This window comes from Micromonospora tulbaghiae, from assembly GCF_900091605.1.
Classification (GTDB): domain Bacteria; phylum Actinomycetota; class Actinomycetes; order Mycobacteriales; family Micromonosporaceae; genus Micromonospora; species Micromonospora tulbaghiae.
The window spans coordinates 573,870-630,696 of record NZ_FMCQ01000003.1; the positions used below are offsets into that span (position 1 = coordinate 573,870).

A 56,827-nucleotide genomic window follows, 5' to 3' on the forward strand; every position below is an offset into this window, starting at 1 on the left:
CCGGGTGAACTCCTGGAGCGCGCGCATGGTGGCGGTGCGTTGGGTCTGCACCACCGACCGCACGTCGACGCCGGGGGTGGTCAGCGCCAGCGCCAGTTTGATGGACAGCTCGTCGCGAGGGCGGTCGGCGCGGCTGATCGGCGTGGCGAACCACAGCGCCAGGTCCGCCCGTCCGGCGTCGGTGATCTCGTACGGCCGCTGCCCGCTCTCGTTCTCCGGCAGCGGACGGACCAGGCCGTCACGTTCCAGCCGGGCCAGCGTGGTGTAGACCTGTCCGATGTTCAGCGGCCAGGTCGACCCGGTGGACTCCTCGAACGCGGCACGGAGCTGGTAGCCGTACATCTGGCCGCGTTCGAGCAGGGCGAGCAGGCCGTGACGGATGGACATGACCGCGAGTATGCATACCTGGTATGCGCTACGCAACCGGAGGGCTCCACCGGGTGACCGGCGTCGCGCTCAGGCCGGGCGGCCCGGAAACGGAACGGTGACCGGCGTCACGCCAGCGGTGCGCCGCCAGCGGGTGGCGCGCAACGCGCAGTCGGTGAGCGCGGCGAGCGCGGTGTTCCGGTCCGCGCCGGTGGTGTGCGGCAGCGCGGCCCGCCAGTGCCCGGCCGTCCGCTCCTCGATCTCCACCGCCAGGCGCAGCGCGCTCGCCCGGTCCGTCACCGGGTAGGGCAGCGCGTACCCGGCGCGGTCGGCGGGCACCTGCCCGGAGCCCTCGGCGAGTTGCAGCAGCAGCGCGTCGCGGCGGGACCGGTGGGCCGCCTCGGCGGCGCGGGCCGCCGTGCGCGCGGCCTCGGTCAGGTGCACGCCGATCACCCCGTACGCCCAGATCGCCGCGTACTCGGCGGCGAGCGCGTCGGCGAGCGCGTTGGCCGGGCCGCTTGTCGGGTTCACGCTGTGCCGCCCGGGCATGGCCTCACGGCCCTCGCTCCGCTCGGTGCGTTCGCTCATGCCGTGCCGGTCGGGCATGGCCTCACGGCCCTCGCTCCGCTCGGTGCGTTCGCTCACTTCAGGGCCTCCACGTGGGTCGCCCGCGCGGCGGCGATCGAGCCGAGCAGCGCGGCCCGCTCGGCCGGGGCCTCGGCGCACGCCTTGGCCGCGTTCGTCCGGCCCTCCTGCTCGGCCCGGCGCAACTCGGTGAGCACGGCGTCGGGCGCGGGCGCGCTCGCCGAGCCGGCGGCCGCCGGTGTGCCGGAGGGTGCCGGCCGGCCGATCACGCGGCGTAGCTCCTCGGCGTGCGCCCGGTGCGCGTCGGCGATCGGGGTGAGCCGCTCGGCCAGCGCCGGCGCGGCGGTGGCGGCGGCCCGGTAGCGGGCCTCCAGCGCGAGCGCCTCGGCGGCCAGCGGCTCCAGCGCGTCCGGTGCCGGTGGCTCCTTGTCACGGTCGAAAAGATCACAACCGGTCAGCGGCGCTGCCGCGCCGCCGAGCGCCACGAGCCCGCCGGCGCGCAGCAGCCAGCGCCGGGAATGCCCCGCTCTGACCTGGTCGGATGGTGTTCTGCCGATCCCCACCTGACAGAGTCAACACCATCCGCGCCGCCTCGTGGGGCAGGGTCTCGGTGCGCCGCCGGGTCCGTCGACGGCCACAAGCGTTACGCTCTGCGCAACCACCGGGCGCGGACGCCCCGGTGGCGCGCCGGTATGGCGGGCCGATCGCCCGCACCGGCCGAGGACAACACGGCCCGCGGGTCGTGGCAACAGCAGGAGAGGTGCGCGCAATGACGCAGCGTGGCCGTGCCACCCGGTCGACGGGGCCCGCCGGGCGGCCCCGCCGGTCCGACGGGCCCCGCGGCACGGACCGGAGCGGCGCACCCCGCGGCGACCTCGCCGCCCGCCGCAACCGGCTGCGCGAGGTGATCGAACCGGTCGTCACGGCGGCCGGTTACGACCTGGAGGATCTCTCCGTCTCCCGCGCCGGCCGGCGGCACGTGGTGCGGGTGATCGTGGACGCCGACGGCGGGATCAACCTGGACGCCGTGGCGGACGTCTCCCGCGCGGTCTCGGCGGCGCTGGACGCGGCCGAGGAGGCCGGCGGCGACATCGTGGCCGGCGAGTACCAGCTGGAGGTCAGCTCACCCGGCGTGGACCGCCCGCTCACCCTGCCCCGGCACTGGCGGCGCAACGCCGGGCGGCTGGTCAAGGTCACCGTCCGCGGCGACGCGGGGGACCGCCAGCTCACCGGCCGGATCACGGCCGCCGACGACGAACGCGTGGTGCTGGAGACCGATGCCGGCCCCGCCGAACACCCGTACGCCGAACTCGGGCCCGGCCGGGTCCAGGTGGAGTTCAACCGCCTGGACGACCTGGCCGACGAGGACTTCGGTGACGACACCGACGACGACGAAGATCTGGAGGACGAGGAGAGGTGAACATCGACCTCGCGGCGCTGCGCGCCCTGGAGCGCGAGCGGGAGATCCCGTTCGACACGATCCTCGCGGCGATCGAGACCGCGCTGCTGACCGCCTACCGGCACACCGACGGCGCCGAGCCGCACGCCCGGGTGGAGATCGACCGCAAGAGCGGGGCCGCCTCGGTCTACGCGCAGGAGCTGGACGCCGACGGCACGGTGACCCGGGAGTGGGACGACACTCCGCACGACTTCGGGCGGATCGCCGCCATGACCGCCAAGCAGGTGATCCTCCAGCGGCTGCGGGAGGCCACCGACGAGGTGCACTTCGGCGAGTACGTGGGCCGCGACGGCGACCTGGTCACCGGCGTGGTGCAGGCGCACGAGACCCGCCGGGAGAAGGGCATCGTCAGCGTCGACCTGGGCAAGCTGGAGGGTGTCCTGCCCCAGTCCGAGCAGGTCCCCGGCGAGCGGTACGAGCACGGCGAGCGGATCCGGTGCGTGGTGGTGCATGTCGCCAAGGGCATGCGCGGCCCGCAGATCACGCTGTCCCGCTCGCATCCCGGGCTGGTGAAGAAGCTGTTCGCGCTGGAGGTGCCGGAGATCGCCGACGGCACCGTGGAGATCGGCGCGATCGCACGTGAGGCAGGTCACCGTACGAAGATCGCCGTGCGCTCGACCACGTCGGGCGTCAACGCCAAGGGCGCCTGCATCGGTCCGATGGGCCAGCGGGTCCGCGCCGTGATGAGCGAACTGCACGGCGAGAAGATCGACATCATTGACTGGTCGGACGACCCGGCGACGTTCGTCGGCAACGCGTTGTCGCCGGCCAAGGCGCTGCGGGTCGAGGTGGTCGACCTGGCCACCCGTGCCGCACGGGTGACCGTCCCGGACTTCCAGCTCTCGCTCGCGATCGGCCGGGAAGGGCAGAACGCCCGCCTCGCGGCACGCCTGACCGGTTGGCGCATCGACATCCGGTCCGACGCGGAGACCGCGGCACCGCAGAGCCGGGGCGGAGCTGATCACGTACCGGAGCCGGGCGGCGCGATCTCCGGCGGCTAGGGGTAGACTTACTCAGTGGCACGACGCGCGATGCCGGAGCGCACCTGTGTGGGCTGCCGGAAACGAGCGCCGGCCAGCGAGTTGTTGCGGGTCGTCGCGATCGGTGACGAGGCTGGTCACACCAGCCTCCGGCCCGATCCGGCCCGCAGACTGCCGGGTCGGGGAGCGAATATGCACCCTGATCCGGCCTGCTTCGCGCAGGCGGTGCGGCGTCGCGCCTTCGGGCGGGCACTGCGCCTCACCGGGGTTCCCGACCACGGTGCGCTTGCGGAGCACGTCGACGCGCAACCCCCGACGACCGGTCAAGCCCGACCGGTCGAGGGTCGCTAGCAAGGTAGGACGACCGACATGAGCACACGATGAAGTCCCTGAAATGACCAGGCTTCAAGTGCAGGAGTGAGGTCGCTGCGGGTGCTGCCCGCACGACCTCGGAGTGAGGAGTGCAGTGGCAGGAAAGGCCCGCGTACACGAGCTTGCCAAGGAGCTCGGGGTCGAAAGTAAGACCGTTCTCGCCAAGCTCAAGGAAATGGGCGAGTTCGTGAAGTCCGCGTCCAGCACCGTCGAGGCGCCCGTCGCCCGGCGGCTGCGTAGCGCGTTCGTAGCCGGTTCGTCGGCGCCAGCCGGCCCGCCGGCTGCCGCGCCCAGTGGCCCGGCACCGACCCCGACGTCCACCCCGACCCCGGGTGCCCCCCGGGTCTCGGCCAGGCCGATGCCGCCCCGGCGGCCGACTGCGCCGACCCCTGGACCGAAGCCCAAGGGCCCGGTCCCCGGCCCGCCGCAGCCGGCGACCCCGGTCGCCAAGCCGGCGAGCGCGCACGACATCGAAGTGGCGGCCGCCGAAGCGCGTGCCGCCGCGCTCAAGGCTGAGCAGGAGGCCGCGGTCAAGGCCGCCCAGGCCGCCCGCCAGCAGCAGCGCGAGACCGTACGCCGGGAGCCTCCGGCCGAGGGCGGTCCCCGCCCCGGTCCGCGGCCCGGCCCGAACGCCATGCCGCCGCGTCCGGGTTCCCCGGCCGCCGGTCGTCCCGGCGGTCCGGGTCAGGGTCAGGGCCCCGGTGGCCGTCCCGGCGGTCGTCCGCCGGCGCGCGGCGCCGGTAACAACCCGTTCGGTATCCAGGGCGGCCAGCAGCAGCGGCCCCCGGCCGCCGGTGCGGGCGGTCCCCGTCCCAGCCCGGCCGGCATGCCGCCGCGGCCCAGCCCGGCGTCGATGCCGCCGCGGCCGAGCCCGGCCTCGATGCCGAGCCAGCGCCCGACCACCGGCCGCCCCGGCGGCCCCGGTGGCGGTCGTGGCGGACCCGGTGGAGGCGCCGGTCGTCCCGGCGGTCCCGGCGGCGGTGGCGGTGGCTACCGCGGCGGACCCGGTGGTGGTGGCGGCGGTGGCGGTGGCTACCGCGGCGGACCCGGTGGTGGCGGTGGCGGTGGCGGTGGCTACCGCGGCGGTCCCGGCGGCGGTGGCGGTGCTCCCGGCGGTGGTTTCCGTCCGGGTGGTCCGGTCGGCGGCGGTGGCCGTCCCGGCGGCGGCGGCCGTGGCCGTGGCGGTGGCGCGGCGGGTGCCTTCGGGCGTCCGGGCGGCCGGCCGACCCGCGGTCGCAAGTCCAAGAAGCAGCGCAGACAGGAGTTCGACAACCTGTCGGCCCCGACCATGTCCTCGGGCGCGCCCCGCGGTCAGGGTCAGGTCGTCCGGTTGTCCCGTGGCGCCTCGCTGTCGGACTTCGCCGACAAGATCAACGCCAACCCGGGTTCGCTGGTCCAGGAGATGTTCAACCTGGGCGAGATGGTGACGGCGACCCAGTCGTGCTCCGACGAGACCCTGCAGCTGCTGGGTGAGCACCTCGGCTTCGACGTGCAGATCGTCAGCCCGGAGGACGAGGACCGCGAGCTGCTCGCGCAGTTCAACATCGACCTCGACGCCGAGGTCGCGGCGGACCGCCTGGTCAGCCGTGCGCCGGTGGTGACCGTCATGGGTCACGTCGACCACGGTAAGACCAAGCTGCTCGACGCGATCCGCAAGGCGAACGTGGTGGCCGGCGAGGCGGGTGGCATCACCCAGCACATCGGCGCCTACCAGGTCCACGTCCCGCACGAGGGCGAGGACCGCGCGGTGACGTTCATCGACACCCCGGGTCACGAGGCGTTCACCGCCATGCGTGCCCGTGGTGCCCAGGTCACGGACATCGTGATCCTGGTGGTCGCGGCCGACGACGGCGTCATGCCGCAGACCATCGAGGCGCTCAACCACGCCAAGGCGGCGGACGTGCCGATCGTGGTCGCGGTCAACAAGGTCGACAAGCCCGAGGCGAACCCGGACAAGGTCCGCCAGCAGCTGACCGAGTACGGCCTGGTCGCCGAGGAGTACGGCGGCGACACCATGTTCGTCAACGTGGCGGCCAAGCCCGGCATCGGCATCGAGGAACTGCTCGAGGCCGTGCTGCTGACCGCCGACGCGTCGCTGGAGCTGACCGCTCCGATCGACGGGCCGGCGCAGGGTGTCGCGATCGAGGCGCACCTGGACAAGGGCCGTGGCGCGGTGGCGACCGTGCTGGTGCAGAAGGGCACCCTGCGTGCCGGTGACTCGATCGTCGCCGGTGGGGCGCACGGCCGCGTGCGGGCCATGCTGGACGAGAACGGCAAGCCGGTCGATTCGGCCGGTCCGGCGCGTCCGGTCATGGTGCTGGGTCTGACCACGGTGCCGGGTGCGGGTGACACCTTCCTGGCCGCCGAGGACGACCGCACCGTGCGGCAGATCGCCGAGCAGCGTCAGGCGCGGAGGCGGGCGGCGTCGTTCGCCAACTCCCGTGGCCGGGCCACTCTCGAGACGCTCATGGAGCAGCTCAAGGAGGGCGAGAAGACCTCGCTCAACCTGGTGCTCAAGGGCGACGTCTCCGGTTCCGTGGAGGCGCTCGAGGACGCGCTGTTCAACCTCGACATCCCGGAGGAGGTCCAGCTTCGGATCATCCACCGGGGCGTGGGCGCGATCACCGAGAGCGACGTCATGCTCGCGAGCGCCTCGTCCGAGGCGGTCACGATCATCGGCTTCAACGTGCGGGCCTCGAACAAGGTCCGCGAGATGGCCGACCGCGAGGGCGTGGAGATCCGGTACTACACCGTCATCTACCAGGCCATCGAGGAGATCGACGCCGCGCTCAAGGGCCTGCTCAAGCCGGAGTACGAGGAGGTCGAGCTGGGCACCGCGGAGATCCGCGACGTCTTCCGCTCGTCCAAGATCGGCAACATCTCCGGCTGTATCGTCCGGTCCGGCCTCATCCGCCGCAACGCCAAGGCGCGGCTGCTGCGGGACGGGGCGGTCGTGGCGGACAACCTCACGATCAGCTCCTTGAAGCGGTTCAAGGACGACGCGACCGAGGTCCGCGAGGGCTTCGAGTGTGGTCTGACGCTGGGCGGCTACAACAACGTCCAGGTCGGCGACGTCATCGAGACGTTCGAGATGCGCGAGAAGCCGCGCGCCTGAGAACCACGCGTACGACCGGCCGGCGGCCGGGGCCTTCGGGCCCCGGCCGTCGCCGTTTCCGCAGGCTGCGACAATCTCCGGCGTGATCCGGTATGCGCTGCTCCTCGCCCCCTCCGCCAACCGCGTCTACGCCGACGCGGCGGCCCGGCTTGCGCGTGCCGAACTGGCCGTGTTCGCCGGGTCCGGCGTACTCGACGTCGTACCGGCCGACGCGGAGGTGACCCGGATCGGCGGGGTGGAGTACCTGACGTTCACCACCGACGGACCCGGGCTGGGCGGGCGGGACCTGGCTCACCTGGCGAACCTGTCGGCGGCGTACGCGCTGTTCGAGCGGGTGGGCGAGGACCTGCTCCGGCCGGTGCCGCTGTGTCCGCTGGCCCGGTACGACTCCGACCTGATCACCATTCCCAAGTACGCCGGCAAGACCAACGAGCAGTTCACCCGGCTGCTGCTCAACGTCACTGTGCTCGCCTCCGCCGCCGCGCCGCGGATGCTGGACGGGCCGGTGGTGGTGCTGGACCCGCTCTGCGGCCGGGGCACCACGCTCAACCAGGCGCTGATGTACGGCTACGACGGCATCGGCATCGAGCGTGACAGTCAGGACGTGGAGGCGTACGCGGCGTTCCTGCGTACCTGGCTGCGCCGCAAGCGGCTCAAGCACACCGCCGAGTCGACGTCGGTGCGCCGGGACCGCAAGCTGGTCGCCCGCCGGTTCGAGGCCGTCGTCGCACCGTCGCGGGACGAGCACCGGGCCGGCGCCACGCAGCGGATCACAGTGCTGAACACCGACACCACCCGGGCCCGCGAGGCGTTGCGCGCCCGCTGCGCCGACGTGATCGTCACCGACGCGCCGTACGGGGTGGCGCACGGCAGCCGTACCGGTCAGGGGTTGTCCCGCAGCCCGCTGGAGCTGCTCACCGCCGCCGTGCCGGTGTGGCGGGAGCTGCTGCGCCCGGGTGGCGCGCTCGGGCTGTCCTGGAACACGCACGTGGCGCCGCGGGCGCAGGCGGAGGCGGTGCTGGCCGACGCCGGGCTGCGGGTGCTCGACGGCCCCGGCTTCGGTGACTTCGCACACCGGGTCGACCAGGCGATCGAGCGGGACGTGCTGGTGGCGGTCGCGCCTTAATCGCGTGCCGGGGTGCGCCGCCCGGCGTACCGTTGCTCGCCGTGTATACCGGAACCGCGCTGTTCGACCTGTTGCTCCCGGGTGACTCCCGGTCCCTGAAGGCCAAGCGGTCCTACGTCCGGCCGATCGTCGCCGCGCTGCGCAAGTTCGAGGTCTCCGCCGCCGAGGTGGGGGCGCTGGACCTGCACGGCCGGGCGGAGATCGGGGTGGCCGTGGTGGCCGCCGAGCCGGCTCACGTCCGCGAGGTGCTCGACTCCTGCGAGCGGCTGATCGCCGCCCGCCCGGAGACCGAGCTGCTGTCGGTGCGCCGCCGCCTGCACGGCGCGGACGACTGACGGCGCGGCACTCCGGCCGTGCCGCGCGGGCGCCGGCCGGGCGCGGGTAGTGTTCTTCAGCGTTGGGCGGTCGGACCCGGCGGCGCCCACGCGCCCGCCGTCTCCGGCCGACGACGCCGGATCGCACGGGGATCCGGCGTCGTCGTGGGTAAAGGTGATCCCGGAGGTGGGGGACATGACGGATCAGGCAAAGGTTCGCCGGCACGCGGAGCGCATCCGGGAACTCGTCGCGTCGTTGGTGCGCAGCCAGATCAAGGACCCCCGGCTCGGCATGATCACGATCACCGACGCCCGGATCACCGCCGACCTGCGCGACGCCACCGTCTTCTACACGGTGCTCGGCGACGCGGCGGCCCAGGCGAGCACCGCCGCCGCGCTGGAGAGCGCCAAGGGGATGCTGCGCAGCACCGTCGGCAAGGCGCTCGGGCTGCGGCACTCACCGACGCTCACCTTCGTCCTGGACGACGTGCAGGACCAGGTCAAGCACATCGACGACCTGCTCGCCGCCGCGCGTACCGCCGACGCAGAGGTGCAGCGGCTGGCCGCCCAGGCCTCGTACGCGGGCGAGGCCCAGCCGTACCGGGTCGAGGAGGACGACGAGGACGCCGACGACGCCTCGGCCGAGGACGAGGGCGACGACGAGGGCGACGACGAGCCGCGCGCCGGCGACCGCCGGTGACCGAGGCCGCCGCGGGTGGCGCGCCGGCCGGGCCCACCGAGACCGAATGGGCGGCCGCCGTCGCGGCGGTACGCGATCTCCCCGCCGACGCGCGGGTGCTGCTGATCTGCCACGTGAACCCGGACGGGGACGCGCTGGGCAGCATGCTCGGCTTCGGGCTGGGCCTGCGCCGGCTCGGCGTACGCGATCTCCAGGCCACCTTCCCCGGCCCGCCGGAGGTGCCCGAGCCGTTCCGGTGGATGCCCGGGGTGGACCTGCTGGTGCCGCAGGACGACGCGTATCGGGCTCCGGACCTGGTGATCTGCTTCGACGCGGCGAGCGAGTCCCGGCTGGGTGACCTGGTCGACCGGCTGGACACGGCCGGCATGTCGCTCGTGCTCGATCACCACGCCTCGAACAGCGGGTTCGGCCGGATCAGCCTGGTCGCCCCGCATGCCGCCGCCACCTCCGTGGTCGCGCTGGAGCTGCTGGACCGGCTCGGCGTGACGCTGGACGCGGAGATGGCGACCGGGCTGTACGTCGCACTCACCACCGACACCGGCTCGTTCCGTTTCGAGGCGACCACCCCGGCCGTGCACGAGATGGCCGCGCGCCTGGTCGCCACCGGCATCCGGCCCGGGGACATCTCCCGGCGGATCTTCGACACCCGCCCGTTCGGCGCGGTCCGTCTCTTCGGGGAGGTGCTCGGCCGGGCCACGCTGGAACCGGCGGCCGCCGCCGGGCACGGCCTCGTCTGGACGTACGCGACCCGCGACGACCTGGTCCGCCACGACCAGCCGGCGTACGTGCTGGAGGCGCTGATCGACTCGGTCCGGTGCACCGAGGAGGCGGACGTGAGCTGCGTGGTCAAGCAGGCCGGTGAGGCCGAGTGGGCGGTGTCGCTGCGCAGCAAGGGCGCGGTGGACGTGAGCGCGGTGGCGGTGGCGCTGGGCGGTGGCGGGCACCGGTTCGCGGCCGGATTCACCGGGCGGGGCGCGCTCGACGAGCTGGTCGGACGGATCCGCGCCGAACTCGCCACCGCGACGCTGGTAGCCCCTTAGAAGCGGAATTGCGCCGAAATTTCCGCCGCGCCGAGGTGCGGCGACGATCGATGCTGTGACCTGATCGGCGGCTTTTCCAGCGATTACGAGGCGTGCCAGCCTTTCCGCCGTACGTGACGCTGGGGACAATCGGGTGATGGATCATCCCCGTGAGCTCACCGTCGAGGCGCCCCGGGCCTGGGACCGGCCGGTCGTCTCCGTGCCGGTGCTGATCTGCCTCTCTCTGGTCGGCGGTCAACTTCCGTCCTTCTCGACCGCGGCCAACCTCTACATCCTCACCACCGGCGGGGGGTTGATCTGGGTCGGCCTGAGCAACCGGGTGCCCCGGCGTCCGGCGCCGCGCCGGCTGCCGTCGGTCGCGCTCTGGTGGCTGGTCCCGGTGACAGTCTTCGGGGTCTTCGAGGGGGCGACCTTCGTGATGGCGGCGGGGGACGACTTCCCCACCTTCTCCCGGCTGGCCGATCCGCTGCTGGAGGACAACCTGGCCCGCTCGGCGGCCTGGTTCGCGTGGCTGTCCACGTTCTGGGGACTGGTGCGCCGATGATGCGGGCACTGGCGATCGGCGGGTTCGGAGTCTCGATCGTGCTGTTCGCCGTCGTCGAGTGGGCGGCGCGCCGGGAGGGGTCGCGGATCCCGTCGCTGGCCGATGTCTGCGCCTTCGTGATGCGGTACGAGGTGGGCCCGGTGCCGGTCGGGCGGATCGGTCTGTTCGGTTTCTGGTGGTGGCTGGGCTGGCACTTCCTGGCCCGCTGACCGCCTCGCCGGGCCGGGACGACGACGTTGATCTTTCCGCATTTCGGGAACAGTGGGCAGCATCTGGAAAGTGAACGTTAATTTGGGTGCGGGACCGGCGCTTCGCGGCGCTGGTCACGGGCGGTGGTGCCGCACCCGGCCTCGCCTCCCTCCAGGGTCAGACCGACCCGGGCTCCCGCTGCCAGGCGAGCCGCTCCGGTGATCCCGGACCGCTGCCGGGCGCTCAGCCGCCGACGACTTCCGGTCGCGGCGCGATTCGCTGTCGCGCCGATCCGGAGCGCCGGGCGCCCGTAGGACCGCCACGTCCCGGTGGTCCGTACCCTGGAAGGACCTCACATGCCCAGCAAGCGCAAGCCGCAGACCGAGACCACCACCGACGAGGCGCGCGAGCAGATGCGCCGCGCGCTGCAGACCTCGATGGACACCCGTCAGTGACGTACGCCGTCCGGCGGTGACGCCGGCCGGGCCCGAGGACCACACCCCGGCCCGACGCCGACGTCACCGCCGCCCGGGGCGCATCGCCGCCCCGCACGCCGCTACCGTCGTCCGGTGCGACGCATCCTCGTGGTCGGCAGCTCAGGCGCCGGCAAGAGCATGCTCGCCGGTGAACTGGCCCGGCGACTCGACCTTCCCCTGATCCACCTCGACCGGCACTACTGGCGCCCCGGCTGGACCGCCTCCGCCCCGGCTGACTTCCGCGCCGAGGTGGCAGCGCTCGCCGCCCGCCCGGCCTGGGTGATGGACGGCAACTACGCGAGCACGCTCGACCTGCGGCTGCCCCGCGCCGACCTGCTGGTGCTCTGCGACACCTCCCGGCCGCGCTGCCTGGTCCGGATCGTCCGCCGCCGGTGGGCACATCGTGCCGCGACCCGCCCCGACCGGCCCGAGGGCTGCCCGGAGCGGCTCGATCTCGACTTCCTGCCCTACGTCTGGCGTTACCCCCGCGACTCCCGGCCCCGGGTGCTGGCCGCGCTGTCCGAGCACGCCCCCGGGCTGCCGGTGCGCCGTCTGCGCGGGCACCGTGACACGGCCCGGTTCCTGGCCGACGTAAGTAAGTAGCCCACTGCCTTGCGGGCCTTACCGAGGGCGTGCCAGGATCGGCGGCGATGAGCACCACTGCCGCCCCCGCCGTCACCGCCTCGCCGCGGCGGATCGCCACGCTCGCGCTGCCCGCCCTCGTGGTGCTGGCCGCCGAGCCGCTCTACGTCCTGGTCGACACCGCGGTGGTCGGTCATCTCGGCCGGGTGCCGCTGGCCACGCTGGCCGTCGGCGGCACGGTCATGACGCTCACCGCCTGGGTCGGCACCGTCGTCGCGTACGGCACCACGGGCCGCTCGGCCCGCCGGTTCGGGGCGGGGGACCGGGCCGCCGCGGTGGCCGAGGGCGTCCAGGCGTCCTGGCTCGCGCTCGCCACCGGAGTGCTGGTGGCGGTCGCCATCGGCATCGGCGGCGGCGCGCTGGCGCGTACCCTCGTCGGCGGCCCCGGCGAGGTGGCCGACGCCGCCGCCGGATGGCTGCGGATCGCGGCGCTCGGCGCGCCCGGCCTGCTGCTCGCCGCCGCCGGCAACGGCTGGCTACGCGGCATCCAGGACACCCGCCGCCCACTGCTGTTCGTGCTCGGCCCGAACCTGCTCTCCGCGCTGCTCTGCCCGCTGCTGGTCTATCCGGCCGGGCTCGGCCTGGTCGGCTCGGCGGTGGCGAACGCGATCGCGCAGACGCTTTCCGGGGTGCTGTTCGCGGCGGCGCTCGTGCGTGAGCGGGTCTCGCTGCGGCCCCGGCCCCGGGTGATCGGGCAGCAGCTCGTGCTCAGCCGGGACCTGCTCGTGCGGGGCGTCGCGTTCCAGGCCAGCTTCCTGTCCGCGACGGCCGTCGCGGCCCGCTTCGGCGCCGCCGCGGTCGGCGCGCACCAGATCGCCGTACAGCTGTGGTTCTTCACGGCGCTGGTGCTCGACGCGCTGGCCATCGCCGCGCAGTCGCTGGTCGGCGCCGCGCTCGGCGCCGGCGACGCGGCCGGCGCGCGGTTCCTGGCCCGCCGCGTCGCGCTGCTCGGCGGCCTGTGCGGCGTGGCCTTCGCGGTGCTGATCGCCGCCGGCGCCGGCGTGGTGCCGTCGTGGTTCAGCTCCGATCCGCAGGTACGCGAGCAGGCCATGACGGCCTGGCCCTGGTTCGTCGCGCTCCAGCCGATCGGCGGCGTGGTGTTCGCGCTCGACGGGGTGCTGATCGGCGCGGGCGACGTGCGCTACCTGCGCAACCTCACCATCGTGTGCGCGTTCGGCGGGTTCCTGCCGGCGATCTGGCTGGCCTACGGGCTCGACCTCGGGCTGGGCGGGATCTGGGCCGGGCTGATGCTGTTCGTGGTGCTGCGGCTGGTCGGCCTGCTGCTGCGGATGCGCTCGGGCGCGTGGGCGGTGGTCGGCGCGGTCCGCTGACGCCGGTCAGCAGGGCTTGAACGAACCGGGACCGCCCATCCACGGCTCGACCGTGAAGAAGCCCTCCTCCAGCCGGGAACAGTTGACGTTGTTCGTGCTCGACTTCGCGGAGATCAGCCAGAGGCCGCGTTGCGTCGCCGGCAGATCCTCGGGCTGGAAGATCTCCCAGACCACCTGGTCGCGGATGCTGGCGATCCCCGCCGGGCCCGGCGTCGTCCGCGGGATGTCGAACGCGTACATCCAGACGTACTTGGTGGTGATCCGCAGGCTGGGTTCGCCGTCCTCGGCGGTGAACACCTCGTAGCTCATCTCGCCCCGGACCCGGATCTCGTCCACGTCGGCCTGGGAGTCGATCCGGGTGGCGTAGTGCACGAACGACTGGTCGTCGAAGTGCCGGCGCAACTGGGTGCGGGAGTCCGGCGCCAGCAGCGCCAGGAACGGCTCCGCGTCACCCACGCGCATGGGAAGGCCGAGCCGGGCCTGGACCAGCGCGGCCCGGACCTGGGTCAGCGCCGCGGCCACCTCGCGGGCGGTGAACGGCGGCTGCGCCTTGGTCGGCGGCAGGACGATCCCGCCCTCACCCACCGCGAAGTCCGCACCGGCGGTGCCCACGAACAGGTCGCGCGGCTCGCCCACCTGGCTGAGCGGAGCCGGAGACGGGCTGGCCTCGGCCGAGGCCGCGGCGGCGGTGCCGGACCGTACGCGGTCGACGGTGACCCGGCCGAGCACGGCCGTGCCGCCGATCAGCACCAGGGCGAGCACCACCACGAAGGCGACGTGGCGCTTGCCGCGCTGCCGGGACCAGACCATGCGGAAGCGCTCGGCGCGGGTCAGCGGGACGTCCGCGTCCGCGCCGGTCATCCAGCCCGGCAGCCGGATCTCCTCGCCCCGGGCGGCGACGGCGTAGGGATCCGGCTCGGGTGGGGCGGTCCCGGGTTCGGTGCTCATGCGGCGTTCCAGAGGGGGTGCAGGGCAGGGGGCGCATGATCATTGCACCCGGCCGCCGATCCCGCTGTCCCGTTCCGTGCCGGTCAGATCCGCCCCTGCCGGATCGCCCACGCGAGGTAGAACATGCCGACGACCAGCAGCGTCGCGGTCACCAGGACGAACACGAAGGACCCGATCGCGGCGAGGGCCGGGTGCCGCTCCCCGAACCGGGTCCGTCCCTGCCAGGTCCACATCCGGCGGCGGGCCGCCGCCAGCGCCGGTATCCCGTCGACCAGGCCGGACAGGCGGCGGCCCAGGGTGCGGCGGGGCGGTTCCGGATTGCGCATCCAGTCCGGCAGGTCGACCCGGGCGCGGTGGGGCGGCGGTCCGGGCGGGACGTCGCTCATCGGCGGCTCCGGTCGTGAGGCGGGGTGGCGTGGCGGGCCGGTCAGCAGGTGTCCGGCAGGTCGACGGTCTTGTCCGGGTCGAAGACCGCGTCCGGGTCCGGGTCGGCCGGCCCGCCGAACGAGGGCTTGCCGAGCGCGAGCAGGCCCTTGTCCAGCGCGGCGCAGTCGATGTTGGAGGTGTACGAGTCGGCACGCTCTATCCACAGCCCGGCGGAGGCGGTGGTCACGTCGGCCGGGTGCGGGGTGCTCCACTTCACCGTGTCGTGGACCACCAGGACGCCGTCGCCCGGGGTGGGGCTGGTGGTGGGGAACGCGTACGCCCAGACGAAGTTCGTGGTCACCTCCAGGATGCGGATGCCGTCCCGGTCTTTCGTCGCCCGGTAGCTGATTCGGCCCTTGACCCGGGGCTGGTCGTCGGTGAGCCGGGCCCCGGGAGCGAGCCGGGTCGCGTAGGTGCCCGCCTCGCCGGTGGGGAAGTCGTCGCGCACGCCGGCCCGCGCGTCCGGGGCGAACTGGCGGACCAGCCGCTCCGGGTCCTTCGCGGTGAAGAACGTGCGGTCCAGCCGGGCGGTGATCAGCGCCTTGCGTACCTTGGCCAGCGTGTCGGCCACCTGCTTCTCGGTGAACGGGCCGGTCCGCTTGGCCCGGGGCAGCGCGATCCCCGCCGCACCCTCCGGGAACCCGGCCGCCGGGGTGCCGTCGAACGGACCGGCGGCCGGTGGCGGCGAGGCCGACGAGGACGCCTGCTCACCGATCGGCAGACCGACCGTCGGGTGCTCGGCAGCCGGCTCGCGCCAGCGCTGGAAGCCCTGGTAGCCGAGGCCCCCGACGAGCCCGAAGAACGCGAGCAGCGCCAGCACGACCACGCCGCCGAGCAGCTTGCCGGAGTGCCCGCCGAGCGCGATCCGCAGGCGGTCGCCGCGGCCCGGCTCGACCTCTGGCGCGGGCCGGCGCAGCCACTCGGGCACCCGTCCCAGCGTGTCCTCCGACGGGCGGTCGGTGGAGTGGGGATCGGGCGCGGAACGGTGATCGGTCATCGGACTTCCCGGGCAGACGGGTCGGGGGCGCACGATCTTGACACCCCGCCGAAGCTGGGCGGTATCCCCCGCAGGGCCGATCAGCGCCGTCTGGCAGGCTTGGCGGTCGTGAGCACAGACGGTCTGATCGTGGTCGACAAGCCCGGCGGCATGACGTCGCACGACGTCGTGGCCCGCATCCGGCGGCTGGCGCGTACCCGCCGCGTGGGCCACGGCGGCACGCTCGACCCGATGGCCACCGGCGTCCTGGTGATCGGGGTGGGCCGGGCGACGCGGCTGCTCACGTACGTGATCGGCGCCGGCAAGAGCTACGCCGCGACGATCCGGCTGGGGCAGACCACCGTCACCGACGACGCCGAGGGCGAGGTGGTCGCGACCACCCCGGCCGGCGCGGTCACCGACGACGGGGTACGCGCCGCGCTGGCCGCCCTGACCGGCGAGATCGACCAGGTGCCGAGCGCGGTCAGCGCCATCAAGATCAACGGCCAGCGGGCGTACAAGCGGGTCCGCGACGGCGAGACCGTCGAACTGCCCGCCCGCCGGGTCACCGTGTCGCGGCTGGACGTGCTGGCGATCCGCCGGGACGCCCCGGACGTGGTCGACGTCGACGTGGACGTGACCTGCTCGTCCGGGACGTACATCCGGGCGCTGGCCCGCGACGCGGGCGCCGCCCTCGGCGTCGGCGGTCACCTCACCGCGCTGCGCCGGACCGCTGTGGGCGGGTTCACGCTGGCCGAGGCGGCCACGCTCGACCAGCTCGAGGAGCGCGCGCCGGACGTGGTGAACCTGCCGCTGGACGCCGCCGCCGCGCGGTTCTTCCCGCGCCGGGACGCCACCGCCGACGAGACCCGGGTGCTGTCCCACGGCGGGCCGCTGGCCCCGGCCGGCATCACCGGGCCGTACGCCGTCTTCGACCCGGCGGGCGGGCTGATCGCTATCGTCAGCGAGCGGGACGGTCGGGCCCGCGCGGAGATCGTGCTCGCCCCGGCCTGAACGGCGCGCGGGCGGACAGGGGGAGGAACGGCATGCAGCGGTGGCGGGGGTACGAGGCGGCACCCGGCGGCTGGGGACGCTCGGTGGTCACGATCGGCGTCTTCGACGGCGTGCACCGGGGGCACCAGGCCACCATCGGTCACGCCGTGGCGCGCGCCCGGGAGCTGGGCGTCAAGTCGGTGGTGGTGACGTTCGACCCGCACCCGGCCGAGGTGGTGCGACCCGGCTCGCACCCGGCGGTACTGACCGAGCCGGCGCGCAAGGCCGAGCTGATCGAGGCGCTCGGCGTGGACGTGCTCTGCGTGGTGCCGTTCACAGTCGAGTTCTCCCGGCTGCCACCCGAGGCGTTCGTGCACGACGTCCTGGTCGCGCACCTGCACGCCGCGCTGGTGGTGGTCGGCGACAACTTCCGCTTCGGGCACCGGGCCGCGGGTGACGTGCCGCTGCTGGAGCGGCTGGGCCGTACCTTCGGTTTCGCGGTCGAGGGGGCGCCGCTGGTCGCCGAGGCGGGGACCGTCTTCTCCTCCACGTACATCCGGTCCTGCGTCGACGCGGGCGACGTGGGTGCGGCGGCCGCGGCGCTCGGCCGTCCGCACCGGGTCGAGGGCGTGGTGGTCCGCGGCGACCAGCGTGGGCGTGAGCTGGGTTACCCCACCGCCAACCTGCTGACCCACAGGTACGCGGCGGTGCCGGCCGACGGTGTCTACGCGGCCCGTCTGGTGCGCCGCGACGGCGAACCGCTGGCGGCGGCCGTGTCGATCGGCACCAACCCGACGTTCTCCGGCCGGGAGCGGCGGGTGGAGGCGTACGCGCTGGACTTCAGCGGCGACCTGTACGGCGAGCGGCTGGCCCTGGATTTCGTGGCGCACCTGCGTGAGCAGCGGACATACGACGCGATCGAACCGCTGGTGGCCCAGATGGCCGAGGACGTGGAGCGCACCCGCCGGGCGGTGCTCTGACCCGCCCGTGGCGACCTTGACCGGCCGTCCGGCCCGAGGGCTGGTAGGCTGACGGAGACGTCGGCTGACCGACGGGGGCCTCGCGTGCCTGCACGACGCCGCGGGTGCGAGGAACCGGTCCGTTGCACCGGTCACCACGACCGCTCCGGACCTCATCGAATGACCCACGAAACAGGGAGAACATGGCGCTCGACCAGGAAGCCAAGGCCAAGATCCGCCAGGAGTACGCGACCGCCGAGGGCGACACCGGCTCGCCCGAGGTGCAGGTCGCGGTCCTGACCAAGCGGATCGCTGAGCTCACCGAGCACCTGAAGGTGCACAAGCACGACCACCACAGCCGCCGTGGGCTGCTGCTGCTGGTCGGCCGGCGCCGCCGGCTGCTGAACTACGTCCAGAAGAAGGACATCAACCGCTACCGGTCGCTCATCGAGCGGCTCGGCCTGCGCCGATGACCTGACGGGGGAGTGGCCGCCTGGCTGCTCCCCCGTTGCAGTACCACCGAAGAACCCGGCCGCGCGACACCCGAAGAGGGAGCCGGTCAGCACCGGTCTCCGGTAGTGGCCCCCGGGAACCCCGGCACGACGCCGGCCTCCCCGGGCGCTTCGATCGAAGACCGGCCGCCTGAGCAGTTCCCGTGTCGTCGGCCGACGACGCGAAGGAGCACCACAGCACATGACCGAGACCAACCTCGGCACCGAATCCCGCACCGCGGTGATCGACAACGGGGCCTTCGGCACCCGCGAGATCACCTTCTCCACCGGCCGCCTGGCCCGCCAGGCCGCCGGCTCCGTCGTCGCCCAGCTCGGCGAGACGGTCGTCCTCTCCGCGACCACGGCCGGCAAGCAGCCGCGCGAGTCGTTCGACTTCTTCCCGCTGACGGTGGACGTCGAGGAGCGGATGTACGCCGCGGGCCGGATCCCCGGCTCGTTCTTCCGCCGCGAGGGCCGGCCCAGCGAGGACGCCATCCTCACCTGCCGGCTGATCGACCGGCCGCTGCGCCCGTCGTTCGTCAAGGGCCTGCGCAACGAGGTCCAGGTCGTCGAGACCATCCTCGCGCTGGACCCGCAGCACCCGTACGACGTCGTGGCGATCAACGCCGCCTCGATGTCGACCAAGCTGTCCGGCCTGCCGTTCTCCGGCCCGATCGGCGCGACCCGGGTCGCGAACGTCGACGGCCAGTGGGTCGCCTTCCCGACCCTGGAGGAGCTGGAGCGGGCCACCTTCGACATGGTCGTGGCCGGCCGCACCCTGGCCGACGGCGAGGTCGCGATCATGATGGTCGAGGCCGAGGCCACCCCGAACGCCGTGGCCCTGATCTCGGGCGGCGCCACCGCGCCGACCGAGGAGATCGTGGCCAGCGGCCTGGAGGCCGCCAAGCCGGCCATCCGTGAGCTGTGCCGGGCGCAGAGCGAGCTGGCCGAGGTGGCCGCCAAGCCGGTCGCCGAGTTCCCGATCTTCCTGGACTACCAGGACGACGTGTACGACGCGGTGGCCGACGTGGCCCGCGCCGACGTCGCCGAGGCGCTGAAGATCGCCGGCAAGGCCGACCGCGAGGAGGCCCTGGACCGCATCAAGGCCAAGGTCGCCGAGCAGCTGACCGGCCGCTTCGAGGGCCGGGAGAAGGAGCTCTCCGCCGCGTTCCGTTCGCTGACCAAGTCCGAGGTCCGCAACCGGGTGCTGCGCGAGCAGGTCCGCATCGACGGCCGCGGCCCGCGTGACATCCGTCCGCTGACCGCCGAGGTCGGCGTGCTGCCGCGGGTGCACGGCTCGGCGCTGTTCGAGCGCGGCGAGACCCAGATCCTGGGCGTCACCACGCTGAACATGCTGCGCATGGAGCAGATGGTGGACACGCTGTCCCCGGAGAACCGCAAGCGCTACATGCACAACTACAACTTCCCGCCGTACTCGACCGGTGAGACCGGCCGGGTCGGCTCGCCGAAGCGGCGCGAGATCGGCCACGGCGCGCTCGCCGAGCGGGCGCTGATTCCGGTGCTGCCCTCGCGCGAGGAGTTCCCCTACGCCATCCGGCAGGTCTCCGAGGCGCTCGGCTCCAACGGCTCCACCTCGATGGGTTCGGTCTGCGCCTCGACGCTGGGCCTGCTCTCGGCCGGTGTGCCGCTGAAGGCGCCGGTCGCCGGCATCGCCATGGGCCTCATCTCCGACGAGGTCGACGGCAAGACCCAGTACGTGACGCTCACCGACATCCTCGGCGCCGAGGACGCGTTCGGCGACATGGACTTCAAGGTCGCCGGCACCCGGGACTTCGTCACCGCGCTCCAGCTCGACACCAAGCTGGACGGCATCCCGTCGGACGTGCTGGCCGCCGCGCTGCAGCAGGCGCACGAGGCCCGGCAGACCATCCTCGACGTGATGCAGCGGGCCATCGAGGCGCCGGCCGAGATGTCGGACTACGCGCCGCGGGTGACCACCGTCAAGATCCCGGTCGACAAGATCGGCATGGTGATCGGCCCGAAGGGTCAGACCATCAACGCGATCCAGGACGAGACCGGCGCCGAGATCTCCATCGAGGACGACGGCACCATCTACGTCGGCGCGACGAACGGCCCGGCCGCCCAGGCGGCGGTCGAGCGGATCAACGGGATCGCCAACCCGACCCTGCCGAAGACGGGCGAGCGGTTCCTCGGCACCGTCGTGAAGACCGCCGCGTTCGGCGCCTTCATCTCGCTGCTGCCGGGCCGCGACGGCCTGCTGCACATCTCCAAGGTGGGCGACGGCAAGCGGGTCGACAAGGTCGAGGACTACCTCAACGTCGGCGACAAGGTCGAGGTGGAGATCGCGGACATCGACGCCCGCGGCAAGATCTACCTGGACAAGATCCGTCCGGAGGGCGCCGAGGCGCCGGCCGCCGGTGAGGCCGCCGGTGGCGAGCGTCCCTCGGGCGGCCGGGACCGCGGCGGCGACCGCGGCCCGCGTGACCGCGGTGACCGGGGTGGCGAGCGCCGTTCCGAGGGTGGCGAGCGCCGTTCCGAGGGTGGCGAGCGCCGTTCCGAGGGTGGCGAGGGCGGCGGCGAGTCCCGTCCGCGTCGCCGGACCCGGCACAGCTGATCAACCGACCGGCCCGGGTGACGTCCGCGTCACCCGGGCCGGCCCACGGCTCCAGGTCGCGTGCGCGAGCTGGAGCCGTCGTACGTCCCGCCGTTCCTCGTCATCCGGAGAGCAGGTTCTCGTGAGTTCGTCAGTCGCCTCGACGGGACGGGGGGTGGCGCCGACCGGACCCGGTGCGGCGGCCCGCGCGGTCACCCGGACGCTCAGCGACGACCCGCTCGGCGGCACCGTCCGCCGTACCGTGCTCCCCAGCGGGCTGCGGGTGCTCACCGAGGCGATCCCGGCGATGCGCAGCGTGTCGTTCGGCATCTGGGTGGCTGTCGGCTCGCGCGACGAGACCGGCTCGCAGGCCGGTGCCGCGCACTTCCTGGAGCACCTGCTGTTCAAGGGCACCAACAAGCGCAGCGCGTTGGAGATCTCGGCGCAGATCGAGGCCGTGGGCGGCGAGACCAACGCCTTCACCACGAAGGAATACACCTGCTACTACGCGCGGGTGCTGGACGAGGACCTGCCGCTCGCCATCGACGTCATGTGCGACCTGGTCGCCGACTCGGTGCTGGCCGCCCCCGACGTGGAGACCGAACGCGGCGTCATCCTCGAAGAGATCGCCATGCACGACGACGAGCCCGGCGACGAGGTGCACGACCTGTTCGCCCGCGCCGTCTACGGCGACCACCCGCTGGGCCGGCTCATCTCCGGCACGGAGGAGACGGTCACGCCGATGACCCGCCGGCAGATCCAGGGCTTCTACCGCCGCCGCTACACGGCGCCGCAGATCGTGATCGCCGCCGCCGGGAACCTCGACCACGCCGCCGTGGTCAAGCTGGTCCGGCAGGCGCTGCGCGGCACCCCGCTGGACACCGACCCGGCGTCGCCGGCGCCGCACCGCCGGGCCACCCCGACGGTACGCACCAAGCCGGCCACCACGCTGGTCGAGCCGAAGGAGACCGAGCAGGCGCACGTCATCCTCGGCTGCCCGGGCATCGACCGCACCGACGACCGGCGGTTCGCCCTCGGCGTGCTGAACAACGTGCTCGGCGGCGGCATGTCCAGCCGGCTGTTCCAGGAGATCCGGGAGCAGCGCGGGCTGGCGTACTCGGTCTACTCCTACGCCAGCCAGTACGCCGACAGCGGCGTGTTCGCCGTCTACGCCGGTTGCGCGCCGGGCAAGGTGGACGAGGTGCTGGACCTGACCCGCGCCGAGCTGGCGCGGGTGGCCGCCGAGGGGATCACCGAGGCGGAGCTGGCCCGGGGCAAGGGGATGAGCAAGGGCTCGTTCGTGCTCGGGCTGGAGGACACCGGCTCGCGGATGAGCCGGCTCGCCAAGGGGGAGCTGCTCTACGGCAACCTGATGCCGGTGGATGACCTGCTGGCGCGGGTGGACGCGGTGACGCTCGCGGACGTGAACGCGCTCGCCGCCGAGCTGCTCGGCCGGCCGATGTCGCTTGCCGTCGTCGGCCCGTTCGACGAGGGCAGCTTCACCGTCGACCGCTGAGCGACGGCCCGGTCCGCCGGATGCCGGGCGGCGGTGCGGTCCGCCGGACCGCGTCGTGCGGGCTGGGATAGGTTGTGGCCCGTGACTGAGCAGCAGAACGCGGTGGCCCGGGTCGGCGTGCTGGGCGCCCGGGGCCGGATGGGCATGGAGGTCTGCAAGGCGGTCGACTCCGCCTCCGACCTGGAGCTGGTCGCGGCCGTCGACCAGGGCGACGACCTGGACGCGGTGGCGCAGGCGGGCGCCGGGGTGGTCGTCGACTTCACCACCCCCGACGCGGTCATGGACAACCTGCGCTGGTGCGTCGAGAACGGCGTGCACGCGGTGGTCGGCACCACCGGCTTCACCGAGCAGCGGCTCGCCCAGGTGCGCGAGTGGTTGTCCGGGCGGCCCGGCGTGGGCGTGGTGATCGCCCCCAACTTCGGCATCGGCGCGGTGCTGATGATGCAGTTCGCGGCGCGCGCCGCCCGGCACTTCGAGTCCGTCGAGATCATCGAGCAGCACCACCCGCGCAAGCTGGACGCGCCGAGCGGCACCGCCACCCACACCGCCCGGCTGATCGCCGCCGCCCGCGCCGACGCCGGCCTCGGGCCCGCGCCGGACGCCACCCGTGACGAGGTGGCCGGCGCCCGCGGTGCCGACATCGACGGGGTACGCGTGCACGCGGTACGCGCCACCGGCCTGGTCGCCCATCAGGAGGTGCTGTTCGGCACCACCGGTGAGACGCTCACCATCCGGCACGACTCGTACGACCGGGTGTCGTTCATGCCCGGCGTGCTGCTCGCGGTCCGGGAGGTGGGTCGCCGGCCCGGTCTGACCGTCGGCCTGGACGCCCTGCTCGACTGACCCGCAGCGGGTGCCGCGCACCGCGCCCCGGCCTGCTGCGGGAAACCGTTTTGCCTGGTCGGTGGCGCAGACCTAGGCTGCTTTCATGATCGATTCTGGACACTCCGACCGCACCGGCCGCCGGGTGACGCTGCGCCCGGTGGACGACGACAACTGGCGGGCAGTGGCGGACGTCGCGCCGCACGACGACCAGCGTGCCTTCGTGGCCGCACTGGCCGCCCGCTACCTGCTTCTCACCGAGCGCTCGGACGTCTGGAACTCGCTCGCGGTGTACGCCGACGAGACGGTCGTCGGACACGTGATGTGGGGCGTGGACGACGACGAGTCGCGCTGGATCGGCGGCATGGTGATCGACGCCGCCGAGCAGGGCCGGGGCCTGGGCCGCGCCACCGTACGGACGCTCGCGGACTGGCTCGCCGAGGCGGGCCAGCCGATCCGCCTGAGCTACCACCCTGACAACAAGCCCGCCGGCGCCCTCTACACGTCTCTGGGTTTCCACCCCACAGGCGCCATGGAGGACGACGAGCTGGTAGCCGAACTCCTCCCCCCAGCCTGACCCCCTGCCCGGCCCCCGACGATCATGAGGTTGGCGGCATTTAAGGAGATCGAAAAGGCCGTCAACCTCATGATCGACGGGGTCAAGGATGGGGTGGGGTGGGGTGGGGTGGCGGTCCTGCCCCGTGCCGGGACCGCCGGCCCACCCACGAGAGGGTGGACCGGCGGCAGGGCTGGAACTCATCGGTCGGCTGAGGAATTTTCCTCTGCGGTCTCCGGGATCGCCACGTGGAGGCGGATCTGGGGGACCAGCATGTCGTCCACGTCCAGCGCGCGGGACGCCCCGTCCGGCTCCCAGCCCGTCGAGCCGAGGAAGTTCCGGGTCGCCGCGTCGGCGTCGAACGCCCACGCCACCGCCCGGGTCAGGCCGTCGGCGCGCCAGTGGTCGACAGCCGCGGCGAGCAGCCGGCTGCCGTGCCCGCGCCGCCCCCACCGGGGCTCGACCAGCAGGTCCGTGACCGCCGCGACGCCCGAGGCGAGCGCCTCGGCCGGCTCGTCGGGGGCGAGCGCGTCGGCATCGGCCGGACCGGAGGCGACGAACCCCACCAGATAGGATTGCGCCGCCTGTTCGACGGCGACCAGCACCCGGTGCGCGCCCGAGGGCGGCTCCTGCACCGCCGCGCCCCACCGCCGCGCGAGGTACGCCTCGTCGAGGTTGTCGAGCACGTGCCGTGGCAGGATCCGGCGGTACGCGACCCGCCAGGTCGCGAGCTGGATGCGTGCGATCTCGCCGGCGTCCTCGGGACGCGCGGGCCGGACGTAGCCTGCAGCCATGGCACGTGAGCCTACGCAGGGCGAGGAGGGTGACGGTGGCGCAGGGTGCCGGGCGGACGATCACGCAGGTCGTCGCCGTGGTGGCGCTCGCCGCGGCGGTCACCGTGTTCCTCTCCGTGGCGGCGGTCCGGCACGGCTTCTTCGACCTCCAGGTCTACTACGGCGCGCTGACGTACTGGGCGCGCGACGGCGGGGAGATCTACGACTTCCTGCGCCCCGGCACGCAGTACGGCTTCACCTACCCGCCGTTCGCCGCGCTGGTGATGCTGCCGATGGCGTACCTGCCGTGGAGCGCGGCGATCGTGGTGAGCGTGACCGCGACAGTGCTGGCGAGCGCCGTGGTGATCTGGCGGCTGCTGGACCCGGTGGCCCGCCGGTCCGGCTGGACCCGCTGGTTCGCCCTCGCGGTCGCGTTCTGCCTGGCCGCCGCGTACGAGCCGATGCGCGAGACGGTCAACTTCGGCCAGGTCAACATGCTGCTGCTGTTCCTGGTGGCGGCGGACCTGCTGTGGCTGCTGCCGGCGCGCAGCCGCTGGGCGGGCGTGGGCATCGGCCTGGCCACCGCGATCAAGCTGACGCCCGGCATCTTCATCGTCTACCTGCTGGTCACCGGCCGCTGGCGGACCGCGCTCACCGCCGTCGGCACGGCCGCCGTCGCCACGCTCGTGGCCGCCGGTCTCTTCCCGGACGCCTCCCGGGAGTTCTGGACCGAGGCGCTGTGGAACACCGACCGGGTCGGTGAGCTGGCGTTCGTCTCCAACCAGTCGCTGCGCGGGGTGGTGGCCCGGCTCGACCCGCAGCACCCGAGCACGATCGCCTGGCTGGTGCTCGTACTCCTGACGCTCGTGATCTGGGGGTGGCGGTCGCGGGCGGCGGTGGCCGCCGGCGACGAGGCCACCGGCCTGGCCCTGACCGGCGCCGTGATGTGCCTGGTCAGCCCGGTGACCTGGGTGCACCATCTGGTCTGGCTGCTGCCCGGGCTGATCCTGCTCGTCGACAACGGCATGGCGGCGCCCGCGCGCAGCCGCCGGCGCCGTCTGCTGCTGGCCGCCGCGCTGATCGGGTACGCGCTGCTGTGCAGCCGGATCGTCTGGTCCTGGGAGAAGGACTTCACCGGCGTGGACGGTTTCCTCGGCAGCAACACGTACGTGTGGATCAGCCTGGCGCTGCTGCTCGGGCTGCCGATCCGGCGGTGGCTCACGCCGGCCGGCGGGGAGCGGCCCGGCGGTGACCTCCCGGCCGGGTCAGCTTCCGGTGGTGTACCGCAGCTCGCGGAGCAGGATCGGGGCGAGGCCGCCGGACAGCGGCACCGGGTAGGTGGACTCCTCGCCGTCCGGTGAGTGACCGGCCCGCTCGTAGAAGCGGCGGGCGCGGGCGTTGTCGGCGAGCACCCAGAGCCGGTACCCCGTCCAGCCCCGCTCGGCCAGGCCGTCGCGGGCCGCCGCGAGCAGCGTCCGGGCGGCGCCCGAGCCCCAGTGCGCCGGTTCCACGTAGATCGCCACCAGTTCGCCGTGGGCCGGGTCGAGGTCGTCGCGGTCCTGGTTGTTCCGGTACGGCCCGAACGTGGTGAACCCGACGATCGTGCCGCCGTCCTCGGCGACGAGCGTGGTGAACGGGTGTTCCGGGTCGGCGGTGCCGAGGTCGCGGCGGCGCTGTGCCCAGGCGCGGGGGTTCAGCCGGCTCAGCACCTCCTCGGGCATGATCCCGGCGTAACCGGCCTGCCAGCCGTGGACGTGCACCCGGGCGATCGCCTCGGCGTCGTCCGGTTCCTCCCGGCGAATGGTGAGCACCTGTCCGTTCTATGCCCCGGCGGGCGATCGGTCCAGCCGCCGCTCCCGGCCCGGCGCGTCGAGCATCGCGTGGCGGTCCGGAGGCGTCGTGTCGTACCGCTGGATTAGGGTCGCCGACGATGGCCGTACCGGAATCGCTCTCCCTCGCCCAGGCCCGCCGGATCGCCCTGGCCGCCCAGGGCTTCGCCGACCCGGCGCCCACCGGCGTGCCCACCCGGCGGCACCTGCGCCGGGTGCTCGACCGGGTCGGGCTGATCCAGATGGACTCGGTGAACGTGCTCCAGCGGGCGCACTACCTGCCGCTCTACAGCCGGCTCGGGCCGTACCCGACCGCGCTGCTGGACACCGCCGCCTACCGCCGCCCGCGCGAGCTGTTCGAATACTGGGCGCACGAGGCGTCGCTGGTGCCGGTGGGGCTGCACCCGGTGTTGCGCTGGCGGATGGCCAAGGCCCGCGACGAGTCCTGGGGCGGGATGCGCCGGATCGCCGAGGAGCAGCCCGAGCTGGTCGCCTGGGTCCGCGACGAGGTCGCCGCGCGAGGGCCGCTGACCGCGGCCGAGATCGAGCACGACGCGCCACGGGAGACCGGCAACTGGGGCTGGAACTGGTCGGCGGTGAAGCGGGCGCTGGAGTTCCTGTTCTGGGCCGGCGAGGTCACCGCCGCCGACCGCACCAACGCGTTCGCCCGCCGCTACGACCTGCCCGAGCGGGTGCTCCCGGCCGCCGTGCTGGACGCGCCCACCCCGACCGACGCCGAGGCGCACCGCACGCTCGTCTCGATGGCCGCCCGTTCGCTCGGCGTCGCCGCCGAACCGGAGCTGCGCGACTACTTCCGGCTGCCGGTCACCGGGGCCCGGCGGGCGGTGGCCGAGCTGGTCGAGGCGGGCGAGCTGACCCCGGTCACGGTGCAGGGCTGGCGGCACCCCGCCTACCTGCACGCGGACGCCCGGCTGCCCCGCTGGGTGCGTGGCAACACGCTGGTCAGCCCGTTCGACCCGCTGGTCTGGGAACGGGCGCGTACCGAGCGGCTGTTCGGCTTCACCTACCGGATCGAGATCTACGTGCCGGCGCCGCAGCGGGTCTACGGCTACTACGTGCTGCCGTTCCGCCAGGGCGAGCGGTTCACCGCCCGGGTCGACCTGAAGGCCGACCGGAAGGCCGGGGTGCTGCTGGTGCCCGCCGCCTGGGTCGAGCCGGGGGCCGACCCGGGGGAGACCGCTGTGGCGCTCGCCGCCGAGCTGTACCGGCTCGCCGGCTGGCTCGGCCTGGACGCGGTCGCCCCGCCCACCGCCGGCGACCTGGCGGGGCCGCTGGCCGCCGCGCTGGTGGGCGTGGCCGGTGTACGGTGAGCGCGTGACGAGCGTTGACCGGCCTGCCGCCGCGCCCGACCCGCACCCCGAGCCGGACCCGCACGGGCACGCGCAGGAGCCGGAGTCCGGGCCGCGGGGCGAGGCGCACGCTTTCGCGCACGCCGGGCAGCCTTCGCACGCCGAGGCGCACGCGCACGCCGGTCCGCATGCTCCCGCCGGAGCACCCGGAGCACCGTGGCCCGGGGGTTACCCGGTGACGTACCAGCCGGTCGAGGCCGACCGGTTCACCCGGATGGTGATGCGCCTGCACGCCCGCGCCCCGCGCTGGGCGGTGCCGCTGGCCGCGCTCGGCTGCGTCGGCATCGGCATCGCGTACGCGCTGATCAGCGACCCGACCCGGAGCGACCCGGACGCCGCGCCGACCTGCCTGCTCAAGCTGACCACCGGGCTGGACTGTCCGGGCTGCGGCGGCACCCGCGCGCTCTGGTACGTGCTGCACGGCGACCTGCCCGCCGCGGCCCGCCACCACTTCCTGTTCATCTTCGCGCTGCCGTTCCTGGCCTGGCTCTTCGTGGCCTGGGCCGGCAACCGGGCGTTCGGCTGGAAGCTGCCCGAGTTGCAGTTCAGCCCCAAGGTCGTCGGCATGTTCCTGGCCGCCTGGGCGGTCTTCTCGGTGGCCCGTAACCTCCCCTGGGCCCCCTTCACCTCGCTCTACGTCTGACCGGGGCCGAGCCCTCCGCGAGATCTTGGACACCTGGGCGGAGCGCCCGCTGGTCGGCCGCGTGCCCGATTTCCACGGCGACGGCGCGGCCACTACAGTCGCAGGAATGCCGGAGATGGTTCAGCCCCAGGTCAAGTTGATCGCGTGGACCCAGTTCCAGGCGCCCGAAGAGGTGCCGTGGTCCACCGACGCCGACGGTGGGCAGGCGCTCGCCGAGTTCGCCGGCCGGGCCTGCTACCAGAGCTGGAAGAAGCCGAACCCGGCCACCGCGACCAACGCCGGTTACCTGGCGCACATCCTGGAGGTCGGCCACCTGAGCGTGCTGGAGCACGGCTCGGTGAGCTTCTACTTCAGCGGCGTCTCCCGCTCGTTCACGCACGAGCTGATCCGGCACCGGCACTTCTCCTACTCGCAGCTGTCCCAGCGCTACGTGCCGGAGCGGGACGCGGCGATGGTCGAGCCGTCGGTGATCGCCGACGATCCGGAGCTGCACAAGAAGTTCGTCGAGGCCACCGACGCGGCGGTGCGGGCGTACACCGAGTTGCTGGAGGGGCTGGAGTCCCGCTTCACCGACGAGCCCAACCCGACGCTGCGCCGCAAGCAGGCCCGCCAGGCGGCCCGGGCGGTGCTGCCGAACGCCACCGAGACGCGGATCGTCGTGACCGGCAACTACCGGGCCTGGCGGCACTTCGTCAAGATGCGCGCCACCGAGCACGCCGACGTGGAGATCCGCGAGCTGGCGGTGGAGTGCCTGCGCCAGCTCAAGGGTGTCGCGCCGAACGTCTTCGCCGACTTCGTGATCTCCACCCTGCCCGACGGCACCGAGGTGGCGGCGTCGCCGCACGCGGAGTGACTCGTCGCCCTTCGCCGCCGGGCCACCGGCGGCCGTCCGCTAGGTTGTGAGCATGACGCACGACCACTCCGCCGCCCCGAGCCGGGGCGCGTCGCGCCCGTTCGGGCGGGTGATGACGGCCATGGTGACCCCGTTCACGCCGGACGGTGGCCTGGATCTCGACGGCGCCGCCCGGCTGGCCGAACATCTCGTCGACCAGCAGGGCAACGACGCGCTGGTGCTCAACGGCACCACCGGCGAGTCCCCGACCACCACGGAGGCGGAGAAGGAGTCGCTGATCCGTACCGTGGTCGAGGCGGTCGGCGACCGGGCCAGGATCGTCGCCGGTGTGGGCACCAACGACACCCGGCACACCGTCGAGCTGGCCACGCAGGCCGAGAAGGCCGGCGCGCACGGTCTGCTGGTGGTCACGCCGTACTACAACAAGCCGCCGCAGGCCGGGCTGCTGCGTCACTTCACCACCGTCGCGGACTCCACCGGCCTGCCGGTCATGCTCTACGACATCCCGCACCGCACGGGCGTGGCGATCGCCACCGAGACGCTCGTGAAGCTGGCCGAGCACGGCCGGATCGTCGCGGTGAAGGACGCCAAGGGCGACCTGTTCGCCACCTCGGAGGTGCTCAGCCGCACCGACCTGGCCTACTACAGCGGCGAGGACGCGCTCACCCTGCCGATGCTGTCGGTCGGCGCGGTCGGCGTGGTCGGCACCTCCACCCACTTCACCGGCGCGCTGACCAAGCAGATGATCGAGGCGTTCGAGGCGGGCGACAACGCCCGGGCGCTCGCCCTGCACCGGCAGTTGCTGCCGCTCTACACCGGCATCTTCCGCACCCAGGGCACGATCCTGGTCAAGGCCGGCCTGGGGGCGCAGGGTCGCCCGGCCGGTCCGGTGCGGCCGCCGCTCGTCGACGCCACCGGTGACGAACTGGCCCAGCTGCGCGCCGACTGCGCCGCGGCGGGCCTGCCCCTGCCCGAATGAATCAACGACACGACGGACGCCGCGCGACGGCGTCGCAGAATGAGGTGACGCGTGACCGAGGCGCACATCGAGGGTGAGCTGCCCCCGCCGCTGCCCGAGGGCGGCCTGCGGATCATCCCGCTCGGCGGACTCGGCGCCATCGGCCGGAACATGACCGTCTTCGAGTACGACGGCAAGCTGCTCATCGTCGACTGCGGGGTGCTGTTCCCCGACGTCGAGCAGCCGGGTGTGGACCTGATCCTGCCCGACTTCGGCCCGATCCTGGACCGGCTGGCCGACGTGCAGGCGATCGTGCTCACGCACGGCCACGAGGACCACATCGGCGCCGTGCCGTACCTGCTCGCTCACAAGCCGGACATTCCGCTCGTCGGCTCCCAGTTCACGCTTGCGCTCGTCGAGGCGAAGCTGGCCGAGCGGCGGATCCAGCCGTACACGCTGACCGTGCGGGAGGGCGGCCGGGAACGGCTCGGCCCGTTCGAGTGCGAGTTCTTCGCGGTGAACCACTCGATTCCGGACGCGCTGGCGGTGGCCATCCGTACCCCGGCCGGCCTGGTGCTGCACACCGGCGACTTCAAGATGGACCAGCTTCCGCTCGACGGGCGGATCACCGACCTGGCCGGGTTCGCCCGGCTCGGCGCCGAGGGCGTCGACCTGCTGCTGTCCGACTCGACGAACGCGGAGATCCCCGGTTTCGTCACGCCGGAGCGGGAGATCGGGCCGGTCCTGGACTCGATCTTCGCCAAGGCGAAGGGGCGGATCATCGTCGCCTCGTTCGCCTCGCACGTGCACCGGGTGCAGCAGGTCTTCGACTCTGCGGCCGAGCACGGCCGCAAGGTGGCCCTGATCGGCCGGTCCATGGTCCGCAACATGGGCATCGCCCGCGACCTGGGCCTGCTCAACATCCCGTCGGGCCTGGTGGTCGGCATCGAGGAGGCCACCAACCTGCCACCCGAGCAGATCGTGCTCATGTCCACCGGTTCGCAGGGCGAGCCGATGAGCGCGCTGGGCCGGATGGCCAGCGGCGACCACCGGCACATCACCATCGCGCCGGGCGACACGGTCGTGCTGGCGTCCTCGCTGGTGCCCGGCAACGAGACCTCGGTCTACCGGGTGATCAACCGGCTGGCCCGGGCCGGCGCCGTGGTCGTGCACAAGGACGTCGCCAAGGTGCACGTCTCCGGCCACGCCCCGGCCGGCGAGCTGCTCTACCTGCTCAACGTCGTACGCCCGAGCAACCTGATGCCGGTGCACGGCGAATGGCGGCACCTGCGGGCGCACGCCCGGCTCGGCATCGAGTCCGGCGTCGCGCCGGACCGGGTCGTGCTCTGCGAGGACGGCGACGTGGTCGACCTGGTGGAGGGCCGCGCCAGCGTGGTCGGACGGGTGAAGAGCCGGTACGTCTACGTCGACGGTCTCGCCGTCGGCGACGTCAGCGAGTCGCTGCTCACCGAGCGGCGGATCCTCGGCGACGGTGGTTTCATCGCGACCACAGTCGTGGTCGACTCGGTCACCGGCAAGGTGGTCGCCGGGCCGACCGTCTCGGCGAAGGGCTTCTCCGAGGACCCGGCCGCGTTCAACCCGGTGATCCCGCTGGTCACCGAGGCGCTGAACCGGGCCGCCGCGGACGGCATCACCGACCCGCACCAGCTCCAGCAGATCGTCCGCCGCACGGTGGGCCGCTGGGTCAACGACGCGTACCGCCGTCGGCCCATGATCGTCCCGACCGTCGTCGAGGTCTGACCCGACCGCGCCGCGCGCCGGTCCACCCTCCGGGGTGGGCCGGCGTCGTCGCTTTCCGGGTACGCCCCGACACGCCGCGTCGAAACGTGCCGCCGGCACTCATCCGATCGGCGTCCGTCTCCGTACCTCCCGACGGCCGGCGTGCCCCTGCGCCGGTCGGGAGGAGCGTGCCGGATGGACCGCAGACGGATGACAGCCATCGGCGTACTGGTGGCGGCGGCCGGGTTGACCGCGGCGGTGACCCTGCCGTCGTTCGCCGGTGAAGGGCCGCGGCGGGCCGCACCGGCGGCCGACGGCGTCGCCCCGGAGGTCCTGGACGCGATGGGCCGCGACCTCGCGCTGACCCGCGACCAGGCGGTGAAGCGGCTGCGGACCGAGCGGTGGGCGGCCGGCACCGTCACCCGGCTGCGCGGGGAACTCGGCGCCGGTTACGGCGGGAGCTGGCTCAGCGAGGACGGCGCCACGCTCACCGTCGCGGTGGCCGACCCGGCCGGCGAGGCGCGGGTGCGGGCTGCGGGCGCGGTCCCGAAGCGGGTCGCCCGCGGCGTCGGCGAGCTGGACGCGGTGAAGAGCCGGCTGGACGCGGCGGGCGCCGACGCCAGCCCGGACGTCGCCGGCTGGTACGTCGACGTAGCAGGCAACGAGGTGGTCGTGATCGCCCGGCCGGGCGCGGAGGCCGACGGCCGACGGCTCGCCGCCGCCGCGGGGTCGAAGGCCGCCATGGTCCGGGTGCGTACCGCCGACGAGGCCCCGCGTCCGCTGTTCGACGTGCGGGGCGGAGACGCCTACCTGATCAACAACGCGGGCCGCTGTTCGGTCGGCTTCTCCGTGGTCGGCGGGTTCGTCACCGCCGGGCACTGCGGCCGGCCGGGGGACCGCACCACCGGATCCAACCGGGTCGCCCAGGGCACGTTCGCCGCCTCCTCGTTCCCTGGTGACGACTGGGCGTTCGTGCGGGTCAACGCGGACTGGACGCCGCAGGGCGTGGTGGCCGACTTCAACGACGGCGGCACGGTGGCCGTGAACGGCTCCACGGAGGCGCCGGTCGGCGCGTCGATCTGCCGGTCCGGCTCCACCACCGGCACCCGATGCGGCCTGATCCAGGCGAAGAACGCGACAGTCAACTACCCCGAGGGGACGGTCACCGGGCTGACCCGGACGAACGTCTGCGCCGAGCCGGGTGACTCCGGCGGCGCGTGGCTCTCCGGCGACCAGGCGCAGGGTGTCACCTCCGGCGGCTCGGGCGACTGCACCCGGGGCGGCACCACGTTCTTCCAGCCGGTCAACGAGATCCTCCAGCGCAACAACCTGACGCTGGTGACCGCCGGTGACCAGCCGGCGCCCACCCAGCCTCCGGCCGGGGGCGGCGAGACCAGCCCGCCCGCGACCGCCGAACCGACCCCGCCGGCGGACGACACCGACTGCTCCGGTCAGGTGAGCCGGACCGGCCGGATCGCCGCCGGACGGACCCAGGTCCAGCCGGACGGGCGCTTCTTCCGGGTGCCCGGCGGCACCCAGGAGGCGTGCCTGTCCGCGCCGGACGGCGCCCGCGTCGTGCTGGAGCTGCAACGCTTCACCGGCGGCGCGTTCCGCACCGTGGCCCGCACGGTCTCCGCCGACGGCACTGCCCGGCTGACCGCCGAGACCCAGGCCGGTGCCTACCGGTACCGCGTCGTCGGGTTGTCCGGCTCCGGCGAGTACACGCTGGCGTTCTCCGTCCGCTGACCGCCGCACCCAGACCGCGGCCCTCGACCACCACCGCCCGGTGGTCGGGGGCCGCGCCGCGTGGGCGGCACGGTTCCTCCGGTGCGCCGGTGCGCCGGTGCGCCGGTGCACCGGCGCACCGGCTCAGGGCAGCGCGGCGACCGCTTCGGCGTACGCGGTACCGGTGCGGACCGCGGCGGCCACCAGCACCGCGAGCTGCGCCGGGGCCACCCCGCACGACAGGTCGGTGGAGACGCCCGCGGCCAGCACCAGCGTCCCGTCGCCGGGCTCGTGCACGTACGCGGCGGGCAGCAGCCGGTCGTGGTTCCAGGCGTTGCAGAACGCGTACGCCTCGGCGCGCCGCCCGGCCGGCAGCCGCCGCTGCGCCACCACCCGGGCGTGCAGCACGTCGCCCAGGCGGCCGAGCAGGCGGAACTGGATCGTGGCCTCGCCCCACCGCCCGGCGAGCGTGCCGTCCGGCTCCACCGTGTACGGCTCGCCCCGGGCGTCGAGCGCGGCGGCGAGCAGCGCCGCGTCCAGCGGTGCCGGTTCCTCCGGTCCGGGCGGCCCGGGCTCGGCCGGATCAGTTTCCGGCTCCTCGTCGAACTCGCTCTCGGCAGCCAGTGACACCGGCGCGGCGAGCGGCCGCTCGGCCAGCCACGACGCGATCCGGCCGGACTGGTGCCCGGTGCCGTTGCGGGCGTCGAAGCTGCCGGCGAGCGCTGTCGCCAGTGCCTGCAACTGCGTACCCAGCGTCGCCACGTCCACCTCGGCTGCGGGTCGGGAACCGTGCCCGGGGCGGTGGATCCGCCGCCCGCCCAGCCCGGCCTCGGTGGCCAGGCCGCACAGCAGCGCGCCCGCCGCGGCGAACTCCATCGCCGACAGGTCGTCGGCCGGGCGGTCCAGCTCGGGCAGTTGCTCGGTCAGGATCTCCAGCCCGCGGTGCAGGTAGCCGCCCAGCGCGCAGAAGCGCAGGTGCGCGGCGAGCAGCGGGAAAGCGGTCCGCTCGCCGCGGTGCCGGCGGTACGCGCGCACGTGCGCCCGGGCCGCCCGCGTCACCGCGCCGGTACGCAGCCACGGCAGCAGCCCCACGGCGAGCGCCCGTTCCGGCTGTTCCGTGCAGCCCGCCCCGCTCGGCGCCACCTGCGGCTCGTCCCCGCCGGCCGGTCCGGCAGGCGGCTCGCCCCGCTCGGTCCGCGCCACCCGTGAGCCGCCTCTTCCGGCCCGCGACCTGCCACTGCCGGCAGTCGCCGCCTGCGGCTCGACCCAGCCGGCCAGCGCCGGCGCCAGCGCCGCCACTGCCGCGTCCGGCTCGCCCCAGCCGGCCAGCAGGTCGGCCCGCCGTGCCGGGGCGCACCCCGCGCAGCCACCCACCGGGTCCGTGGCGTCCGCCGCCGACCAGCGCTCGTACGCGCGCCGGGCGGCCGGCTCGTCGCCGAGATGGTCGGCGAGCCGGCAGCGCAGCTCCGCCACCGGCGCCGCGTCCTCGCCCAGCTCCGCGGCGAGCGCGTCCAACAGGGACCGCGCCTGGTCCAGGCCCACCCGGGGCGTGCCGAACGACGCCTCCACCGCCTGCCGCTGGTGCCGGCGCAACCGGGTCAGCTCGTCCGGGCGGGCGTCCAGCAGGCCGGGGTGCCGGGCCAGCGTGGCCCGCATCCGCCGGACCGGTTCCACCGCACGCCACCGCTCGCCCCGGTGCAGGTACGCCTCGACGAGCGCGAACCGCGCCGACAGGGCGGTACGCGGGTCGCCGGTGGCGTCCGCCCGGGACGCGATCCGCTCCAGCTCGGCGCAGCGCTCCGCGCCGTCGGGCCGGTCCCGGGCGTCGGCGAGCGCGGCGGCCAGCCCCCGGTCGCGGGCCGTGGTCACCGGAGCGTCCCGCCGGCCAGCTCGTCGACGGCGTCGGCGAGCTGGCACCCGGTGGTCACGCCACAGTCGACGAGCCGGTCGAGCTGGTGCGGCGTCACTCCGCGTTCCAGGTCGGTGGTGACCTCGCCGCACACCTGGGCCGCCCCGTCGTCGGCGACGTGCACGTACGCCTTCGGCCAGAGCCGGTCGTGGTTCCACGCGTTGCAGAAGGCGTGCAGCTCGGTCACGCGCTCGATGCCGAAGTGGTGCGCGACGACTGTGCGTACCTGGAGCAGCTCGCCGGCCGCACCGCGGCGGTGGAACCAGATGAGGTTCCGCTCCCAGCGGCCCACCAACGCGCCGTCGGGTTCCTCGACGACCGCGTACCCCCGGTGGCCGAGCACGGCGGCGATCAGCTCGCCGGTCAGCGGGCGCAGTTCCTGCGGGTGTCCGGCCAGCGGACCGTCCGGACCGTCCTCGATCTCCGGCGACGCCATCGGGCATCCCTTCTGAGGCGAATAACACAAACGACGGTCCGACCCGTGCTGCGACGCGCGGACACGACCCGGAAAAGCGGCGATCCACCGGGTGCCGCCGTTACCGTGACTCTATGGCGGGCCGTACCTCTCAGGCGAGCCGGCGGCGCGGCGCGTCGCCGCGTGGCACCACGAACAACCGCGCCCGGCAACCGGCGAAGAAGACGGCGGCGCGGAAAACGGCGCGGCGGCGCCCGGCTCCCGGGCCGGGACCGGCCGCGTTCGTCGGCCGGGCCGTGGGCGCCGTCTGGATGGGACTGGCCCACTCGGTGGGCTGGGCGTTCCGGGCGGCCGGGCGGCAGGCCGCGTCCACCCGGGAACTGGATCCGGAGCACCGCCGCGACGGTGGCGGGCTGCTCCTGTTCGGCCTGGCCATCCTCAGCGCGGTGGGCATCTGGGGCGGCGGCGCCGGGCCGGTGGGCCGGCACCTGGCCGACACCGTACGGCTGTTCATCGGCGCCATCTCGATAATCCTTCCGGTGCTGTTCATGGTCGGCGCGTGGCGGCTGATGCGGAGCCCGGCCGACCCCGAGCACCGCGGTCGCGGCCTGGTCGGCTGGGGCTCGATGATGCTGGCGACCGCCGCGATGCTGCACATCGGGCAGAACCCGGTCGACGAGGTCCAGCGTGACTTCGCCGGCGGCCTGATCGGCGCGGGCGTGGGTGACCTGCTGAAGTCGGCGGTGACCGCCTGGGTGGCCATGCCGCTGCTGCTCCTGCTGCTGGTGTTCGGCCTGCTCGTGGTCACCGCGACGCCGATCAACAAGATCCCTGAGCGGCTCGGCCTGCGCGCCGACCCGGCCGGGCCGGACGCCGACGAGGAGTTCGCCGAGGACGAGGCACCGGCGAAACCGGCCCGTAGGCGCCCGGCGAAGCGGATGCCGCCGCCGCTGGAGCCGCTGGACCCGGACGACGAGCTGGCCGGCGTCGACCTCCAGGAAACGCTCGTGCTGCCGCGCAAGCCGCCGAAGGTGCCGGCGAATCGCAAGCCGGTCGAGCCGCCGGAGCACTCGCCGCTGCCCACCCGCGCCGAGCAGCTCGCGCTCACCGGGCTGGCCGGCGACTACACGCTGCCGCCGGCGAACCTGCTCGGCAGCGGCGCCAAGCCGAAGAGCCGGAGCAAGGCCAACGACGAGGTGATCGCCGCGCTGACCGGCGTCTTCGAGCAGTTCGACGTGGACGCCGCCGTCACCGGCTTCACCCGCGGCCCGACAGTCACCCGGTACGAGGTGGAGCTGGGCCCGGGCGTCAAGGTCGAGCGGATCACCCAGCTGTCCCGGAACATCGCGTACGCGGTGAAGTCGCCGGACGTCCGCATCCTCAGTCCGATCCCGGGCAAGAGCGCGGTCGGCGTGGAGATCCCGAACACCGACCCGGAGAACGTGTCGCTCGGCGACGTGCTGCGTTCCCGTGAGGCGACCAGCGACCACCACCCGATGGTGGTGGCGCTCGGCAAGGACATCGAGGGCGGCTACGTGGTGGCCAACCTCGCGAAGATGCCGCACATCCTGATCGCGGGCGCGACCGGCGCGGGCAAGTCGTCCTGCCTCAACTCGCTGCTGGTGTCCGTCCTGACCCGGGCCACGCCGGACGAGGTGCGGCTGCTGCTGATCGACCCGAAGCGCGTCGAGATGACCGGCTACGAGGGCATCCCGCACCTGGTCACGCCGATCGTGACCAACCCGAAGAAGGCGGCCGACTCGCTGGAGTGGGTCGTCCGCGAGATGGACATGCGCTACGACGACCTCGCCGCCAACGGGGTCCGGCACATCGACGACTTCAACCGCAAGGTGCGCAACGGCGAGATCAAGGCGCCGCCGGGCAGCGAGCGGGAGATGCGGCCGTACCCGTACCTGCTGGTGATCGTGGACGAGCTGGCCGACCTGATGATGGTCGCGCCGCGCGACGTGGAGGACTCGATCGTCCGGATCACCCAGCTCGCCCGGGCCGCCGGCATCCACCTGGTGCTGGCGACCCAGCGGCCCTCGGTCGACGTGGTCACCGGCCTGATCAAGGCGAACGTGCCGTCCCGGCTCGCGTTCGCCACCTCTTCGCTCGCCGACTCCCGGGTCATCCTGGACCAGCCCGGCGCGGAGAAGCTGCTCGGCCGCGGCGACGGCCTGTTCCTGCCGATGGGCGCGTCGAAGCCGCAGCGCATCCAGGGCGCCTGGGTCACCGAGCGCGAGATCGCCGACGTGGTCAAGTTCTGCAAGGACCAGCGCGAGCCGGAGTTCCGCCCGGACGTGCTCGCCCCGGCGCAGGACAACAAGAAGAAGATCGACGAGGACATCGGCGACGATTTGGACCTGCTCGTGCAGGCGGTCGAGCTGGTGGTCACCTCGCAGTTCGGGTCGACCTCGATGCTGCAGCGCAAGCTGCGGGTCGGCTTCGCCAAGGCGGGCCGGCTGATGGATCTGATGGAGACCCGGGGCGTGGTGGGCCCGTCCGAGGGCTCCAAGGCCCGCGACGTGCTGGTCAAGCCGGACGAGCTGGAGGAGGTCCTGGCCGGCCTGCGCGGCGGCGAGGACTGAGGGCCCTGCAACGGACGACGGCGGCCCTCACCATGCGGTGGGAGCCGCCGTCGGCGGTTGCGGGTCAGTTGAGCAGGGCGGCGACGAGCACGGCGCCGATGATCGCGCCGACCACGCTCGCGGCGGCGGCGTACCAGCCCAGCGGCTTGTCACCGAGGACGGCGCCGACGATGCCGAGGATCAGGCCGAGGACGCCGAAGATCAGCGGGGACAGGAAGATCGCGAGGGCCGCGAAGACGAACGCGATGATCGTGCAGATCCGGGCGGCGTTGCTGCGCGGACGGGCGCTGGCGTGGATGTCGGCCATGGGGTCCTCCGTGATGATCGCTCTGTCGGTCAACGGGAGACCGGGTACCCCGGGCGGCGCATCGTCCAAACCGGATGCGCGCGATCAGGCGAAGAGCTTGAGCCCGATCACGCCGGCCACCACCAGCAGCAGGCAGGCCACGCGCGGCAGGTTGACCGGTTCGCCGAGCGCGAGCATCCCGACCAGCGCGGTGCCGACCGCGCCGATGCCGACCCACACCGCGTAGCCGGTGCCGACGGGGATGTCGCGCAGCGCGTACGCCAGGCCGGCCATGCTGGCCACCAGCGTGACGGCGAAGACGGCGGAGGGGAGTGGACGGGTGAAGCCGGCGCTGCGGTCCAGCGCGATCGCCCACGCGGTCTCCAGGAGTCCGGAGATCACCAGCACGATCCAGGCCATGAGTTTCACCTCTGACGGGCGGGCCCGGCGCGGGAGCGGGCCGGGCGACGGTCGGGTCACGCGGGGCGTCTTGGCCTGACCGGGTACGCCCACCGCTCGTCCGGGACGGCCCGCGGGCCGTCGTGGCCGACGGTAGCACCGGGCGGGCCGGACCGGAGGCGTGGTGAGAAAGGCCACCATGGGTGGAGTTGACGTCAACTTCAAGTTGCAGGATGGGTGCCATGACCCTGCTCTTCTCCGACGACGACGTCGCGGCCGCCGTGGACGCCCCGCTCACCGTCGCGGCCATGCGGGACGCGCTGCTGGCCGCGTACGCCGGGCGGCTCATCGCCCCGCCCCGGGCGTCCGCGCCGCTGGGCGGGGGCCGGATGGTGCTCACCGCCGGTCACCTCACCGGGCAGTGGTACGGCTTCCGCTCGTACGACACGTTCGGCCACCCGGAGAGCGGCCAGCTCGTCGTGCTGCACGACGCGACCACCGGCGCGGTACGCGCCATCGCCGTCGGCGAGGAACTCGGCTCCCGGCGTACCGGAGGACTCGGTGGCGTGGCGGTGGACGCCCTGGCCCGCGCGGACGCCGCCACGGTCGGCGTGGTGGGGTCCGGCCGGCAGGCGTGGACGCAGGTCTGGGCCGCGGCGGCGGTCCGGCCGCTGCGCGAGGTCACGGTGTACAGCCGCTCGGCGGCCCGTCGGGAGGCGTTCGCCGCGCGGGTCCGCGCCGAGCTGGGCGTGCCCGCCCGCGCCGTCGGCTCGGCCGCCGCCGCGGTACGCGACCGCGACGTCGTGGTGCTCGCCACCACCAGCACCGTCCCGGTGCTCGACGCCGCCGACCTGGCACCCGGCACCCACGTCAACACGGTCGGCTTCAAGCAGGCCGACCGGCACGAGTTCGGCACCGACCTGCTCGACGCCGCCGACCTGCTGGTCACCGACTCACCCGGGCAGGCCGCCGCGTACGTCCCGCCGATGCTCGCCGCCGTCGAGCCGTACGCCGGGCGGTTGCGCGACCTGGGCGCGGTGCTGGCCGGCGAGGCTCCCGGCCGGACCACCGCGGACCAGATCTCGGTCTTCTGCTCCACCGGCCTGGCCGGCACGGAGGTGTTCCTCCTCGACCGGCTGGCCCGGGTGGCCGTGTCCGCCCGCTGAACCGGCCGGACGGGTGCGCGGCGGTCCGGAACCGGCCCGGTACCCTCGGATGGTGTCTGCCTCCTCCTCCACCCCGCGATCCGACGGGCGCCGCGTCGCCCTGCTGACCCTCGGCTGCGCCCGCAACGAGGTCGACTCGGAGGAGCTGGCCGCCCGGCTGCACGCCGACGGATGGCAGGTCACCACCGACGGCGAGGGCGCCGACGTGGTGGTGGTGAACACCTGCGGATTCGTGGAGAAGGCCAAGCAGGACTCGATCCAGACGCTGCTGGCCGCCGCCGACACCGGCGCCAAGGTCGTCGCCGCCGGGTGCATGGCCGAGCGGTACGGCCGTGAGCTGGCCGACAGTCTCCCCGAGGCGCAGGCGGTGCTCAGCTTCGACGACTATCCGGACATCGCCGCCCGGCTCGACTCGGTGCTGGCCGGCGAGGCGATCGGCGCGCACACCCCCCGCGACCGGCGGGAGCTGCTGCCGCTGACGCCGGTGAAGCGCCGCGACGCGGCGGTGTCGCTGCCCGGGCACGGCACCCCGGCCCGGGTCGCACCGGAGACCGACGCGCACACCCCGGCCCACCTGCGGCAGGTGCTGCGGCACCGGCTCGACACCGGCCCGGTGGCCTCGCTGAAGCTCGCCAGCGGCTGCGACCGGCGGTGCGCGTTCTGCGCCATCCCGGCGTTCCGCGGCGCGTTCGTCTCGCGTACCCCGGACGAGCTGCTCGCCGAGGCCGAGTGGCTGGCCAAGACCGGCGTACGGGAGCTGGTGCTGGTCAGCGAGAACTCCACCTCGTACGGCAAGGACCTGGGCGACCCCCGCGCGCTGGAGAAGCTGCTGCCGCAGCTCGCCGCGATCGACGGGATCGTGCGGGTACGCGCCAGCTACCTCCAGCCCGCCGAGACCCGGCCCGGCCTGGTCGAGGTGATCGCCACCACGCCGGGCGTGGCCGCGTACTTCGACCTGTCGTTCCAGCACTCCAGCGAACCGGTGCTGCGCCGGATGCGGCGCTTCGGCTCCACCGACCGGTTCCTGGAGCTGCTGGCGTCCGCCCGCGCGCTGGCGCCGGACGCGGGCGCGCGCAGCAACTTCATCGTCGGCTTCCCCGGCGAGACGAAGCAGGACGTGGCCGAGCTGGTCCGGTTCCTCACCGAGGCCCGGCTGGACGCGATCGGCATGTTCGACTACAGCGACGAGGACGGCACCGAGGCCGCCGGACTGACCGGCAAGGTCTCCGCCGCCACGGTCAAGCGGCGGTACGACAAGCTCAGCGCGCTCGCCGACGAACTCTGCTCGCAGCGCGCCGAGGAACGCCTCGGCGCGACGGTGGAGGTGCTCGTGGACTCGACCGCCGACGGCGTGGTGGAGGGGCGGGCCGCCCACCAGGCGCCCGAGGTCGACGGCTCGACCACGCTCGTCGCGCCCGTCGGCGGCGGCGTGGACCTGGCCGCGCTGCGCCCCGGCGACCTGGTCCGGGCCACGGTCACCGCGACCGAGGGTGTGGACCTGATCGCCGTACCGGATGAGATGATCTCGGCGGCGCCCGGCGCGGTACGGTGACGGCGGGCCCGGACGGAGCGGGGAAGCCACGTGGGGCGATGCGGGACATGACGGGAGCGGAGTCGACGGCGGCTGCCCCCGTACCGCTGCTCAACGCGGCGAACCTGCTCACCGGCGCGCGCCTGATGCTGGTGCCGGTCTTCGCGGCCACCGTGATCGCCTCCGGCATGAGCCACGCGGGCTGGCAGATGGCGGCCTGCCTGATCTTCGCGGTGGCTTCCGCGACCGACCTGGTCGACGGCTGGATCGCCCGCCGGTACGAACTGGTCACCTCGCTGGGCAAGGTCGCCGACCCGATCGCAGACAAGGCGCTCACCGGCGCCGCCCTGGTGCTGCTCTCCGTCTACGACCGGCTGCCCTGGTGGGTGACGGTGGTCATCCTGGCCCGCGAGCTGGGCATCACCGCGCTGCGCTTCTGGGTGATCCGGCACGGCGTGATCGCGGCCAGCCGGGGCGGCAAGGTCAAGACCGCGCTGCAGATCCTGGCCATCACCTGGTACCTCTGGCCGATGCCGGAGGCGCTCGCCCCGGTCGGGCCGTGGATCATGGGCGCGGCCGTGGTGGTCACCGTGGTCACCGGGTTCGACTACATCGCCCAGGCGTTGCGGCTGCGCCGCCCGGCCCGTTGAGCCGGTCGGCGGGTCCGTCGATCCGGGCGGCGGACGAGTAAGCCGGCGTGGTGCGGGAAATGGGGGCGGGCATGGACACCGACGCGAGAGACCACCGGCCCGCCGGCAGCCCGGCGGCCGCCGTGGTGCACCGGCTGCACGAGTGCGGCGAGACGCTGGCCACCGTCGAGTCGCTGACCGGCGGCCTGCTCGCCGCCGCGGTCGTGGAGATCGCCGGGGTCAGCTCGATCTACCGGGGCGGCATGGTGGTCTACGCCACCGAACTCAAGGCGACGCTCGCCGGCGTACCGGAGGACCTGCTGGCCGACCGCGGCCCGGTCGACCCGGACGTGGCGGCCGCGCTGGCCGAGGGCGGACGGCAGCGGTGCGGCGCCGACTGGGGCCTGGCCACCACCGGTGTGGCCGGGCCGGAGCCGCAGGACGACAAGCCGGTCGGCCTGGTCTACGTGGCGGTCGCCGGGCCGGACGGCACGCAGGTGCGCCGGCTCGACCTCGACGGCGGTCGCGACCACATCCGTTCGGCCGCGGTGATCGAGGCGCTGCGCCTGCTCGCCGACCGCATCCAGTTGCCCCAGGACGCCGGCGCGCCCGATCCGGCCGGGGCCGGCCACCGGTGAGCCGGCGTCACGCCGGCACGCCCGGCGGCGGGACCGCCGGACCGGCCGATCCGCCCGGATTGGGGAGGCGGGGTGGGATGTCGTCGTGGCGACCAACGGGTACGGTTGCGGGAAGGCTCCGGCGGTCGCCGTCGGCGCCGGAGCGGTCCGCCGCGTCCGGCGCGACGCGAACGGCCGGGGATGGTGGTCCCGTTCAGGGGGAGGTGCGATGGTCCTGCTACGCCGGGTGATCGGTGACGCGCTGCGGGCACGCAGGCAGGGGCAGCACCGCACCCTCCGCGAGGTCTCCTCCGCGGCCAACGTCAGCCTCGGCTACCTCTCTGAGATCGAACGCGGCCAGAAGGAGCCCTCCAGCGAGTTGCTGGCCGCGATCTGCGACGCGCTCGGCGCCCGCCTGTCCGAGCTGCTGCGCGAGGTGAGCGACACGGTCGCCCTGGCCGAGCAGATGCCCGGCGTGCTGGTGCCGGTGGCCGACGAGCCGGCCTCGGTGGCTCCGGCCGCCGTCCGCAAGGCGACGAACAGGGGTGTCCGGCAGGTCACCTCCGACGGCGGGGTCGCCGTCCAGGTCCGGCAGGACTCGCCGCTCAAGGCCACGCTGCGCAGCACCCGCGTACGCCCCGCCGAGCGGGATGTGGTCTGCGCCGCCTGACCCCGGCCACCGCGCCGTGGGCAGTGCTGGCGTTCGGGTCGTACTGTTGATCAGGAGCGTACGGGTGCCGGAGTGGCGTCCGGCTGGGACGATGTAGGCGCGACGCTACTGAGGGGACGAGGCGGAGATGGCGAACCCGTTCGTCAAGGGTTGGAAGTACCTGATGGCGCTCTTCGGAGCGAAGATCGACGAGCACGCCGATCCGAAGGTGCAGATCCAGCAGGCCGTCGAGGAGGCGCAGCGCCAGCACCAGGCGCTGGTCCAGCAGGCGGCGGCGGTGATCGGCAACCAGCGCCAGCTGGAGATGAAGCTGTCCCGGCAGATGACCGAGGTCGAGCAGCTCCAGGGCAACGCGCGGCAGGCGCTGGCCGTGGCCGACCAGGCCCGGGGCCGGGGCGACGAGACCGAGGCCGGGCGCTACGAGCAGACAGCCCAGATGCTCGCGACCCAGCTGGTCTCCGCCGAGCAGGCGCTGGAAGACCTCAAGACACTGCACGACCAGGCGCTCGGCGCGGCCGCGCAGGCCCGCAAGGCGGTCGAGAACAACTCGATGATCCTCCAGCAGAAGCTGGCCGAGCGCACCAAGCTGCTCAGCCAGCTGGAGCAGGCCAAGATGCAGGAGAGCGTGGCCCGCTCGCTGGAGTCGATGTCGTCGCTCACCGCGCCCGCCAACACCCCCTCGCTGGACGAGGTACGCGACCGGATCGAACGCCGCTACGCCACCGCGATGGGCCGGGCCGAGCTGGCCGGCAACTCGGTCGAGGGCCGGATGCTGGAGATCCAGAAGGCCACGCTCGACTCGGCCGGATCGGCGAGACTGGAACAGATCCGGTCGAGCATGGCCGGCGAGCAGCTCGGCAGCCGGTCCGAGACCCCCGCCGTGGGGCAGCCGGCCGACCCGGCCGCCGCGGCCCGGCTCGACGAGATCCGGGCCAGCATGAGCCGGGAGCGCGGCACCGGGGAGACCACGACCGGCTGACGGAGGGGCGGACACGATGGCGGACGAACGGGCCCGGCACTTCCGCAGGCTGCGCAGACTGCACAACTCGGCGCGGCGGTGGAGCGTGCTGGCCGGAGGGCTCGGCGGCGCCGCCGCGGTGCTGACCCCGTACGCCGGGCTGGGCCTGGCGGACGCGGCCTGGGCCGGCGCCGCGGGCAGCGCGATCGCGGTGGCCGCCTGGCGCTGGGTCGACCACCGCGCACTGGCCGCCGTGCCGCCACCGCCCGCGCTGGACCCGGCCGAGGCCGCCGCCCGCTCCCGCGCCCGGCTGGTCGCCGCGGTCGAGCGGCTGCCCGTCGGGCCGGGCGTCGTGGCCGAGGTACGCCGGGTCCGCTCCCGCCTCGCGCTGCGCGGCACCGCCGCGGCCGAGCCGTGGGCCCGGCTGGACCGGGCCGCGCTCACCCTGGCCGGGCTGGCCGGGCGGCTCACCGGGCTCGCCGAGCCGGCGGTCCGGGAGGCGGCCGAGGCGGACCGGTCCCTGCGTGAGCTGGCGACCCGGGTGGCGGGCGTGGAACGCGCGGCGAAGCTCACCCCGCAGAGCACGCTGAACGAGGTGCACGCCACGCTGGTGACCCAGCTGGAGGACGGGGTGGCCGCGTACGAGCGGCTGGTGGTGGCCGCCGCCGGTTACGTGGCCGAGGACGCGCGCCCGAACACCGAGCACCCGGCCGCCGCGCGGCTGACCGAGGCCACCGACCTGCTGCACGGCGTGGCCTCCGCCCTGGCCGAACTCCGCACCCCCTTGCGCGCCCCCTGACAGTCCGCCCTCTGTCTCGCCTGTGCCCCCGGCCTCTCCCCGTTGATCACCGACCCGGGCGCCCTGGATCGTCCCGCCCGATCTGGCGGGCGCGGGGGCGAGCGCCCCGGTCGGGCGTCCCCGGCTCGGCTGATCATGAAGTTGGCGGGGACGTCGATCTCCAAATCTGCCGCTAACTTCATGATCAACGCAGAGGGGGCGCGAGGGCGGGGCGGGGGCGGGAGCTACGTGGGGGTGGTTGTCGGGGTGGGAGGGGTCCAGGGGGAGGTGCCTACGACGTTCGTGGCGCGTACCCGGTAGTGGTAGGTGGCTCCGCGGGCCAGGCCGGTGTTGGTGAAGCCGCGGCCGGTTACGTGGAACGTCGCCGGTTCGCGGGTGAAGGCGGCGTCGGTGGCGCGCTGCACGATGAACCCGGCACCCGGTCCGGCCGGCGTCGGCGCCGACCAGCTCACCGTCACGGTCGCGGTGTCCGGCCCGGACACGCTCGCGGTGACGCTCACCCCGGTCGGCGCGACCGGGCGGGCCGGAGTGGTCACTGTGGCCACAGTCGACCAGGGGGAGGCGGCACCCAGGTACGTCGTGCGTACCCGGTAGTAGTACGTGGTGTCCGGTGCGACGGCCGGGTCCACGTGGGCCTCGCCCACGGCGATGGCTGTGGTGCCCGGACCGCTGGTGAACGTCGGGTTGGTGGCCCGCTGCACGTCCACTCCGGTGGCGAAGGAGTGGTTGGCCCAGCGCAACGCCACGCGCAGCGGCGCGGTCGGCGGCAGCACCGCGGTCAGCCGGGTCGGCGCGGCCAGGTGCACCGCCGCCGGTACCGCGTTGGACCAGGACGAGCAGCTCACCGCGTTCTCGGCCCGGATCCGGTAGTGGTAGGTGACGCCGGGGGTGACTGTCGCGTCGGTGTAGCGGGTGGCGGTGGCGGCCACCGTGATCTCGGTCAGCCCGGTGGTGAAGGTGCTGTCGGTGGCGCGTTGCAGCCGGTGGCTGGTGGGTACGGGACGGCTGCCGTTGCCGGTCCAGGTCAGCGCGATGGCGGGTAGCGCGGTGGCGCTGCCGGGCGCCGGGGTGGCGGTGAGCCCGGTCGGCGCCTTGGGGGCGACGCGCAGGACCAGTGGGCGGCTCATGCCCTGGTCGCGCAGTCCGGCCGAGCGGGTCTGCCAGCGGTACTCCCAGCCCAGGTTCACCAGCTGGTTGACCACGACCGCGGGGCGGCCGTCGACCGGGCTGACCGGGCCGGCGTCCAGCCGCGCGCCGGCCGGGCGGGTCGGGTCGAGCAGCCGTACGCTGTCGCCGATCTTGAACGGCAGGGCGGGCGGGACGGGGCGCAGCGCCACCACGACGTCCTCCCGGGGGTTGACCCGGACGGTGTCCTTCCACCCCAGCTCGCCCGGGTCCGGCGGGCGGACCGTGCCGTCCCAGCCGACCCGGTTGACCAGTTGCACGTCGCAGCCCTCGATGTGGACCGGATGGGTACGCGGGGCGTCGCCGACGATCCGCCAGAGCTGCGTGCCGTCGCCGGGCGCGCCGACCGCCACGGCCGGGTCGGTGGCGTGCAGCACCTCGGTGGCCGGGTCGGCCGGTCCCAGCGGCAGGGTGGCCGGGGCGAGCGGCCCGGCGACCGGGTGGCCGACGCCGAGCCGTCCCACCGCGCGCCCGTGCCGGGCCTCGAACACCTGCCCGACCGACTTCACCGCCAGCGGCAACGTGACCGGGGCGGTCGCGCCGGCCGGGGTGAACGTGACCGAGGTGGCCCGCGCGGGAACGAGCGTCGGGCGCGGGGTGGAGGTGCCGATCGCGGCGTCGTACGCGGGTTGCGGCACGATCGGTGGCGGCTGGCTGCGGGCGTACGCCCCTGGTAGCCGGTCGGCGAGCCGTCGCGTGTCGTACGGCTCGGCCGGGGTGCCGGTGACCCGGATCTGGAGCAGGGTGCGGGTGTTCGGGCCGTATCCGGGGCGGGTCGGCGGCAGGCCCCCGGCGGCGGTGCGGTCCGGGGCGCCGGTGTGGTGGTCGTGGCGCGGGTCGAACCGGGGCAGCGGCGCGGGGCAGTCGTTGTAGAGGATGAGTGTGCTGCCCGGTGCCACAGTGGAGAAGTCCACCACCACGTCGGCGCGTTCGCCGGGGGCGAGCAGCAGCGCGTGCCCGTCCACGTTGAGCACTGTCGGGTCCTGCCTGTCGTACCGGTAGTCCACCGGCCGGTTGGTCAGCACAACCGGGGCGGGGAGCAGGCCGCCCTCGTTGCCGATCTGGATCATCTCGGGTCCGGCGGCGGCCGGGTCGGGCATCCCGCCGTCGCGCCCGTCCGCCGGCCAGTACGCGGGCCGTCCCGGCGCACGTACCGCCTCGACCATGGGCACCTCACCGGCGTCCGGGTCGGCCGGACTGCCGTCGGGCGCCCACATCGGCGCGTCCGAGGCGGCCCGGTAGAGCTGGAGGTTGAGCGCCCGGTCCGCGCAGGCGTTGAGGATCCGGAACCGGTACGCCCGCCGCGCGACCTCCAGGTACGGGTAGGCCACGCCGTTGACCAGCGGAGTGTCGCCGTACGCGTCTGGCACGGCCGACGGGTGCGGGACGCCCGGTACCAGTGGCGGCTCGTCGGGGTCGGTGTCGGGGTCGTGGTGCGGGTTCGGCACCGGCGCGACCCACGGGCTGGCGCCGCCGTCCGGGTCGTGGGTCCACGGCCCGTAGTCCCAGCGTCCGGTCGGGTTGGTCCCGGTGAGCCGGTACGGGTTCTGCCGCGGCTGGTAGACGTGCGGATGCCAGAGGCTGCCCTTGGCGCCCCAGCGGTCCCGGTCCCAGGTGGGGTCCTGGGCGGCGAGCTGCGCGTCGTCGGGTACGAACGTCTTGTCCTCGATCACCAGCGGGAACTGGTCGGCGGGCAGCACGCCGTCGTCGACGAGCCGTTCCTCGGCCGGGTCGGTGAGCAGGTAGAGCGCGATCTGCCCGGAGTAGACGGTGAGCCGGGACAGGCCGAGCGTGTTGTCGTGCAGCCACATGAGCCGGCCGCTCTGGTCGTTCGGGAAGTACAGCGTGGTGGCGCCCGCGCCGGGCGGCGGCATGTCCGGCACCGGCGTCAGACCCACGCCCGTCGGGTACGGCGTGATCTCGCCGGCCGGGGTCACCCACTGCCACGGGTTGCCGGCGCTGATCCACCCGGTCTGCGCGCCGGACAGGTGCGGCACGGCCCGGTTCTGCGGGTACGGCGCGGGGCCGTCGAACGGCCCGGCCCCGGCGCCGTCGACGGTCTCGTCCACCGGCAGGAACAGCTCGCCGGCCCGTCCGGTGGGGAGCTGGTTGATGAACTTGATCCGCACCGGGCGGCCCCGCCGGGCCACGATCATCGGGCCGAGGTGCCAGGGGCGGCCGGGCGGGCTGACCGTGTTGTGCCCGGAGGCGTCGGTGCCCAGGTTGAGCTGGCGGTAGCCGCGCAGCCGGGTGGCCGGCAGGTCGCGGTGCAGGCGCTGCGCGTACTCCTGGAGGCCGATCTCGTAGTAGTCGCAGCCCGGCCAGGTGATGGTGTCCGGGACGGCGACGGGCAGGCGGGCGCCGAGCCCGGCGGTGGCCGGCTGCCCGGGCAGCGGCAGCGGGTCGACGAACTTGCGGATGCCGGTGCCGGGTACCGGGCGGCCGTCCGGGTCGAGCGTGGGCAGCGGGCTGGCGGCGGTGTTCGGCACCGGGCCGAACAGACGCGGGACGGCGGCCGGGTCCAGGCTCGCCGGCGCCGGGCCGCCGGGTTCCTCGTCGCCGCCGCGAGCGGCCGGTACGGCGGGCGCGACGGAACCGGCCGGCGCGGTTTCCTCGATGGCGACGACGGCGGCGCGGTCCGGACGTCCGGGCCGGCTGCGGCGGAACAGCACCATGGCTCTCCCCGGGGTCGGGGCGCGCCGGCCGACACCCCGGCGTGGCGGGCGTGCGCGCTGCTGACGATCCGTGAGCGGTCCACCGCAGCATGCGACGTGACAGGGGTGAGGCGGAAGTACCCAATCGTCCCTATCTCGGCCGATCTTGGCCGTTTGGTGGAAGTTCCACGCCCGGCTGGCAGGCCGGGCACCAGTAGGTGACCCGTTCGCCCAGTTCCTCCTTGCGGATGGAGGTCCCGCAGCGGCGGCACGGCTGGGCCCGGCGGCCGTAGACGTAGCTGGTCCCGCCCCGGCGCAGCACCCCCGTCGTGCTCTGCGTCCAGCGCCCCCGGTTCGCCGCGAGCAGCCGCTGGGCCAGCGCGACTGTGCCGGGCAGGTCCGGCACCGCGCCCACCGGCGTCCACGGCGACACGCCGCGCAGGAACAGCACCTCGCACTTGTAGAGGTTGCCCACCCCGGCCAGGTTGCGCTGGTCGAGCAGCGCCTCGCCGATGGTGCGGTCCGGGTCGGCGGCGAGCCGGTGGACCGCCTCGTCCGCGTCCCAGTCCGGGCCGAGCAGGTCCGGGCCGAGGTGGCCGACGAGCGACTCCTCGTCGGCGGTCGGCACCAGCGCCAGCTCGTGCAGGTGGTAGCCGACAGCGACCGCGGCGGGGGAGCGGAGCACCACCCGGATCAGGTGCGCCGGCCGCGCGGTCCAGCGCTCGCCCGGGGCGTACGCCCGCCAGGCGCCGTCCATCCGCAGGTGCGAGTGCAGCGTCCACGGTGCGGCGTCGGTGGCCGCCAGGCGCAGCAGCAGGTGCTTGCCCCGGCTGGCCGACTCGCGCACCGTCCAGCCGGTCAGGTCGGTGGCGGCGAGCTGCGGCACGCGGAAGTCGGACCCGGTGAGCCGGGCCCCGGCCAGCGCGCGTTGCAGGACGCGCGCGGTGTTCCAGACGGTGTCGCCTTCGGGCACCCGGCCATTGTCCCCCGCCCGAGCAGAATTCGCATGTGTCGCTATTTGTACTGAGGTTCCACTTGATCTGCGGAAACGCAACGATCAGGGGGTTCTGAGGAGAATGCTGATGGCTCATCCACGACGTCGTACCGTCGTCGCCCTGACCGCCCTGCTCACCGTGGCCGCCGGACTGCCCGGCACGCCCGCGTCGGCCGCATCCCCGCCCACCGCCGCACCGGCACGCGCCGCCGCGCCCGGCTCCGAACGCTGGTCGGTCGACCTCGCCGTCGCCGGCGGCGACGACGTCAACGTCGCCTGGCGGTCCGGCCGCCTGCGGCTGGCCGACCCACGGCCCACCGCCCGCACCCGCCCGGCCGCCGTCGCCGGACCGGTCGCCGAGGGCATCCTGCTCTCCGCGCCACGCGCCCTGGACCGGCCAGCGACCCGGGTACGCGCACAGCTCGCCGCCCGCACCGGCGACGGTGGTACGGCGGTGGCCCAGGTACGCGGCTGGCGTGCCCGCGGCTGGACCGAGTGGCGCGACGCCACCGAGGCGGTGTTCGACCAGCCGGTCAGCCGGGTCCAGGCGCGCGTGGTGCTGACCACCAGCGACTCCGCGTCGCAGGCCACCGTCACCGGGCTGACGCTCGCCGCCGACCGGGTCGCCACCACCGCGGTCCAGCCGGCCGCCGCGCTCAAATACCGGGTGTACGCGACCCGGATCGGCCTGGTCGGCGGCATCACCGCCAACGGGCACACGGTGCGTACCCGGGACCACTTCGCGGCGCTGCCCACCCGGCGCGGCCTGTCCCCGCGCGGCACCGGCGACTACACGGTCAAGGTCTGCACCACGAGCGGCAGCCGCTGCGAGTACGCCCCGGTCTGGGACGTCGGCCCGTGGAACACCCGGGACGACTGGTGGAACCCGGCGTCGGTCCGGGAGAACTGGAAGGACCTGCCGCGCGGAAAGCCGGAGGCGCAGGCTGCCTACCAGGACAACTACAACGGCGGGCGCGACCAGTTCGGCCGTACCGTGCGCAACCCGGCCGGACTGGACCTGGCCGACGGGACGTTCTGGGACGGGCTGCGGCTCACCGACAACGCGTGGGTGGACGTGACGCTGCTGTGGACCGGCGGCGGGGCGCGGGCCGTGGTCGGCTCCGGGCCGCTGAACCTGCGCTCCGGGGCGAGCACCTCGTACGCGAGCCGGGGCCTGGCCGCCACGTACGCCCACGTGCCGGTGCAGTGCTACGTGACCGGGCAGAAGGTCGCCGGCACGTACCGCACCACGACGAGGTGGTACCGCCTGGTGGGCGGCAACTACGTCAGCCACGCCTACCTGTCCTCGATCTACGGCGGCACAGTCCCCCGCTGCTGACCCGTGCCCCCCTCCCGCCCTCCCTCCCTCGCCTCTCCTCCGCGATCTTGCAGTTTCGGCCCTCTCGCCCGGGCATTCGTCCCTTATGTCGGGGCATCAACTACAAGATCGCGGGGGAAGGGCGGGGTCACGGGTGGGCGATTGTTACGACGTCGCCTGGGGTCGTTTGGAGGGTGTCGGCGGCTCGGCCGGTGTTGACCGCTACGGCCACCAGGCCGGCGGAGTCGACGTAGACCACCAGGGCGCCGGGGTCGGCGTCGCCGAACGTGCGGCCGTGCACCGCCTCGTGGCCGTTCACCAGCACCCGGGACGGCAGGCCGTCGAGCAGCGCGCCCGGTGCGGCGAGCTGGACGTTGCCGAAGTGGTCGACGGTCAGCACCTCGGCGCTGAGGCCGCCGGGCTCGGCGCGTACCACCGGTTCCGGCAGCCGGACCAGCGCGCCCGGGTCCACGGCCGGTCCGGCCTCGGCCAGCGGTGCGCCCACTGCCAGCCGGGCGGCCACCGGCGCGAACACGTCCCGCCCGTGGAACGTGCGGGACACGACCGGGCCGAGCCAGTCCGTGTTGGTCAGCTCCGCCGCGGCGGTCACCCCGCCGAGCGCCTCCGCGGCCGGGAGCAGCAGCCCGTTGTCCGGCCCCACGAGCAGCCCGCCGGGCGCGGCGAGCGCGATCCCGCGCCGCGAGGTGCCGACACCCGGGTCGACCACCGCCACGTGCACACCCCACGGCAGGTACGGCACTGTCTGCGCGAGCACCGCCGCGCCCCGGCGTACGTCGGCGGGCGGGACCAGGTGCGTCACGTCGATCACCCGGACGGCCGGGGCGAGCCGGGCCAGCACACCGTGGCACGCCGCCACGAACCCGTCGGAGAGCCCGTAGTCGGTGGTCAGCGAGACACATCGGAGGTCGCCGTTCACCGCGGGTCCGCCGGGGTCAGGTGCCGCGCCAGGCGCAGTTCGTCGTGCAGCGGGATCCCGTCCGTGCCGGCGTGCGGAATCGTCGGCTTGACCGCCCGGGCCCGGTCCGCCGCGCCCACGTCCACCGCGACGATCCGCAGCCCTCGACGCTGGTAGAAGCGCAGCGCGCCCAGGTTGTCGTTGGTGGTGACCAGCCAGATCCGGTCGGCCCCGGCAGCGACGGCCACCTCCTCGGCGGCGGCCAGCAGGGCACTGCCCGCCCCGTTGCCCGGTGCCGACGCGGCCAGGCTCACCACTTCCAGCCCGTCGCCGTCGACCCGGTACACCAGCGCCCCGGCGCACGCGCCGCCGTCGTCGACCGCCACCAGCGCGGGCAGGTCACACAGGTCGTAGCGGGTGTCGTGGACCACCACAATCGGCCCGCCCCACTCCCGCTCGTGCAACGCCGTCAGCGCGGCGCGGTCCTCGTCGCGCGCCTGGCGTACCCGGATCGAGGCCACCGGCTCTCCTCCCCGCTCGTGTCCGGCACACCCTAACCGGGACTGCCGGGTGGTCAGCCGCGCAGGCGCAGGCCGCGCGGGGTGGCGCGGAAACCGGCGGCGGTCAGCGCGTCGCGCAGCGGGGACGCGTTCACGGCCTCGCCGTCGGCGCGTTCCACCGAGATCGCGCCGAGCGCACCGGAGTGCACCGCGTCGGCGAGCGCCTTGCCGGCCGCCCCGAGCGTGTCGGTGTCGTCGGTGAACGACAGAATCGTCCGGCCGCCCCGCTCGACGTAGAGCACCAGGTCACCGCCGACGAGCACGACCAGCGCGCCCGCCTTGCGCCCGGCCCGGTGGCCGGTGGCCGGTGCCGCGCCGTCGCCGGAGTCGACCACGCGTTCCGGCCAGGGCAGCGCCGCGCCGTACGGGTTCGCCGGATCGGTGGCCGCGAGCACGACAGTCGGCCCGCCCCGGCCCTGGGTGTCGTCGGCGAGCGCCCGGATGCGGTCCACCGCGCCGGGCACCGCGAACTGCGCCGCGCCGAGCCCTTCGACGAAGTAGCCGCGCCGGGCCGCCCCGCGTTCCTCCATCGCGGACAGCACCGGGTAGACCCCGGCGAAGCCGCCGGTGACCTGCTCGGCGACGACCGCGCCCCGGGTCACCACGCCGTGCCGTTCCAGCAGCAGGTCGGCCAGGGCGGCGGCCCGGCGGGTCGGGTCGCTGTCGCGTTCGGGCAGCCGGGACCAGCGACCGGCCATGGTGGGCGGACCGCCCCGGCTGGGCAGCGCCACCCGGCCGGGACGGCGGTAGCGGGTGCGCGGCGCCGACGGCCGGGACCGGTGCGCCCCGCCCGCGCCGAGCGCGGCTCGCAGCGGGGCGAGCGTGTCGTTGGTGAGGTGACCGGCCCAGACCAGATCCCACACCGCGCCGGACAGGGCGGCGTCGTCGGTGGCGCCGACCCGGTCGGACAGCGAGCGGAAGAACAGCGCCTGCCCGTCGGCGAGCGCGTCGAGCACCGACTCGTGCAGCGGCGTCAGCGTCAGCGCCTCGTCCGGCGGTGGGAGCAGCAGCGGCGCGACGTCGGCGTACGCGAGCGTCACCCACCCGTCGCCGCCGGAGATCGCGCCCGCGCCGGCCCACACCACCTCGCCGCCGGCGCACAGCTCGTCGAGCTGGGCGGGGGAGTAGTCGGCGACCCGGGCGGGCAGCACCAGGCGTTCCAGCGCGGACGCCGGCACGCTCACGCCCTGCAACTGCTCGACGGCGGCGGCGACCGCCTCGACGCCCCGGGCCGACGAGCCGACCTGCTGCCAGCGGGGCAGGAACGCGGCGAGCGCGCGCGGCGGCACCGGCTCGATCTCCCGGCGCAGGGCCGCCAGGGAGCGGCGGCGCAGCAGGCGCAGCACCTCCGCGTCGCACCACTGGGTGCCCACCGTGTCCGGCGCGAACTCGCCGGAGACCACCCGGCCGTTCGCGGCGAGCCGCCGCAGGGCCTGCTCCACCACGAACACGCCGAGCCCGAACCGGGCCGCGCAGGTGGCCGCCGCGAACGGGCCGTGCGTGCGGGCGTACCGGGCGACCAGGTCGGTGAGCGGATCGGCCACCGGCGCGAGGTACGCCTCGGCGACTCCGACGGGCAGCGCCACCCCGAGCGCGTCGCGCAGCCGGGCGGCGTCCTCGACGACCACCCAGCGGTCCTCGCCGGCGATGCGGACCCGCAGCACCCGCCGGGCCGCCGCCAGCTCCTCGGCCCAGGATTCCGGTACGCCCCGCTCGGCCAGCTCGGCGCTGCTCAGGTCACCGACCACGCGCAGCAGCTCGACCACGTCCTCCGGGTCGCGGGGCCGCCGCTGCTCGGTGAGCCAGCACAGTTGCCGTGCCGTCTCGGCGAGCACCTCCGGGTCGAGCAGCTCCCGCAGGTCGACCCGGCCGAGCAACTCGCCGAGCAACCCGGAGTCGAGCGCCAGCGCGGCGGCCCGCCGCTCGGCCAGGGGGGCGTCGCCCTCGTAGAGGAACGCGCCGACGTACCCGAACAGCAGCGACCTCGCGAACGGCGACGGGCGCTCGGACTCCACCTCCACCAGGCGTACCTTGCGGGCGGCCAGGTCGCGCATCAGCCCGCCGAGGGCGGGCTGATCGAAGACGTCCTGGAGGCACTCGCGGGCGGCCTCCAACGTGACCGGGAAGTCGGCGTACTCGCGGGCCACGTCGAGCAGCTGCGCGGCGCGCTGGCGTTGCTGCCACAGCGGCTGCCGCCGCCGGGGGTCACGCCGGGGCAGCAGCAGCGACCGGGCCGCGCACTCGCGGAACCGGGAGGCGAACAGCGCCGACGTGCCCACCGACTCCTCGACGAGCTGGGCGATCTCGTCCGGCTCGAAGACGACCACGTCGGCGCCGGGTGGCGTGTCGGCGGTGTCCGGCAGGCGCACCACGATGCCGTCGTCGGAGGGCATGACCTGGGCGTCCACGCCGTACCGCTCGGCCAGCCGGCGGCCGATCGCCAGCGCCCACGGCCCGTTGACCCGGGCGCCGAGCACGGAGTGCACGGCGAGCCGCCAGTCGCCCAGCTCGTCGCGGAACCGTTCGACCACCACCGTCCGGTCGTCCGGCAGCGACCGGGTGGCCGCCTTCTGCTCGCGCAGGTAGTTCATCAGGTTCCCGGCGGCCCAGTCGTCCAGCCCGCCCGCGCGCAGTGCCGCGACCGCGTCGGCGTCGGACTGCCGCAGCAGCGCCCGGACCCGGGCGCCGATCGCCCGCCCCAGCTCGACCGGGCGGCCGAGCTGGTCGCCCTTCCAGAACGGCATCCGGGCCGCCTGGCCGGGCGCGGGGGAGACGAGCACCCGGTCGGGGGTGATCTCCTCGATCCGCCAGGACGACGAGCCGAGCAGGAACACGTCACCCACCCGGGACTCGTAGACCATCTCCTCGTCCAGCTCACCGACCCGCGCCGCCCGCTCGGCACCGGCCAGGAAGACGCCGAACAGGCCCCGGTCGGGAATGGTGCCGCCGCTGGTCACGGCGAGCCGCTGCGCGCCGGGCCGGCCGGTCAGCACGTCGGTGGCGCGGTCCCAGACCAGCCGGGGACGCAACTCGGCGAACGCGGTGGACGGGTAGCGCCCGGAGAGCATGTCGAGCACCGCGTGCAGCGCCGAGTCGGGCAGCTCCGCGAACGGCGCCGCCCGCCGGACCAGCACGGCCAGGTCGCCGAGCCGCCACGGCTCCAGCGCCACCATCGCGACGATCTGCTGGGCCAGCACGTCGAGCGGGTTGCGCGGGTAGTGCAGCTCCTCGATCGCCCCGGCGCCCATCCGCTCGGCCACCACGGTGCAGGAGAGCAGGTCGCCCCGGTGCTTGGGGAAGACGACGCCGCGCGAGACCGCGCCGACCTGGTGCCCGGCCCGCCCGACCCGTTGCAGCCCGGCCGCCACGCTCGGCGGCGCCTCGATCTGCACCACCAGGTCGACAGCGCCCATGTCGATGCCCAGCTCCAGGCTGGACGTGGCGACCACGGCGGGCAGCCGGCCGGACTTGAGCGCCTCCTCGATCTGCTTGCGCTCCTCCCGGGAGACGCTGCCGTGGTGCGCCCGCGCGATCACCGCCGGCGCCCCGGCCGCCGCGCCGGACTGCGCCATCACCTCCGCCGGCTGCCGCGGCGCGTGCACCGGCCCGGCCGCGTCGCCGGCCGGCGGGCGGTCGGCGCCGGGCAGCAGATCGGATACGCGCACCGGCTCCCCGCCCCTGGCCACGCGGCTGCTCTCCGGGGCGGACGCCGCCTCCAGCTCCTCGGCGGCCAGCTCGTTGAGGCGGGCGCAGAGCCGTTCGGCGCTGCGCCGGGAGTTGGTGAACACGATCGTGGACCGGTGCGCGCGGATCAGCGCGAACACGCGCTCCTCGACCG

General features: G+C 74.2%; 51 protein-coding genes, 1 pseudogene and 1 riboswitch (2 of these 53 only partly in view). Of the genes and pseudogenes, 35 read left to right on the top strand and 17 right to left on the bottom strand.

Translation table 11 applies throughout. From position 1 onward, the window contains the following. From GA0070562_RS11620 to GA0070562_RS11630, 3 genes are all read right to left on the bottom strand, one after another. Positions 1-387 carry the 5' portion of a PadR family transcriptional regulator gene (locus GA0070562_RS11620; RefSeq protein WP_013284661.1) on the bottom strand. 195 nt of this gene lie to the left of the window's left edge, so the window shows 387 of its 582 coding nt (coding positions 1-387); its start codon is at positions 385-387; its stop codon lies off the left edge, out of view. 69 nt (positions 388-456) lie between these two features. After that, positions 457-915 (bottom strand): ferritin-like domain-containing protein, encoded by a 459-nt coding sequence (locus tag GA0070562_RS11625; protein WP_091420233.1) that lies wholly within the window; start codon positions 913-915, stop codon positions 457-459. Positions 916-1,007: 92 nt separating this feature from the next. Next, positions 1,008-1,457, bottom strand: a complete 450-nt coding sequence (locus tag GA0070562_RS11630) for a hypothetical protein (protein WP_175438724.1) — start codon at positions 1,455-1,457, stop codon at positions 1,008-1,010. Positions 1,458-1,720: 263 nt separating this feature from the next. On the opposite strand from GA0070562_RS11630, the gene rimP reads away from it, so the two are divergent. The 12 genes and pseudogenes from rimP to GA0070562_RS11690 all read left to right on the top strand — a co-directional run bounded on the left by rimP (position 1,721) and on the right by GA0070562_RS11690 (position 13,239). Continuing rightward, on the top strand, positions 1,721-2,371 hold the full coding sequence (rimP, locus tag GA0070562_RS11635) for a ribosome maturation factor RimP (protein WP_018785889.1): 651 nt from the start codon (positions 1,721-1,723) through the stop codon (positions 2,369-2,371). Next, positions 2,368-3,411: a transcription termination factor NusA gene (gene nusA, locus GA0070562_RS11640; protein ID WP_091419728.1), complete on the top strand. Its 1,044-nt coding sequence runs from the start codon at positions 2,368-2,370 to the stop codon at positions 3,409-3,411. Before rimP ends, nusA begins: the two co-directional genes overlap by 4 nt. 15 nt (positions 3,412-3,426) lie before the next feature. Beyond that, positions 3,427-3,763 (top strand): annotated as a pseudogene (locus GA0070562_RS11645) (YlxR family protein). A gap of 93 nt (positions 3,764-3,856) precedes the next feature. After that, positions 3,857-6,877 (top strand): translation initiation factor IF-2, encoded by a 3,021-nt coding sequence (gene infB / locus GA0070562_RS11650; RefSeq protein ID WP_091419729.1) that lies wholly within the window; start codon positions 3,857-3,859, stop codon positions 6,875-6,877. 82 nt (positions 6,878-6,959) lie between these two features. Next, on the top strand, positions 6,960-8,003 hold the full coding sequence (locus GA0070562_RS11655) for a TRM11 family SAM-dependent methyltransferase (protein ID WP_091419730.1): 1,044 nt from the start codon (positions 6,960-6,962) through the stop codon (positions 8,001-8,003). A gap of 41 nt (positions 8,004-8,044) precedes the next feature. Next, positions 8,045-8,338 carry a DUF503 domain-containing protein gene (locus GA0070562_RS11660; protein WP_091419731.1) on the top strand — a complete coding sequence of 98 codons (294 nt, stop codon included), beginning with the start codon at positions 8,045-8,047 and terminating at the stop codon, positions 8,336-8,338. A 175-nt stretch (positions 8,339-8,513) separates the two neighbouring features. After that, positions 8,514-9,017: a 30S ribosome-binding factor RbfA gene (gene rbfA, locus GA0070562_RS11665; protein WP_091419732.1), complete on the top strand. Its 504-nt coding sequence runs from the start codon at positions 8,514-8,516 to the stop codon at positions 9,015-9,017. Beyond that, positions 9,014-10,057: a DHH family phosphoesterase gene (locus GA0070562_RS11670; RefSeq protein WP_091419733.1), complete on the top strand. Its 1,044-nt coding sequence runs from the start codon at positions 9,014-9,016 to the stop codon at positions 10,055-10,057. Before rbfA ends, GA0070562_RS11670 begins: the two co-directional genes overlap by 4 nt. A gap of 136 nt (positions 10,058-10,193) precedes the next feature. Next, entirely contained in the window at positions 10,194-10,601 is a 408-nt protein-coding gene (locus tag GA0070562_RS11675) for a hypothetical protein (protein WP_091419734.1), read from the top strand. After that, entirely contained in the window at positions 10,601-10,810 is a 210-nt protein-coding gene (locus GA0070562_RS11680) for a DUF6186 family protein (protein WP_175438725.1), read from the top strand. Before GA0070562_RS11675 ends, GA0070562_RS11680 begins: the two co-directional genes overlap by 1 nt. Before the next feature lie 549 nt (positions 10,811-11,359). Further along, complete coding sequence (locus GA0070562_RS11685) at positions 11,360-11,869, top strand: P-loop NTPase family protein (protein WP_254663778.1); 510 nt, start codon at positions 11,360-11,362, stop codon at positions 11,867-11,869. Between the two features lie 47 nt (positions 11,870-11,916). Beyond that, on the top strand, positions 11,917-13,239 hold the full coding sequence (locus GA0070562_RS11690) for an MATE family efflux transporter (RefSeq protein WP_091419735.1): 1,323 nt from the start codon (positions 11,917-11,919) through the stop codon (positions 13,237-13,239). Positions 13,240-13,245: 6 nt separating this feature from the next. Here GA0070562_RS11690 and GA0070562_RS11695 read toward each other — a convergent pair whose 3' ends face one another. The 3 genes from GA0070562_RS11695 to GA0070562_RS11705 all read right to left on the bottom strand — a co-directional run bounded on the left by GA0070562_RS11695 (position 13,246) and on the right by GA0070562_RS11705 (position 15,610). After that, positions 13,246-14,187, bottom strand: a complete 942-nt coding sequence (locus GA0070562_RS11695; protein WP_091419736.1) for a hypothetical protein — start codon at positions 14,185-14,187, stop codon at positions 13,246-13,248. Between the two features lie 83 nt (positions 14,188-14,270). After that, entirely contained in the window at positions 14,271-14,573 is a 303-nt protein-coding gene (locus GA0070562_RS11700) for a hypothetical protein (RefSeq protein ID WP_091419737.1), read from the bottom strand. A gap of 41 nt (positions 14,574-14,614) precedes the next feature. After that, complete coding sequence (locus GA0070562_RS11705; RefSeq protein ID WP_091419738.1) at positions 14,615-15,610, bottom strand: hypothetical protein; 996 nt, start codon at positions 15,608-15,610, stop codon at positions 14,615-14,617. A gap of 108 nt (positions 15,611-15,718) precedes the next feature. On the opposite strand from GA0070562_RS11705, the gene truB reads away from it, so the two are divergent. The 7 genes from truB (at position 15,719) to GA0070562_RS11740 (ending at position 23,522) form a co-directional block, all read left to right on the top strand. Continuing rightward, complete coding sequence (gene truB, locus GA0070562_RS11710; RefSeq protein ID WP_091419739.1) at positions 15,719-16,603, top strand: tRNA pseudouridine(55) synthase TruB; 885 nt, start codon at positions 15,719-15,721, stop codon at positions 16,601-16,603. Positions 16,604-16,635: 32 nt separating this feature from the next. Further along, on the top strand, positions 16,636-17,562 hold the full coding sequence (locus GA0070562_RS11715) for a bifunctional riboflavin kinase/FAD synthetase (RefSeq protein WP_091419740.1): 927 nt from the start codon (positions 16,636-16,638) through the stop codon (positions 17,560-17,562). 182 nt (positions 17,563-17,744) lie between these two features. After that, entirely contained in the window at positions 17,745-18,014 is a 270-nt protein-coding gene (gene rpsO / locus GA0070562_RS11720) for a 30S ribosomal protein S15 (protein WP_013284678.1), read from the top strand. 220 nt (positions 18,015-18,234) lie between these two features. Beyond that, positions 18,235-20,628, top strand: a complete 2,394-nt coding sequence (locus tag GA0070562_RS11725) for a polyribonucleotide nucleotidyltransferase (protein ID WP_091419741.1) — start codon at positions 18,235-18,237, stop codon at positions 20,626-20,628. Positions 20,629-20,749: 121 nt separating this feature from the next. Beyond that, positions 20,750-22,123, top strand: a complete 1,374-nt coding sequence (locus tag GA0070562_RS11730) for a M16 family metallopeptidase (protein WP_091419742.1) — start codon at positions 20,750-20,752, stop codon at positions 22,121-22,123. An 81-nt stretch (positions 22,124-22,204) separates the two neighbouring features. Further along, the gene (gene dapB / locus GA0070562_RS11735; RefSeq protein ID WP_091419744.1) at positions 22,205-22,966 is read left to right on the top strand and encodes a 4-hydroxy-tetrahydrodipicolinate reductase; all 762 of its coding nucleotides are present in this window, start codon (positions 22,205-22,207) and stop codon (positions 22,964-22,966) included. A gap of 85 nt (positions 22,967-23,051) precedes the next feature. After that, a complete protein-coding gene (locus tag GA0070562_RS11740; protein ID WP_091419746.1) occupies positions 23,052-23,522 on the top strand; it encodes a GNAT family N-acetyltransferase in 471 nt (156 codons plus the stop codon). 179 nt (positions 23,523-23,701) lie between these two features. Here the strand turns inward: GA0070562_RS11740 and GA0070562_RS11745 are convergent, their stop codons facing one another. Beyond that, positions 23,702-24,295: a GNAT family N-acetyltransferase gene (locus GA0070562_RS11745; RefSeq protein ID WP_091419749.1), complete on the bottom strand. Its 594-nt coding sequence runs from the start codon at positions 24,293-24,295 to the stop codon at positions 23,702-23,704. Between the two features lie 35 nt (positions 24,296-24,330). Between GA0070562_RS11745 and GA0070562_RS11750 the strand changes: the two genes are divergently transcribed. Next, positions 24,331-25,635, top strand: a complete 1,305-nt coding sequence (locus tag GA0070562_RS11750; protein WP_091419751.1) for a glycosyltransferase family 87 protein — start codon at positions 24,331-24,333, stop codon at positions 25,633-25,635. Here the strand turns inward: GA0070562_RS11750 and GA0070562_RS11755 are convergent. Continuing rightward, the gene (locus tag GA0070562_RS11755; protein WP_091419753.1) at positions 25,540-26,085 is read right to left on the bottom strand and encodes a GNAT family N-acetyltransferase; all 546 of its coding nucleotides are present in this window, start codon (positions 26,083-26,085) and stop codon (positions 25,540-25,542) included. The two genes, GA0070562_RS11750 and GA0070562_RS11755, sit on opposite strands and share 96 nt — an antisense overlap. A 119-nt stretch (positions 26,086-26,204) precedes the next feature. On the opposite strand from GA0070562_RS11755, the gene GA0070562_RS11760 reads away from it, so the two are divergent. The 6 genes from GA0070562_RS11760 to GA0070562_RS11785 all read left to right on the top strand — a co-directional run bounded on the left by GA0070562_RS11760 (position 26,205) and on the right by GA0070562_RS11785 (position 33,413). Next, a complete protein-coding gene (locus GA0070562_RS11760) occupies positions 26,205-27,434 on the top strand; it encodes a winged helix-turn-helix domain-containing protein (RefSeq protein ID WP_091419755.1) in 1,230 nt (409 codons plus the stop codon). Further along, positions 27,424-28,116, top strand: coding sequence for a DUF2752 domain-containing protein (locus GA0070562_RS11765; RefSeq protein WP_091419758.1), 693 nt, complete (start codon positions 27,424-27,426; stop codon positions 28,114-28,116). The genes GA0070562_RS11760 and GA0070562_RS11765 overlap by 11 nt, the downstream gene beginning before the upstream one ends. 115 nt (positions 28,117-28,231) lie before the next feature. Further along, on the top strand, positions 28,232-28,969 hold the full coding sequence (thyX, locus tag GA0070562_RS11770; protein ID WP_091420240.1) for an FAD-dependent thymidylate synthase: 738 nt from the start codon (positions 28,232-28,234) through the stop codon (positions 28,967-28,969). A gap of 52 nt (positions 28,970-29,021) precedes the next feature. Next, on the top strand, positions 29,022-29,948 hold the full coding sequence (gene dapA, locus GA0070562_RS11775) for a 4-hydroxy-tetrahydrodipicolinate synthase (protein WP_091419759.1): 927 nt from the start codon (positions 29,022-29,024) through the stop codon (positions 29,946-29,948). A 51-nt stretch (positions 29,949-29,999) separates the two neighbouring features. After that, positions 30,000-31,688 (top strand): ribonuclease J, encoded by a 1,689-nt coding sequence (locus tag GA0070562_RS11780; protein WP_091419762.1) that lies wholly within the window; start codon positions 30,000-30,002, stop codon positions 31,686-31,688. A 174-nt stretch (positions 31,689-31,862) separates the two neighbouring features. Further along, on the top strand, positions 31,863-33,413 hold the full coding sequence (locus GA0070562_RS11785; protein WP_091419765.1) for a S1 family peptidase: 1,551 nt from the start codon (positions 31,863-31,865) through the stop codon (positions 33,411-33,413). Positions 33,414-33,536: 123 nt separating this feature from the next. Here GA0070562_RS11785 and GA0070562_RS11790 read toward each other — a convergent pair whose 3' ends face one another. Continuing rightward, positions 33,537-35,261 carry a type III secretion system chaperone family protein gene (locus GA0070562_RS11790; RefSeq protein WP_091419767.1) on the bottom strand — a complete coding sequence of 575 codons (1,725 nt, stop codon included), beginning with the start codon at positions 35,259-35,261 and terminating at the stop codon, positions 33,537-33,539. Continuing rightward, positions 35,258-35,737 (bottom strand): type III secretion system chaperone family protein, encoded by a 480-nt coding sequence (locus GA0070562_RS11795; protein WP_091419770.1) that lies wholly within the window; start codon positions 35,735-35,737, stop codon positions 35,258-35,260. The genes GA0070562_RS11790 and GA0070562_RS11795 overlap by 4 nt, the downstream gene beginning before the upstream one ends. Before the next feature lie 113 nt (positions 35,738-35,850). On the opposite strand from GA0070562_RS11795, the gene GA0070562_RS11800 reads away from it, so the two are divergent. After that, positions 35,851-38,307 (top strand): FtsK/SpoIIIE family DNA translocase, encoded by a 2,457-nt coding sequence (locus GA0070562_RS11800; protein ID WP_091419773.1) that lies wholly within the window; start codon positions 35,851-35,853, stop codon positions 38,305-38,307. A gap of 64 nt (positions 38,308-38,371) precedes the next feature. Here the strand turns inward: GA0070562_RS11800 and GA0070562_RS11805 are convergent, their stop codons facing one another. Together GA0070562_RS11805 and GA0070562_RS11810 are read right to left on the bottom strand one after the other, a co-directional pair. Then, entirely contained in the window at positions 38,372-38,614 is a 243-nt protein-coding gene (locus tag GA0070562_RS11805; protein WP_026268018.1) for a hypothetical protein, read from the bottom strand. A gap of 84 nt (positions 38,615-38,698) precedes the next feature. Continuing rightward, on the bottom strand, positions 38,699-39,013 hold the full coding sequence (locus GA0070562_RS11810) for a DMT family transporter (RefSeq protein ID WP_091419776.1): 315 nt from the start codon (positions 39,011-39,013) through the stop codon (positions 38,699-38,701). A gap of 59 nt (positions 39,014-39,072) precedes the next feature. Then, positions 39,073-39,138, bottom strand: a riboswitch (guanidine-III (ykkC-III) riboswitch). Positions 39,139-39,234: 96 nt separating this feature from the next. Between GA0070562_RS11810 and GA0070562_RS11815 the strand changes: the two genes are divergently transcribed. The 7 genes from GA0070562_RS11815 to pspM all read left to right on the top strand — a co-directional run bounded on the left by GA0070562_RS11815 (position 39,235) and on the right by pspM (position 45,362). After that, positions 39,235-40,158, top strand: coding sequence for an ornithine cyclodeaminase family protein (locus GA0070562_RS11815; protein WP_175438701.1), 924 nt, complete (start codon positions 39,235-39,237; stop codon positions 40,156-40,158). Between the two features lie 49 nt (positions 40,159-40,207). Next, the gene (gene rimO, locus GA0070562_RS11820) at positions 40,208-41,710 is read left to right on the top strand and encodes a 30S ribosomal protein S12 methylthiotransferase RimO (protein ID WP_091419781.1); all 1,503 of its coding nucleotides are present in this window, start codon (positions 40,208-40,210) and stop codon (positions 41,708-41,710) included. Between the two features lie 47 nt (positions 41,711-41,757). Next, a complete protein-coding gene (gene pgsA, locus GA0070562_RS11825) occupies positions 41,758-42,339 on the top strand; it encodes a CDP-diacylglycerol--glycerol-3-phosphate 3-phosphatidyltransferase (protein WP_175438702.1) in 582 nt (193 codons plus the stop codon). 59 nt (positions 42,340-42,398) lie between these two features. After that, on the top strand, positions 42,399-42,956 hold the full coding sequence (locus GA0070562_RS11830; protein ID WP_091419787.1) for a CinA family protein: 558 nt from the start codon (positions 42,399-42,401) through the stop codon (positions 42,954-42,956). Positions 42,957-43,164: 208 nt separating this feature from the next. Continuing rightward, positions 43,165-43,605, top strand: a complete 441-nt coding sequence (locus tag GA0070562_RS11835) for a helix-turn-helix domain-containing protein (protein WP_091419790.1) — start codon at positions 43,165-43,167, stop codon at positions 43,603-43,605. A gap of 127 nt (positions 43,606-43,732) precedes the next feature. Continuing rightward, a complete protein-coding gene (locus tag GA0070562_RS11840; RefSeq protein ID WP_091419792.1) occupies positions 43,733-44,584 on the top strand; it encodes a PspA/IM30 family protein in 852 nt (283 codons plus the stop codon). Between the two features lie 16 nt (positions 44,585-44,600). Beyond that, a complete protein-coding gene (gene pspM / locus GA0070562_RS11845; RefSeq protein ID WP_091419795.1) occupies positions 44,601-45,362 on the top strand; it encodes a phage shock envelope stress response protein PspM in 762 nt (253 codons plus the stop codon). 224 nt (positions 45,363-45,586) lie between these two features. Here the strand turns inward: pspM and GA0070562_RS11850 are convergent, their stop codons facing one another. Further along, positions 45,587-49,222, bottom strand: coding sequence for a fibronectin type III domain-containing protein (locus tag GA0070562_RS11850; RefSeq protein ID WP_091419797.1), 3,636 nt, complete (start codon positions 49,220-49,222; stop codon positions 45,587-45,589). Between the two features lie 130 nt (positions 49,223-49,352). Continuing rightward, positions 49,353-50,174: a DNA-formamidopyrimidine glycosylase family protein gene (locus GA0070562_RS11855; RefSeq protein ID WP_091419800.1), complete on the bottom strand. Its 822-nt coding sequence runs from the start codon at positions 50,172-50,174 to the stop codon at positions 49,353-49,355. A 109-nt stretch (positions 50,175-50,283) separates the two neighbouring features. On the opposite strand from GA0070562_RS11855, the gene GA0070562_RS11860 reads away from it, so the two are divergent. Beyond that, complete coding sequence (locus GA0070562_RS11860; protein WP_091420242.1) at positions 50,284-51,534, top strand: hypothetical protein; 1,251 nt, start codon at positions 50,284-50,286, stop codon at positions 51,532-51,534. 127 nt (positions 51,535-51,661) lie between these two features. Here GA0070562_RS11860 and GA0070562_RS11865 read toward each other — a convergent pair whose 3' ends face one another. The 3 genes in view from GA0070562_RS11865 to GA0070562_RS11875 are tightly spaced (at most 53 nt apart) and all read right to left on the bottom strand, a layout consistent with a single transcriptional unit that may run on beyond the window. Further along, positions 51,662-52,450 (bottom strand): SAM hydrolase/SAM-dependent halogenase family protein, encoded by a 789-nt coding sequence (locus GA0070562_RS11865; protein WP_091419802.1) that lies wholly within the window; start codon positions 52,448-52,450, stop codon positions 51,662-51,664. Beyond that, positions 52,447-52,950 carry a GNAT family N-acetyltransferase gene (locus GA0070562_RS11870; RefSeq protein ID WP_175438703.1) on the bottom strand — a complete coding sequence of 168 codons (504 nt, stop codon included), beginning with the start codon at positions 52,948-52,950 and terminating at the stop codon, positions 52,447-52,449. The genes GA0070562_RS11865 and GA0070562_RS11870 overlap by 4 nt, the downstream gene beginning before the upstream one ends. Before the next feature lie 53 nt (positions 52,951-53,003). Further along, positions 53,004-56,827 carry the 3' portion of an ATP-dependent helicase gene (locus GA0070562_RS11875; RefSeq protein WP_091419808.1) on the bottom strand. It continues 799 nt past the right edge of the window, so 3,824 of the gene's 4,623 nt are visible here — the last part of the coding sequence; its start codon lies off the right edge, out of view; its stop codon occupies positions 53,004-53,006.

Bases quoted from the DNA above. Each gene is read 5' to 3' on its own strand.
- GA0070562_RS11625 (WP_091420233.1), bottom strand. From the start codon at position 915: ATGCCCGGGCGGCACAGCGTGAACCCGACAAGCGGCCCGGCCAACGCG.
- rimP (WP_018785889.1), top strand. From the start codon at position 1,721: ATGACGCAGCGTGGCCGTGCCACCCGGTCGACGGGGCCCGCCGGGCGG.
- rbfA (WP_091419732.1), top strand. From the start codon at position 8,514: ATGACGGATCAGGCAAAGGTTCGCCGGCACGCGGAGCGCATCCGGGAA.
- GA0070562_RS11675 (WP_091419734.1), top strand. From the start codon at position 10,194: ATGGATCATCCCCGTGAGCTCACCGTCGAGGCGCCCCGGGCCTGGGAC.
- GA0070562_RS11680 (WP_175438725.1), top strand. From the start codon at position 10,601: ATGCGGGCACTGGCGATCGGCGGGTTCGGAGTCTCGATCGTGCTGTTC.
- GA0070562_RS11690 (WP_091419735.1), top strand. From the start codon at position 11,917: ATGAGCACCACTGCCGCCCCCGCCGTCACCGCCTCGCCGCGGCGGATC.
- GA0070562_RS11695 (WP_091419736.1), bottom strand. From the start codon at position 14,187: ATGAGCACCGAACCCGGGACCGCCCCACCCGAGCCGGATCCCTACGCC.
- GA0070562_RS11700 (WP_091419737.1), bottom strand. From the start codon at position 14,573: ATGAGCGACGTCCCGCCCGGACCGCCGCCCCACCGCGCCCGGGTCGAC.
- GA0070562_RS11705 (WP_091419738.1), bottom strand. From the start codon at position 15,610: ATGACCGATCACCGTTCCGCGCCCGATCCCCACTCCACCGACCGCCCG.
- GA0070562_RS11715 (WP_091419740.1), top strand. From the start codon at position 16,636: ATGCAGCGGTGGCGGGGGTACGAGGCGGCACCCGGCGGCTGGGGACGC.
- rpsO (WP_013284678.1), top strand. From the start codon at position 17,745: ATGGCGCTCGACCAGGAAGCCAAGGCCAAGATCCGCCAGGAGTACGCG.
- GA0070562_RS11725 (WP_091419741.1), top strand. From the start codon at position 18,235: ATGACCGAGACCAACCTCGGCACCGAATCCCGCACCGCGGTGATCGAC.
- GA0070562_RS11740 (WP_091419746.1), top strand. From the start codon at position 23,052: ATGATCGATTCTGGACACTCCGACCGCACCGGCCGCCGGGTGACGCTG.
- GA0070562_RS11745 (WP_091419749.1), bottom strand. From the start codon at position 24,295: ATGGCTGCAGGCTACGTCCGGCCCGCGCGTCCCGAGGACGCCGGCGAG.
- GA0070562_RS11760 (WP_091419755.1), top strand. From the start codon at position 26,205: ATGGCCGTACCGGAATCGCTCTCCCTCGCCCAGGCCCGCCGGATCGCC.
- thyX (WP_091420240.1), top strand. From the start codon at position 28,232: ATGGTTCAGCCCCAGGTCAAGTTGATCGCGTGGACCCAGTTCCAGGCG.
- dapA (WP_091419759.1), top strand. From the start codon at position 29,022: ATGACGCACGACCACTCCGCCGCCCCGAGCCGGGGCGCGTCGCGCCCG.
- GA0070562_RS11785 (WP_091419765.1), top strand. From the start codon at position 31,863: ATGGACCGCAGACGGATGACAGCCATCGGCGTACTGGTGGCGGCGGCC.
- GA0070562_RS11795 (WP_091419770.1), bottom strand. From the start codon at position 35,737: ATGGCGTCGCCGGAGATCGAGGACGGTCCGGACGGTCCGCTGGCCGGA.
- GA0070562_RS11800 (WP_091419773.1), top strand. From the start codon at position 35,851: ATGGCGGGCCGTACCTCTCAGGCGAGCCGGCGGCGCGGCGCGTCGCCG.
- GA0070562_RS11805 (WP_026268018.1), bottom strand. From the start codon at position 38,614: ATGGCCGACATCCACGCCAGCGCCCGTCCGCGCAGCAACGCCGCCCGG.
- GA0070562_RS11810 (WP_091419776.1), bottom strand. From the start codon at position 39,013: ATGGCCTGGATCGTGCTGGTGATCTCCGGACTCCTGGAGACCGCGTGG.
- GA0070562_RS11815 (WP_175438701.1), top strand. From the start codon at position 39,235: ATGACCCTGCTCTTCTCCGACGACGACGTCGCGGCCGCCGTGGACGCC.
- rimO (WP_091419781.1), top strand. From the start codon at position 40,208: ATGGTGTCTGCCTCCTCCTCCACCCCGCGATCCGACGGGCGCCGCGTC.
- pgsA (WP_175438702.1), top strand. From the start codon at position 41,758: ATGACGGGAGCGGAGTCGACGGCGGCTGCCCCCGTACCGCTGCTCAAC.
- GA0070562_RS11830 (WP_091419787.1), top strand. From the start codon at position 42,399: ATGGGGGCGGGCATGGACACCGACGCGAGAGACCACCGGCCCGCCGGC.
- GA0070562_RS11835 (WP_091419790.1), top strand. From the start codon at position 43,165: ATGGTCCTGCTACGCCGGGTGATCGGTGACGCGCTGCGGGCACGCAGG.
- GA0070562_RS11840 (WP_091419792.1), top strand. From the start codon at position 43,733: ATGGCGAACCCGTTCGTCAAGGGTTGGAAGTACCTGATGGCGCTCTTC.
- pspM (WP_091419795.1), top strand. From the start codon at position 44,601: ATGGCGGACGAACGGGCCCGGCACTTCCGCAGGCTGCGCAGACTGCAC.
- GA0070562_RS11850 (WP_091419797.1), bottom strand. From the start codon at position 49,222: ATGGTGCTGTTCCGCCGCAGCCGGCCCGGACGTCCGGACCGCGCCGCC.
- GA0070562_RS11860 (WP_091420242.1), top strand. From the start codon at position 50,284: ATGGCTCATCCACGACGTCGTACCGTCGTCGCCCTGACCGCCCTGCTC.